General features: G+C 63.2%; 54 protein-coding genes and 1 tRNA gene (2 of these 55 cut by a window edge). 14 read left to right on the forward strand and 41 right to left on the reverse strand.

The window, feature by feature from the left end:
- The 9 genes from ccoN to OX459_RS18115 all read right to left on the reverse strand — a co-directional run.
- Positions 1-371, reverse strand: the beginning of a protein-coding gene (gene ccoN / locus OX459_RS18075; RefSeq protein WP_034782722.1) for a cytochrome-c oxidase, cbb3-type subunit I. The gene continues 1,057 nt to the left of window position 1, outside the view; only the first 371 of its 1,428 coding nucleotides appear in the window; it begins with the start codon at positions 369-371; its stop codon lies off the left edge, out of view.
- A gap of 237 nt (positions 372-608) precedes the next feature.
- Positions 609-785 carry a cbb3-type cytochrome oxidase assembly protein CcoS gene (gene ccoS / locus OX459_RS18080; protein WP_289906053.1) on the reverse strand — a complete coding sequence of 59 codons (177 nt, stop codon included), beginning with the start codon at positions 783-785 and terminating at the stop codon, positions 609-611.
- Positions 785-3,223, reverse strand: a complete 2,439-nt coding sequence (locus OX459_RS18085) for a heavy metal translocating P-type ATPase (RefSeq protein ID WP_289906054.1) — start codon at positions 3,221-3,223, stop codon at positions 785-787. Before OX459_RS18085 ends, ccoS begins: the two co-directional genes overlap by 1 nt.
- A 22-nt stretch (positions 3,224-3,245) precedes the next feature.
- Positions 3,246-4,010, reverse strand: a complete 765-nt coding sequence (locus OX459_RS18090) for a sulfite exporter TauE/SafE family protein (protein WP_289906055.1) — start codon at positions 4,008-4,010, stop codon at positions 3,246-3,248.
- Between the two features lie 9 nt (positions 4,011-4,019).
- Positions 4,020-5,468, reverse strand: coding sequence for an oxygen-independent coproporphyrinogen III oxidase (gene hemN, locus OX459_RS18095; protein WP_099666007.1), 1,449 nt, complete (start codon positions 5,466-5,468; stop codon positions 4,020-4,022).
- A 24-nt stretch (positions 5,469-5,492) separates the two neighbouring features.
- Positions 5,493-7,151: a PAS domain-containing methyl-accepting chemotaxis protein gene (locus tag OX459_RS18100; RefSeq protein ID WP_289899735.1), complete on the reverse strand. Its 1,659-nt coding sequence runs from the start codon at positions 7,149-7,151 to the stop codon at positions 5,493-5,495.
- Positions 7,152-7,346: 195 nt separating this feature from the next.
- Positions 7,347-9,455: an EAL domain-containing protein gene (locus OX459_RS18105; protein ID WP_289906056.1), complete on the reverse strand. Its 2,109-nt coding sequence runs from the start codon at positions 9,453-9,455 to the stop codon at positions 7,347-7,349.
- A gap of 45 nt (positions 9,456-9,500) precedes the next feature.
- Positions 9,501-9,932, reverse strand: coding sequence for an inner membrane protein YiaA (yiaA, locus tag OX459_RS18110; RefSeq protein ID WP_289906057.1), 432 nt, complete (start codon positions 9,930-9,932; stop codon positions 9,501-9,503).
- 84 nt (positions 9,933-10,016) lie between these two features.
- A complete protein-coding gene (locus tag OX459_RS18115; RefSeq protein WP_289906058.1) occupies positions 10,017-10,964 on the reverse strand; it encodes a DUF808 domain-containing protein in 948 nt (315 codons plus the stop codon).
- Between the two features lie 191 nt (positions 10,965-11,155).
- On the opposite strand from OX459_RS18115, the gene OX459_RS18120 reads away from it, so the two are divergent.
- Both OX459_RS18120 and OX459_RS18125 read left to right on the forward strand, forming a co-directional pair.
- Positions 11,156-11,797, forward strand: coding sequence for a LysE family transporter (locus OX459_RS18120; protein WP_289906059.1), 642 nt, complete (start codon positions 11,156-11,158; stop codon positions 11,795-11,797).
- 112 nt (positions 11,798-11,909) lie between these two features.
- Entirely contained in the window at positions 11,910-13,718 is a 1,809-nt protein-coding gene (locus tag OX459_RS18125; RefSeq protein WP_289906060.1) for a DUF6600 domain-containing protein, read from the forward strand.
- 82 nt (positions 13,719-13,800) lie between these two features.
- On the opposite strand, the gene OX459_RS18130 is transcribed toward OX459_RS18125, so the two are convergent.
- Entirely contained in the window at positions 13,801-14,070 is a 270-nt protein-coding gene (locus tag OX459_RS18130) for a hypothetical protein (protein ID WP_289906061.1), read from the reverse strand.
- On the opposite strand from OX459_RS18130, the gene OX459_RS18135 reads away from it, so the two are divergent.
- Entirely contained in the window at positions 14,069-14,365 is a 297-nt protein-coding gene (locus tag OX459_RS18135; RefSeq protein ID WP_070257888.1) for a DUF493 family protein, read from the forward strand. The genes OX459_RS18130 and OX459_RS18135 overlap by 2 nt on opposite strands.
- Here the strand turns inward: OX459_RS18135 and OX459_RS18140 are convergent.
- Positions 14,358-15,557, reverse strand: a complete 1,200-nt coding sequence (locus OX459_RS18140) for a multidrug effflux MFS transporter (RefSeq protein ID WP_289906062.1) — start codon at positions 15,555-15,557, stop codon at positions 14,358-14,360. The two genes, OX459_RS18135 and OX459_RS18140, sit on opposite strands and share 8 nt — an antisense overlap.
- Positions 15,558-15,682: 125 nt before the next feature.
- On the opposite strand from OX459_RS18140, the gene OX459_RS18145 reads away from it, so the two are divergent.
- The 4 genes from OX459_RS18145 to OX459_RS18160 all read left to right on the forward strand — a co-directional run bounded on the left by OX459_RS18145 (position 15,683) and on the right by OX459_RS18160 (position 19,788).
- A complete protein-coding gene (locus OX459_RS18145; protein ID WP_289906063.1) occupies positions 15,683-17,155 on the forward strand; it encodes a PLP-dependent aminotransferase family protein in 1,473 nt (490 codons plus the stop codon).
- A gap of 75 nt (positions 17,156-17,230) precedes the next feature.
- A complete protein-coding gene (lipB, locus tag OX459_RS18150; RefSeq protein ID WP_289906064.1) occupies positions 17,231-17,935 on the forward strand; it encodes a lipoyl(octanoyl) transferase LipB in 705 nt (234 codons plus the stop codon).
- 37 nt (positions 17,936-17,972) lie between these two features.
- Complete coding sequence (gene lipA, locus OX459_RS18155; protein ID WP_077398299.1) at positions 17,973-18,983, forward strand: lipoyl synthase; 1,011 nt, start codon at positions 17,973-17,975, stop codon at positions 18,981-18,983.
- Between the two features lie 142 nt (positions 18,984-19,125).
- Complete coding sequence (locus OX459_RS18160; protein WP_289906065.1) at positions 19,126-19,788, forward strand: uracil-DNA glycosylase; 663 nt, start codon at positions 19,126-19,128, stop codon at positions 19,786-19,788.
- Between the two features lie 68 nt (positions 19,789-19,856).
- Here the strand turns inward: OX459_RS18160 and OX459_RS18165 are convergent, their stop codons facing one another.
- The 4 genes from OX459_RS18165 to OX459_RS18180 form a co-directional block, all read right to left on the reverse strand.
- Positions 19,857-22,028, reverse strand: a complete 2,172-nt coding sequence (locus OX459_RS18165; protein WP_289906066.1) for a TonB-dependent receptor — start codon at positions 22,026-22,028, stop codon at positions 19,857-19,859.
- 92 nt (positions 22,029-22,120) lie between these two features.
- On the reverse strand, positions 22,121-22,465 hold the full coding sequence (locus OX459_RS18170) for a hypothetical protein (protein WP_289906067.1): 345 nt from the start codon (positions 22,463-22,465) through the stop codon (positions 22,121-22,123).
- Positions 22,466-22,532: 67 nt separating this feature from the next.
- Positions 22,533-23,354 carry a helix-turn-helix transcriptional regulator gene (locus tag OX459_RS18175; protein ID WP_289906068.1) on the reverse strand — a complete coding sequence of 274 codons (822 nt, stop codon included), beginning with the start codon at positions 23,352-23,354 and terminating at the stop codon, positions 22,533-22,535.
- Positions 23,344-23,889: a YbhB/YbcL family Raf kinase inhibitor-like protein gene (locus OX459_RS18180; RefSeq protein ID WP_099666021.1), complete on the reverse strand. Its 546-nt coding sequence runs from the start codon at positions 23,887-23,889 to the stop codon at positions 23,344-23,346. The genes OX459_RS18175 and OX459_RS18180 overlap by 11 nt, the downstream gene beginning before the upstream one ends.
- Before the next feature lie 220 nt (positions 23,890-24,109).
- On the opposite strand from OX459_RS18180, the gene OX459_RS18185 reads away from it, so the two are divergent.
- Positions 24,110-25,267, forward strand: coding sequence for a PepSY-associated TM helix domain-containing protein (locus OX459_RS18185; protein ID WP_289906069.1), 1,158 nt, complete (start codon positions 24,110-24,112; stop codon positions 25,265-25,267).
- Between the two features lie 90 nt (positions 25,268-25,357).
- Positions 25,358-25,780, forward strand: a complete 423-nt coding sequence (locus OX459_RS18190) for a PaaI family thioesterase (RefSeq protein ID WP_289906070.1) — start codon at positions 25,358-25,360, stop codon at positions 25,778-25,780.
- 2 nt (positions 25,781-25,782) lie between these two features.
- Here OX459_RS18190 and OX459_RS18195 read toward each other — a convergent pair whose 3' ends face one another.
- The 7 genes from OX459_RS18195 to OX459_RS18225 form a co-directional block, all read right to left on the reverse strand.
- Entirely contained in the window at positions 25,783-26,478 is a 696-nt protein-coding gene (locus OX459_RS18195) for an anti-sigma factor (protein WP_251349674.1), read from the reverse strand.
- Entirely contained in the window at positions 26,475-27,065 is a 591-nt protein-coding gene (locus OX459_RS18200; RefSeq protein WP_077398290.1) for a sigma-70 family RNA polymerase sigma factor, read from the reverse strand. The genes OX459_RS18195 and OX459_RS18200 overlap by 4 nt, the downstream gene beginning before the upstream one ends.
- A 218-nt stretch (positions 27,066-27,283) precedes the next feature.
- Entirely contained in the window at positions 27,284-27,805 is a 522-nt protein-coding gene (locus OX459_RS18205; protein ID WP_251349675.1) for a TlpA disulfide reductase family protein, read from the reverse strand.
- Positions 27,806-27,898: 93 nt separating this feature from the next.
- Entirely contained in the window at positions 27,899-28,585 is a 687-nt protein-coding gene (locus OX459_RS18210) for a BON domain-containing protein (protein ID WP_215410182.1), read from the reverse strand.
- Positions 28,578-29,174, reverse strand: coding sequence for a phosphoheptose isomerase (locus OX459_RS18215; RefSeq protein ID WP_071325998.1), 597 nt, complete (start codon positions 29,172-29,174; stop codon positions 28,578-28,580). The genes OX459_RS18210 and OX459_RS18215 overlap by 8 nt, the downstream gene beginning before the upstream one ends.
- 57 nt (positions 29,175-29,231) lie before the next feature.
- Positions 29,232-29,591 carry a YraN family protein gene (locus tag OX459_RS18220; protein ID WP_289899750.1) on the reverse strand — a complete coding sequence of 120 codons (360 nt, stop codon included), beginning with the start codon at positions 29,589-29,591 and terminating at the stop codon, positions 29,232-29,234.
- Positions 29,592-29,600: 9 nt separating this feature from the next.
- A complete protein-coding gene (locus tag OX459_RS18225; protein ID WP_289906071.1) occupies positions 29,601-30,743 on the reverse strand; it encodes a penicillin-binding protein activator in 1,143 nt (380 codons plus the stop codon).
- Positions 30,744-30,956: 213 nt separating this feature from the next.
- On the opposite strand from OX459_RS18225, the gene rsmI reads away from it, so the two are divergent.
- Entirely contained in the window at positions 30,957-31,865 is a 909-nt protein-coding gene (gene rsmI / locus OX459_RS18230; RefSeq protein ID WP_289906072.1) for a 16S rRNA (cytidine(1402)-2'-O)-methyltransferase, read from the forward strand.
- A 5-nt stretch (positions 31,866-31,870) separates the two neighbouring features.
- Here the strand turns inward: rsmI and OX459_RS18235 are convergent, their stop codons facing one another.
- The 3 genes from OX459_RS18235 to OX459_RS18245 form a co-directional block, all read right to left on the reverse strand.
- Positions 31,871-32,308, reverse strand: coding sequence for a hypothetical protein (locus OX459_RS18235; RefSeq protein ID WP_289906073.1), 438 nt, complete (start codon positions 32,306-32,308; stop codon positions 31,871-31,873).
- On the reverse strand, positions 32,247-32,858 hold the full coding sequence (locus tag OX459_RS18240; protein WP_289906074.1) for a nucleotidyltransferase domain-containing protein: 612 nt from the start codon (positions 32,856-32,858) through the stop codon (positions 32,247-32,249). Before OX459_RS18240 ends, OX459_RS18235 begins: the two co-directional genes overlap by 62 nt.
- Before the next feature lie 65 nt (positions 32,859-32,923).
- A complete protein-coding gene (locus tag OX459_RS18245; protein ID WP_289906075.1) occupies positions 32,924-33,526 on the reverse strand; it encodes a hypothetical protein in 603 nt (200 codons plus the stop codon).
- Between the two features lie 205 nt (positions 33,527-33,731).
- Here OX459_RS18245 and OX459_RS18250 point away from each other — a divergent pair.
- Positions 33,732-33,808, forward strand: a tRNA-Pro gene (locus tag OX459_RS18250).
- A gap of 148 nt (positions 33,809-33,956) precedes the next feature.
- Here OX459_RS18250 and OX459_RS18255 read toward each other — a convergent pair.
- The 14 genes from OX459_RS18255 to OX459_RS18330 form a co-directional block, all read right to left on the reverse strand.
- On the reverse strand, positions 33,957-36,005 hold the full coding sequence (locus tag OX459_RS18255) for an acyltransferase family protein (RefSeq protein WP_289906076.1): 2,049 nt from the start codon (positions 36,003-36,005) through the stop codon (positions 33,957-33,959).
- 14 nt (positions 36,006-36,019) lie between these two features.
- Positions 36,020-37,099: an SGNH/GDSL hydrolase family protein gene (locus OX459_RS18260; protein WP_289906077.1), complete on the reverse strand. Its 1,080-nt coding sequence runs from the start codon at positions 37,097-37,099 to the stop codon at positions 36,020-36,022.
- Between the two features lie 338 nt (positions 37,100-37,437).
- Positions 37,438-38,358 carry a hydroxymethylglutaryl-CoA lyase gene (locus tag OX459_RS18265; protein WP_289906078.1) on the reverse strand — a complete coding sequence of 307 codons (921 nt, stop codon included), beginning with the start codon at positions 38,356-38,358 and terminating at the stop codon, positions 37,438-37,440.
- 1 nt (position 38,359) lies between these two features.
- Positions 38,360-39,292 (reverse strand): glyoxylate/hydroxypyruvate reductase A, encoded by a 933-nt coding sequence (locus tag OX459_RS18270; protein ID WP_289906079.1) that lies wholly within the window; start codon positions 39,290-39,292, stop codon positions 38,360-38,362.
- A gap of 21 nt (positions 39,293-39,313) precedes the next feature.
- Positions 39,314-41,341: an acetyl/propionyl/methylcrotonyl-CoA carboxylase subunit alpha gene (locus tag OX459_RS28060; RefSeq protein ID WP_354669672.1), complete on the reverse strand. Its 2,028-nt coding sequence runs from the start codon at positions 41,339-41,341 to the stop codon at positions 39,314-39,316.
- 94 nt (positions 41,342-41,435) lie between these two features.
- The gene (gene bioB, locus OX459_RS18290; protein WP_099666034.1) at positions 41,436-42,482 is read right to left on the reverse strand and encodes a biotin synthase BioB; all 1,047 of its coding nucleotides are present in this window, start codon (positions 42,480-42,482) and stop codon (positions 41,436-41,438) included.
- A 32-nt stretch (positions 42,483-42,514) separates the two neighbouring features.
- Positions 42,515-43,306, reverse strand: a complete 792-nt coding sequence (bioD, locus tag OX459_RS18295) for a dethiobiotin synthase (protein WP_289906080.1) — start codon at positions 43,304-43,306, stop codon at positions 42,515-42,517.
- Positions 43,296-44,492, reverse strand: coding sequence for an 8-amino-7-oxononanoate synthase (bioF, locus tag OX459_RS18300; RefSeq protein ID WP_289906081.1), 1,197 nt, complete (start codon positions 44,490-44,492; stop codon positions 43,296-43,298). The genes bioD and bioF overlap by 11 nt, the downstream gene beginning before the upstream one ends.
- 1 nt (position 44,493) lies before the next feature.
- A complete protein-coding gene (gene bioA, locus OX459_RS18305; RefSeq protein ID WP_289906082.1) occupies positions 44,494-45,822 on the reverse strand; it encodes an adenosylmethionine--8-amino-7-oxononanoate transaminase in 1,329 nt (442 codons plus the stop codon).
- Between the two features lie 45 nt (positions 45,823-45,867).
- The gene (locus OX459_RS18310; RefSeq protein ID WP_289906083.1) at positions 45,868-46,656 is read right to left on the reverse strand and encodes an enoyl-CoA hydratase/isomerase family protein; all 789 of its coding nucleotides are present in this window, start codon (positions 46,654-46,656) and stop codon (positions 45,868-45,870) included.
- Positions 46,657-46,677: 21 nt separating this feature from the next.
- Positions 46,678-48,300: a carboxyl transferase domain-containing protein gene (locus OX459_RS18315; protein WP_251349687.1), complete on the reverse strand. Its 1,623-nt coding sequence runs from the start codon at positions 48,298-48,300 to the stop codon at positions 46,678-46,680.
- A gap of 40 nt (positions 48,301-48,340) precedes the next feature.
- A complete protein-coding gene (locus OX459_RS18320) occupies positions 48,341-48,793 on the reverse strand; it encodes a YchJ family metal-binding protein (protein WP_289906084.1) in 453 nt (150 codons plus the stop codon).
- Between the two features lie 80 nt (positions 48,794-48,873).
- Positions 48,874-50,160 carry a D-amino acid dehydrogenase gene (locus OX459_RS18325; RefSeq protein ID WP_289906085.1) on the reverse strand — a complete coding sequence of 429 codons (1,287 nt, stop codon included), beginning with the start codon at positions 50,158-50,160 and terminating at the stop codon, positions 48,874-48,876.
- A 91-nt stretch (positions 50,161-50,251) separates the two neighbouring features.
- The gene (locus tag OX459_RS18330; protein WP_289906086.1) at positions 50,252-51,589 is read right to left on the reverse strand and encodes a serine hydrolase; all 1,338 of its coding nucleotides are present in this window, start codon (positions 51,587-51,589) and stop codon (positions 50,252-50,254) included.
- 227 nt (positions 51,590-51,816) lie between these two features.
- Here OX459_RS18330 and OX459_RS18335 point away from each other — a divergent pair, with 227 nt between their 5' ends.
- On the forward strand, positions 51,817-52,557 hold the full coding sequence (locus tag OX459_RS18335; RefSeq protein ID WP_289906087.1) for a GntR family transcriptional regulator: 741 nt from the start codon (positions 51,817-51,819) through the stop codon (positions 52,555-52,557).
- 2 nt (positions 52,558-52,559) lie between these two features.
- Here the strand turns inward: OX459_RS18335 and OX459_RS18340 are convergent, their stop codons facing one another.
- Both OX459_RS18340 and OX459_RS18345 read right to left on the reverse strand, forming a co-directional pair.
- Positions 52,560-53,693, reverse strand: a complete 1,134-nt coding sequence (locus tag OX459_RS18340) for a nuclear transport factor 2 family protein (RefSeq protein ID WP_289906088.1) — start codon at positions 53,691-53,693, stop codon at positions 52,560-52,562.
- Between the two features lie 142 nt (positions 53,694-53,835).
- Complete coding sequence (locus tag OX459_RS18345) at positions 53,836-54,894, reverse strand: helix-turn-helix transcriptional regulator (RefSeq protein WP_289906089.1); 1,059 nt, start codon at positions 54,892-54,894, stop codon at positions 53,836-53,838.
- A 228-nt stretch (positions 54,895-55,122) separates the two neighbouring features.
- On the opposite strand from OX459_RS18345, the gene OX459_RS18350 reads away from it, so the two are divergent.
- Complete coding sequence (locus tag OX459_RS18350) at positions 55,123-56,004, forward strand: N-acetylmuramic acid 6-phosphate etherase (protein WP_099666046.1); 882 nt, start codon at positions 55,123-55,125, stop codon at positions 56,002-56,004.
- A 45-nt stretch (positions 56,005-56,049) separates the two neighbouring features.
- A protein-coding gene (locus OX459_RS18355; protein ID WP_289906090.1) for an MFS transporter crosses the window boundary here: on the forward strand, positions 56,050-56,661 show its 5' end (the start). The gene runs 699 nt beyond the window's last position; only the first 612 of its 1,311 coding nucleotides appear in the window; it begins with the start codon at positions 56,050-56,052; its stop codon lies beyond the right edge, outside the window.

The following is a 56,661-nucleotide window of genomic DNA, read 5'->3' on the forward strand; positions in this document are numbered from 1 at the left end:
AGTTCCGCGTATTCCTTGCCGCGTGTCATGCCCAAGGGCAGGGTGACGACGGCGCACAGGATCACTGCTTGCCAGCCCCAGAACGTGAAGGCGGCCAGTTTGTCGGAAAACAGGCGCACCTGGCAGGTGCGTTGTACAACGTAGTACGAAGTAGCGAACAGGCCGCAGATGCCGAAGGCGAAAATCACCGCATTCGTGTGCAGCGGACGCAAGCGTCCGTATGTCAGCCATGGTATGTCGAGGTTCAGGGCAGGCCAGGCCAGCTGAGCGGCGATGATAACGCCAACCAGCATGCCGATGATGCCCCATACCACAGTAGCGACCGCGAATTGCTTCACGATCTTGTAGTTATAGTTCAGCGATTGATCCACAAAGACTCTCCCTGGAATTACTATTTATGATGGTGGCCAGAGAGTAAGTGTTTGACCGGGAAAAAACTTTGATGTGGATCAAAATTCCCCGGATGAAATAAGCGTAGCGAAGTGGCATCGAAATAAAGTGATATTTCGATCAAAAAAGCCATGCAAGATCCCTGCAAGCGCTGCTTGACCTGTGTCAAAAGACGCTTGCCGGCGCAGGCGGGCGCCAGCGTATTGCGTGGGAAAAAGTCAGGCCGGCGGTTCGCCGGGCGCCGGCTTGGCCGTCGTATCGTCGTCCTGCAGCACGCGCAGGCCAGGTCCGACGAGGTCGTCGAACTGGCCGCTGTCCGAGGCCGTGAAATACACCCACAGGGCGATGAAGACGACCACGACGCTTAAGGGGATGAGGAGGTAGAGAGCTTCCATTAGACTTTCCGCAGGCGCAGGGCGTTGGCGATGACGACAGCCGAGCTGGCAGCCATGCCGACGCCGGACAGCCAGGGGTTGAGGAAACCCAGCGCGGCGGCCGGGATGGCCGTCAGATTGTACAGGGTTGCCCAGCCCAGGTTTTCGCGGATGATGCGCATGCTGCGCGCCGCCGTTTTCGCCGTGTCGAGCACGGAAACCAGTTGGCTCGACAGCAGCACCGTGTCCGCATGCGCCTGCGCCAGCGCGGCGCCGGAACCCATGGCGAAGGAGACGTCGGCGCCGCTCAGCACGGCAGCGTCGTTGATGCCGTCGCCCACCATCGCCACCACGGCGCCCGTGGCCTGCAATTGCTGGACGAAATCGAGTTTTTCATCGGGCAGGCATTCGCCGCACGCCGTGTTGATGCCCAGTTCCGTCGCCACGCTTTGCGTCAGCGCTTCCTGGTCGCCGCTGAGCAGCACGACTTGCTTGCCGCGCCGGTGGAAATACGCGACGACGTCAGCCGCTTCCGGGCGCAGCGCGTCGCTGAGTAAAAAGCGCGTCAGCCAGCGCCCCTGCGTGCCCAGGTACAGCGGCGTCATGCCCTGCATGCCGACGGCCGTGTCGCCCAGCGGCGGCCCGGCGAGGGCGGCGACAAAGGCCGCATTGCCCAGGCGGTAGCGCACGCCGTCGACGATGCCCTCCAGGCCCTGGCCTTGCACTTCTTGCAATTGTTCCGCATGCGCGCGCGGCGGTTGTCCTGGCAAGCCTTCTGCCGCTGCCAGGATGGCCTGCGCCAGCGGATGGGCGCTGCCCGCTTCCAGCGCGGCGGCCACCTGCAGGCAAGCGTCCTCGCCCATGCTGCCGAGCCCCTCGGTTTGCCGCAGCACGGGCCGGCCCAGGGTCAGGGTGCCCGTCTTGTCGAAGACGATGTGGGTGGCGCGGTGCAAGGTTTCCAGCACATGCGGCTGGACGATCAGCACGCCGCGCCGCAGCAGGCTGTCGGTGGCGGCCGCCAGCGCCGTCGGCGTGGCCAGTGACAGCGCGCAGGGGCAGGACACGACCAGCACGGCGATGGCCACGGGCCACGCTTGCGACGGGTCATGCCAGCTCCAGAAGGCGAACACGGCGATGGCAAACAGCAGCAGGCCCAGCACGAACCAGGCGGCGACCTTGTCGGCCCATTGGGCGATCTGCGGCTTGCCGCTGCCGGCCCGCTCGATCAGTTTCAACAGGTCGGACAGGGTGCTTTCGCGCGCCGGTTTGAGCACGCGCAAGATGAGCGCCGCGCTGGCGTTGATCGCCCCGCCCGGCACCCGTTCTCCCGTTTTTCTCCGTTGCGCCGCGCTCTCGCCCGTCAGCAGCGACAGATCGAGCGCGCTCGTGCCTTCGATGATGACGCTGTCGGCGGCGATCGCCTCGCCCGGTTTGACCAGAATCACGTCGCCGACGGCCAGGCTGCCGGCCGGCACCAGGGTGGTGGCGCGGTCGTCCGGGAAGCCCGCCATCAGCGACGCGGAGGCGGGCAAGGCGTGCTGCAGGCGCTCCAGCGCCGAGGCGGCCTTGCGGCGCGCCTGCAGCTCGAAATAGCGGCTGCACAGCAGCAGGAAGATGAACATCGTGGCCGAGTCGTAATACACCTCGCCGCGGCCCGTGAAGGTCGCCACCACGCTGCCGAAGAAGGCCGCCAGGATGCCCAGCGCCACGGGCACGTCCATGCCCAGGGTGCGCGCGCGCAAACTGGCCCAGGCGCCCTGGAAGAAGGGCATGGCCGAATAGCAGATGGCCGGCAAGGTCAGCAGCAAACTGGCCCAGCGCATCAGGCTGGCCATATTGTCATCCAGCGTGCCATCCTCGGCCAGGTAGGCGGGCGCCACGTACATCATCACCTGCATCATCGACAGGCCGGCGACGAACAACTGGCGGCCCAGGGTCTTGCTGGCCTTTTGCAGGCGCTCGCCATGGCGCACGGCATCGTAGGGATAGGCCGTGTAGCCGACCTGGCGCACGGCTTGCAGGATGTCGCCCGGTTCGCATTCGGCGCGGCTCCAGCGCACGTACAGGCGCTCCGTGGCGACGTTCAGGCTGGCCGCCTGCACGCCGGGCAAACGCGTCAGCTGGCGCTCGATCAGCCAGACGCAGGCGGCGCAGCGGATGCCTTCGACGGACAGGGTCGCCTCGCAACTGCTGGCGTCGCGCGCGAATTGCGCGTCGTCATTGCTGTACAGGCGCAGCTCGGGCGGCACCAGGGTGGCGTCGGCCGCGTTGACGGCATATTCGTCGCGGTCGCGGTAATACGCGCTCTGGCCGATGTCGACGATGGTTTGCGCCACCGCTTCGCAGCCGGGGCAGCACATGGCGCGCGGCACGTCGTCGATGGTGACGAGCCAGCTGGAGCCGACGGGGACGGGCAAGCCGCAATGGAAGCAGGCGGACGGTTTTAACACAGCATTCATGGGTTTGTTTTCATGCGTCTTTTCATGGATGGCCCGTGACGCACAGGGCGTCGAGCCAGCCCAGCGACACGCCATTGGCGGCGCGCAGCAGGCCCAGCACGCCAAAGCCCAGCACCAGCAAGCCGCTGGCGATGCGCACGGGACGGCGCTGCATCTGCGCGCGCAGGCGCGTGCCCAGCAAGCCCATGCCCAGCAGGGTGGGCAGGGTGCCCAGGCCGAAGGCGGCCATGGCGGCCGCGCCGTTCAGGGCCGAGCCTTGCATCATGGCCGTCAGCAGGGCGCTGTAGACCATGCCGCACGGCACCCAGCCCCACAGGCCGCCCACGGCCAGCGCCTTGAACGGCGTATCCATCGGCATCAGCGGCTTCAACAGGGGGCGCACGCGGCGCCAGATCACGTTGCCGGCCGCTTCCAGGTGCGCCAGGCCGCGCCAGGCATCCATCAGGTACAGGCCCAGGGCGACGAGCATCAGGTTGGCCAGCCAGTAGCCGGCCACTTGCAGGGACGCCAGGTGCAGCATGCCGGCACCCGCCAGGCTGCCGGCCAGGGCGCCGGCCAGCATGTAGCTGGCGATGCGCCCGCCGTTGTAGGCCAGCACGCGCAGCACGTTCGATTGCACGCTGGTCTGCAATGCGGGGCGCGCCACGGCGATGGCGATCACGGGGCGGGCGGGCGCAGTGCTGCCGCTGATCGACAGGGCACCGACGATGCCGCCGCACATGCCGATGCAGTGCACGCTGCCGGCCAGGCCGACCAGGAACATGGGCACGAGGCTGAGGGCATTCATCGGGCGGTATTACACCGTTTTCGAGTAGCGCAGCGGCTGCACCGCGTCCGGCGCCGTGTTGGCGCGCGCCAGGGTCAGGTAGCGGTCGAAGACCATGCAGATATTGCGGATCAGCAAGCGCCCTTTCGGCGTCACCGTCAGCCAGTCTTCCTCGATGACGAGCAAGCCATCTCTCGCCAGTTCGCGCAGCTTGTCCAGCTCGGCGGCGAAATAGCTACGGAATTTGACGGGGTGCGCCTGCTCGATGGTGGCGATCGACAATTCGAAATTGCACATCAGCATCTGGATGATGATACGGCGCAACAAATCGTCTGTATCGAGCTTGATGCCGCGCGCGATCGGCAGCACGCCTTCGTCGAGTTTTTCGTAGTACGCGTCGAGCGTTTTTTCATTCTGGCTGTACACGGCGCCCACGGAGCTGATGGCCGACACGCCGCAGGCGATCAGGTCCGCCTCCGCGCGCGTCGAATAGCCCTGGAAGTTGCGGTGCAAGCGGCCCTGGCGCTGCGCTACGGCCAGGTCGTCCGTTGGCTTGGCGAAATGGTCCATGCCGATGTACACATAGCCGGCGGCCGTCAGGCGCGCGATGCACAGGCCCAGCATGGCCAGCTTGGTGGCGCTGTCGGGCATGTCCGCGTCGAGGATGCGGCGCTGCGGCTTGAACAGGTGCGGCATGTGCGCGTAGTGGTACAGGGCGATGCGGTCGGGGCTGGCGTTGATCACCTTGCGCAGGGTTTCCGTCATGGTGTCCAGGTTCTGTTTCGGCAAGCCGTAGATCAGGTCGATGCTGATCGAGCGGAAACCGGCATCGCGCGCCGCCTGCATGATGGCCACCGTCTCCGCTTCCGGCTGGATGCGGTTGACGGCCTTTTGCACGTCGGCGTCGAAATCCTGCACGCCCAGGCTGATGCGGTTGAAACCTTGCGCGCGCAGCGAAAACACGCGTTCGCGCGACACGGTGCGCGGGTCGATCTCGATCGAATATTCGCCGTCTTCATCGGAAGCGAATTCGAAATGCTGGCGCAAATGCGCCATCAGTTCATCCATCTGCTTTTCGCTCAGGTAGGTGGGCGTGCCGCCGCCGAAGTGTAATTGCTCGATCTGGTTCATGCCGGCAAACAGCTTGCCCTGCATGGCGATTTCCTGTTTCAGATAGCTGAGATAGGTGGCCGCCTTGCTGCGGTCTTTCGTGATGATCTTGTTGCAGGCGCAGTAGTAGCACAGGGTGTCGCAGAACGGCACGTGCACGTACAGCGACAGGGGACGGCGGCCGCCGCGCATGCGCAGGGCGGCCAGCGCTTCGAGGAAGTTGCCGTAGCCAAATTCCGCATTGAAACGGTCGGCGGTCGGGTAAGACGTGTAGCGCGGGCCGGACTGGCTCATCTTGCCGATGATGACCGGGTCGAATTCGACGACGGCGTCCAGGTCGGCGGAAGCACTGCTGAGTAGTGTAGGCATGATGTGTGTAAAGTCTTGAAAGGTTTAGGCGGCCAGGCGTTTCATGGCGGGCTTGCCGGCGTTTGCGGCGCCAGACTTGCCGCCAGGCATGGCGACGCGGCGCGGTGGCGGCATCTTGCCGAAATTGAACAGGCTCACGGCTTGCGACAGGCTGGCCGCTTCTTCCGCCAGGCGCGTGGCGGCCGCGGCGGCTTCTTCCACCAGGGCCGCGTTCTGCTGCGTCACCTGGTCCATGTGGGCGATGGCCTGGTTGACCTGGTCGACGCCGATGCTCTGTTCGCGCGAGGCGATGGAAATTTCCTGCATGATGGCCGTCACCTGCTTGACGGAGCTGACCACCTGTTCCATGGTGGCGCCGGCGCGGTTCACCTGCAGCATGCCGGCGCCCACCTTGCCGACGGAAATTTCAATGAGTTGCTTGATATCCTTGGCTGCCACGGACGAGCGCTGCGCCAGGTTGCGCACTTCGCCCGCCACCACGGCGAAGCCCCTGCCCTGCTCGCCGGCGCGGGCCGCTTCCACGGCCGCGTTCAAGGCCAGGATGTTGGTCTGGAAGGCGATGCCTTCGATCAAGCCGATGATGTCGACGATTTTCTTCGACGAGGTGTTGATCTCGTCCATGGTGGTGATCACTTCGGAAACGATCTCGCCGCCCTGCACGGCCACTTTCGAGGCGGCCACGGCCAGCTCGTTCGCCTGCACCGAGTTGTCCGCGTTCTGTTTCACCGTCGACGAGAATTCCTCGATGCTCGAGGCCGTCTCTTCCAGGCTGGCCGCCTGCGATTCCGTGCGGCCCGACAAGTCCATATTGCCGACGGCGATTTGCTTGGTGGCCACGGCCATGGTTTCCACGTTGATGCGCACGTCGCGGATGGTGGCGATCAGGTTGCTGTTCATCTGTTGCAGCGCGCGCAGCAGTTGCCCCACTTCATCCGTGCTCTCCGTTTCAAAACTGCCCGACAGGTCGCCCGCGGCAATGGCCCGCGCGCCGTTCAGGGCCTTGCCCAGCGGCTTGAGCACGGACATGCGCAAGGTGTACCAGAGGAAAACGTTGATCAGGAAACCGAACAGGGTGGCGCCGAAGATGGCGTAATTGGTGATCTGGCCGCCGCTGGCGAACAGGCTGATGACGCACACCAGCAGTTGCAGGCAGTTGACGATGGAGGTGGCGGCCCAGATGCGCAGGTTGAGCGACATGTGCGTCAGGCTGTGCAGCAGGTGCGCCAGGCCCGGACGCACGATCTGCCCGTTCTTGATGACGATGTTGCCGCCTTCCTTGTTGCGGATGGCCGCGTAGGCTTCTTCGGCGGCCTTGACCTGGTCCTTGTCCGCCTTGACGCGCACGGACATGTAGCCGATGGTCTTGCCCGCTTCGCGGATGGGGGTGACGTTGGCGCGCACCCAGTAGAAATCGCCGTTCTTGCAGCGGTTCTTGACCAGGCCCGTCCACGGCGTGCCGGCCTGGATCGAGGTCCACAGGTCGGCGAACGCTTCGGCCGGCATGTCCGGGTGGCGCACGATGTTCTGGGGTGAGCCGAGCAGCTCGGCCTCGCTGAAGCCGCTGACCTGACTGAAGTAGGGGTTCACATACACGATATTGCCGTTCATATCCGTTTTCGACACGATGGCCTGATCGTCCAAGACGAGGACTTCACGGTTAGTCACTGGCAAATTTTGTCGCATGGTCGCGGCTTCCTGATCAGTTAAATAGGCAATTGGTGAGTAAGACTTGCACGATTGCAAGAATGGAGATCAGTGTAAGGAGTCGCCTGCGCAAATTTATTGATGTAGATCAAAATCCTCCAGATTGGTCGTGCTTGCACGCATTTAGCGATAGCAATGCGGCATTGTTTTAAAGATATTGGTTGCCGTCGGCGCTTAATCCACGCCCGCCGTCAGCGGCCGCAGGCTGCCCACGGCGTAGCCTTGCGCGTAGTCGATGCCCAGTTCGCGGATGACGGCCAGGGTGGCTGCGTCTTCCACGTATTCGGCCACCGTTTCCAGGCCCATCACGTGGCCCACTTCATTGATAGCCTTGACCATGGCGCGGTTGATGGCATTGGTGGCGATGTCGCGCACGAAGACGCCGTCGATCTTCAAATAGTCGACGGGCAGGGCTTTCAGGTAGCCGAACGAGGAAAAGCCGCTGCCGAAGTCATCGAGCGAGAAGCGGCAGCCCAAGGCCTTGAGCTGGCGCATGAACACTTGTGCCTTGGGCAGGTTGGCGATGACGGCCGTTTCCGTGATTTCAAAGCAGATTTGCTCGGGTGCAATCGCGAATGCCACGAATTGCTCGGTGATGTAGTCGTGCAAGCCGGCATCGGCCAGCGACATGCCCGACAGGTTGACGGAATACAGGGCCGGTGCGCGGCGTCGGCTTTCCGCCAGCGCGGCCAACGGCGGCAGGCTGTCGCGCACGCTCTGGATATGCGCGCAGACGGCGCGGATGACCCAGCGGTCGATGGACAGCATCATGTCGTAGCGTTCGGCGGCGGGGATGAAGGCGCCCGGCAAGATCAGGTCGCCCTTGCTGTTGCGGATGCGGATCAGCACTTCGTCGTGGTGTTCCGGGCTGTCGTGCAGGTGCACGATGGGCATGGCGTACAGGCGGAAATAGTCGTGGGCGAACGCTTCGTTCAGGCGGGAGATCCACAGCATCTCGCCATGCCGCTGCGCCAGCATGACGTCGGACTCCTGATATATATGGATGCGGTTGCGGCCCTGCTCCTTGGCCAGGTAGCAAGCCTGGTCGGCTGCGCTCAGCAGCTCGCTCATGGACTTGCTGTCCTGGCTGATTTCCACGATGCCGATGCTCACGCCCAGCTCGAAGCTGCGTTCGTCCCAGGCGAAACGGAAATCGCGCACGGACTGGCGCAGCTGTTCGCCGATCAGGCGCGCGTGTTCGAGCGGACAGTGCGGCAGCAGCACGCCCAGTTCGTCGCCGCCCAGGCGCGCCAGGATGTCGCTGTCGCGCATCCGCCCCTGCAGCATCTTGGTCAGCAGCTGCAGCAGCACGTCGCCGGCGCCGTGGCCGCAAGTGTCGTTGATGACCTTGAACTGGTCCAGGTCCAGGTACAGCAGCGCATGCGCGTGGCCATCCTGCTTGGCCGTGCGCAGGGCGCCGGCCACCAGGTGCTCGAATTCGCGCCGGTTGATCAGGCCCGTCAGGGTATCGTGCGTGGCTTGCCACGACAGTTCCTGGCTCAGCTTGCGCTCGTGGCTGACGTCGCGGAACACGACGACGGCGCCGAGGATGTGGCCGTCGCGCGACCAGATGGGTGCGGCCGATTCCTCGACGGCGATGCGCCGCCCGTCGCGCGTGACCAGTTGCGAGCGGGGTGAAATGCCGATGGCCTGGTGCTGTTGCAGGCAGCGCATGGCCACGTGCTCGCGTGCTTCGCCCGTGCGTTCATCGGCCAGCGGCATGGTCAGGCCGATGTCCAGGCCCTGCGCCAGCTCGTTGCTCCAGCCCGTCAATTGCTCGGCCACCCGGTTCAGGTAACGCGTCTTGCCCTGCGGATCGGTGGTGATGACGCCGTCGCCGATGGAGCTGAGCGTCACTTCGGCCAGTTCCTTGCGCTCGGCGATCATCAGTTCGCGCGCCATGTGCTCGGTGATATCCCAGATGATGCCCAGGGTGCGGTCGGGCCGGCCGCCGGCATCCATGAAGATGTGCGCCTTGGCCGCCAGCCAGTGTTCGCTGCCGTCGGGCCAGACGACGCGGTATTGCAGGGCGTAGCCGCCGCGCCGGCGCACGCCGTCCTGCAGCACGTTGACCACCTTGTCGCGGTCGCTGGCGTGCACGCAATCGAGAAAGCTGCGGAATGGCTGCGTCAGCGCCCGTTCTTCCAGGCCCAGCAAGGTGGCGCCCTTGGCCGACCAGCTGACCGTACCGTCGATGACCTGGCCAGCGACGATACGCGAATCCCAGATCGCCATGTGCGCCGCCTCCAGCGCCATCTGCAAACGTTTCTGCTGGTCGCCCATCATCCTCTCCCGACATGGATACAGGAATAGACGCGCCGCTGGTGTTTAAGTTCCCGGCAGCTCGGCGGGTGTGCTGGCCGAGGCGCGCGCCACGTCGCGCACATTCTTTTGCACGGCCACGGCGGCAAATAGGCTGAGCAGGAACGCCATGGCATAAAACCCTTTCTCGCTGTTTTGCAGGGTGGCGTTCCACAGGCCGACAGTCAATAACAGCAAGGCCAGCAGCACGGAGATCCAGCACAGGCCGAAATAGATGCCCGTGACGGCGATGCCCTCGGCGCGGTCGCGCACGGATTTCTGCAACGAAATGGCGGCGAACAGGCCATACATGAGGATGGTGAAGTAATAGCCCTTCTCGTTGAGCGCCATCGTGGCGTTCCACAAGCCGGACAGATAGGTGACGATGCCGATCAGCAATGCCGCCCAGGAGGCGCCGATAAAGGCGCTGCTGGGGCGTGGGGCGGGGGAAGCATGCATAGGGTCTCCATGGGCAGCGGGCGCCGCCGGCATGGCCGGGGCGGCAGGCACGGATGCGCCTGCCGCTCCATCAGACCAGAAAGCTTATTTGCTTGGCTTGATCATGCGCAACAAAGCCGACACGGCCGTGACGCCGGCCAGCACCAGACCGCCGGCGATGAGGCCGGCCACCGCGTTGATCAGGCTGGGCGTGACGGCCGCCAGCACGGGGCCGATGCCGGCCACGCCGCCGACGGCTTCCTCCGCGTGGTGCAGCATGCCGCTGGCCCACGGCCAGCCGTGCGTCAGGATGCCGCCGCCGACCATGAACATGGCCAGGGTGCCCACCACGGAGAGGACTTTCATCAGTTTCGGCGCCGCCGACACGAGCATGCGGCCAAAGCCGCGCACGCCGTCCATCAGCGCGCCCGCGCCCTTGCGTGCCGCCAGGTAAAAGCCTGCGTCGTCGAGCTTGACGATGCCGGCCACCAGGCCGTACACGCCCACCGTCATGATGAGGGCGATGCCGACGACGACGGCCACCTGTTCGGCGAAGGTGGCCGCGGCCACCGTGCCCAGGGCGATGACGATGATTTCCGCCGACAAAATGAAATCGGTGCGGATGGCGCCCTTGATCTTGTCCTTTTCCAGCGCCACCAGGTCGACCTGCGGGTCGCGCAGCGCCTGCGCCAGTTCGGCCTTGTGGCTGTCGTCCGGGTGCAGATACTTGTGCGCGATCTTTTCGAAGCCTTCGAAGCACAGGTAGGCGCCGCCCACCATCAGCAGCGGCGTGATGGCCCATGGCGCAAACGCGCTGATGGCCAGCGCGGCGGGCACGAGGATGGCCTTGTTCTTCAGCGAACCGACGGCGACGGCCCAGACGACGGGCAGTTCGCGCTCGGCGCGCACGCCGGCCACTTGCTGCGCGTTCAGGGCCAGGTCGTCACCGAGCACGCCGGCCGTCTTCTTGGCGGCCACCTTGGTCATCAAGGAAACGTCGTCGAGGATGCTGGCGATGTCGTCGAGCAGGGCCAGCAGGCTGGAGCCGGCCATCTCAGCGCGCTCCCACGGTGGTGGCAGGAAATTGTGGAGCGAGGAAAGTGTTGTTTTTCATGATGTTATTCTTGGTTGTACGGCAAGGAACGATGTGGCGAAGGCGTGACCGCGATCTTACCTCAGGCGGGGCCGGCAAGGCCGCACGGGCCGGGTTAAAATTGCCTCTCATCACCATTTTTGGAAACCGCATGCCCTTTGCCACCTGGATCACCTTTGTCATCGCCGCCTCCATCATCGCCGTCTCGCCCGGCTCGGGCGCCGTGCTGTCGATGTCGCACGGCCTGTCCTACGGGGTGAAAAAGGCCAGCGCCACGATTCTCGGCCTGCAACTGGGGCTGCTGGTGGTGCTGGGCATCGCGGGCGCCGGCGTCGGTTCCCTGCTGCTGGCGTCCGAAGTGGCGTTCAATATCGTCAAGACGGTGGGCGCGCTGTACCTGATCTACCTGGGCCTGTCGCAGTGGCGCGCCAAGGTGGCCGTGACGGGCGACCTGCATGCGGATGCCGTGGTGCCGTCCATGCGCCGGCGCGTGCTGACGGGTTTCCTGACGAATGTGACGAATCCGAAGGGCATCATCTTCATGGTGGCGGTGTTGCCGCAATTCATCAGCCCGACGTCTCCGCTGCTGCCGCAATTGCTGATCCTGGCCGTCACCATGTGCACGATCGACCAGATCGTCATGCACAGCTATGCCTTTTTAGCGTCCTCGATGCAGCGCTTCTTCCGCGACGCGCGCGCCGTGAAAAAGCAGAACCGCTTCTTTGGCGGCTTGCTGATGGCCGTCGGCGCCGCCCTGTTCTTCGTCAAGCGGGGCGGCCAGACGACATCCTGAGCCAGATCAAGATGCAAACATTTGTAAGCCCGCTTGCGATGCCCGCCCGATAGGACTGTAATCGGGGTGTTGTCTACCTTTCATCTCTGTCCGTCCTGCCTGGAGCGCTGCCATGCGTCCGACCCTGTCTTCCCCGTTCTTGAACACCGTGTGCGCCGTGCTGCTGTCGTCGGCGTGCTCCCTGGCCCTGGCGCAGGACCCGCCCGCCCGCGTGGCGCGCATTTCCACCGTCGAAGGGCAGGTGCTGGTGCGCGCCGGCGAGGGCGAGGCGCAAAATGCCCTGCTGAACTGGCCCGTCACGACGGACAACCGCTTGACTACGATGCGCGGCGCGCTGGCGGAATTGCGCGTGGGTGCGGCCGCCGTGCGCCTCGATGGCGATTCCGAGCTGGAAGTGAGCGAGCTCGATGACGACAGTTTCAAATTGCACCTCGGCTATGGCACGGTCAGCGTGCGCGTGCGCAATCCCGACGCGCTGCGCGGCTTTGAGCTGACCACGGCCCAGGCCCGCGTGATCCTGACCCAGCCGGGCTGGGTGCGCATCGAGGCGGGGCGCCAGCCCGGCACCAGCATCGTCAGCGTGCTCGAAGGGGCGGCCGACGTGGATGGCGCGACGGGCAGCGTCACCTTGCGTGCAGGCAAGCGCGCCGAATTGACGGACGAAGAATTGCGCACGGGCGCCTTGCAGAGGATCGCCTTCGACAACTGGCCCGAAGCCTTGCCTGCCGCCGCGCCGGCCTTGCGCTATGTCACGGACGATACGACCGGCTATGAAGAGCTGGACCGCTATGGCGCCTGGCAGGACAACGCGGAATACGGCCCCCTGTGGCTGCCCAGCACGGTGCCGGCCGGCTGGGCGCCGTACAGCGACGGGCGCTGGACGTGGATCGCGCCGTGGGGCTGGACCTGGGTCGACAATGCGCCGTGGGGCTACGCGCCCTCGCATTACGGCCGCTGGGTGCTGCTGGGCCAGCGCTGGGGCTGGGCCCCGGGCCGCGAGCGCGGCCGCGTGCCCTGGGCGCCGGCCCTGGTGGGCTGGGTCGGCGGCAATCACGGGACCGGCCACGGCCAGCAGCCGGGCGTGGGCTGGTTTCCCCTGTCGCCGCACGAGCGCTACGTGCCTGGCTACCGCAGCAGTGCCGAGTATGAACGCCGCCTCAACCGCGTCGCCGACGGGCGCCGTTCCGTGATGGGCGAGCGCGAACGCCGTGAAGGCATGACGATGCTGCCGGGCGAGCGTTTTGGCGGCGCGCGCACGGTGGACGTGCCGCGCCGCAACCGCACCATCATGCCGGCGCCCGTGCTGCAAAGCATGCCCTTGAGCACGCCGCCTGCGCCGGCGGGCAACTGGCAGCGTCCCGCCGATGCGCCGCGCCAGCAAGATGGTTTCCGGCGCGACTGGGGCAACCGCCCTGGCCGTTTGCAGACGGACGATGGCCAGACGCACCTGGCGCCGCGTCCCATGCAGCCGAACCGGCCGCCCGTGCCGGCGCAGCCGCCGCAGCCGCAACAGCCGCCGATACCGGCCCAGCCCGTGATGCCGGCGGCGCCTTCCTTGCCGCCCGTGCAAGACCCGCTGACGCACCCCGGCTGGCGTGGCGAACAGCGGCCGCAGCCGCGCCCCGTCATCGAGCGTCCTGCCGAGGTGCAGCGCCCGGACGGCAACCGCTGGGAGCGTGGCGGCCGCCGCGAAGTACTGCAGACGGCGCCGCCGCCTGCCATGCCTGCGCCACCGCCCGTGGCCCAGCCGCGGCCCGCGCCGCCGCCGATGCCGGCTCCTGCGGCGCGTCCGGCACAGGAGGCGCGCGGGGGCGAACGCAGCGGGCCGCCACGCGAACGGAGCAATGACCGGAATATTGACCGGGGCAATGAGCGCGGCGGCCCCGGCCGTAATGGCCGGATGCAGGAAACGGAGCGTTGACCGGGCCGCTGGCGCTGGCTGTCTGTCCGTCCGGTCATGGATTATCGACGTTCAAGCCGCCAAACCGACAGTTCGTCACATTTCAGCGGTCAAGCCGCGGTGTTTTGTCTACAGTGGAGTCATTGCAGCACAGCGCAATGCCTTCACGGCTGACAGCACCGATTTTCCGGCTATTTTGTCCAAACGAAATAGTTTTCGCCAGCTTACAAAGCTGGCTTTTTTTTTCCGCGCCCCTGGCGCCATGGCGGCGGGCGCAGGCGCCGCCAAAGTTGGCTACAATACGCCTTTCTGCAGCCGCCGCGCGCCATGCGCCGCGCCGTCTGTTCTGACCGGCACTGATTGGATTTCCCATGCAAACGACCCCACCCACCGAAGTGACGATTCCTCCCAGCGAATCGCTGATCGAATACCCGAGCGACTTTCCCATCAAGATCATGGGCCCGACGCATGTCGACTTCGCGCCGACCATGCTGGAACTGGTGATCAGCCACGATCCGACCTTCCACGCAGGCCGCATGGAAGAGCGCCCATCGGGCAAGGGCAATTACACGGGCCTGACCGTCACCGTGCGCGCCATCAGCCGCGAGCAGCTCGACGCCCTGTACATGGCGCTGTCGGGCCACCCGATGGTCAAGATCGTCATGTAAGGCTGGCTGCCGCCACGCTGGCCTGGCTCTTCGTGAGCAGCCAGACGGCGGCAAAGGACGCGCTGGCCGCCGCCGTCACCCACAGCAGCGGCTTTTCGCTTCCGTCCGTGATGGCGGCGATGACGGCGCCGCAGGCGGCCGTGATGAGCATTTGCACGAAGAAGAACAGGCCCGAGGCGCTGCCCGCCTGGTCGCCGTACGGCTGCAGCACGGCCAGCTGGCAGGCGGGGATGGCCATGCCCACCGACATCATCACCAGCAGCATGGGCGCCACCAGCGACGCCACGTGCCGCGGCGCCAAAGTCCCCGCCAGCAACAAGCTGGCCGCGCCCGCCACATTGATCAGCACCGCCACGCCCAGCAGGTAATCGGCGCCCAGGCGCGGTCCCAGCGCGCGAAACAGGCTCGATCCCCCGATATAGCCGCTGACCGTCAGCGCGAACACCAGCGCGTACGCGTGCGGCGACAGGTGCATGCCCCTTTGCAACAGCACGGACGATTCCGCGATGAAGGGGAAATACGTGCAATATACACAACCGATGGCCAGCGCATAGCGCAGGAAATACGCATCGCCCAGCAGGCGGCGGTACAGCGCCAGGGTATTGCCCTGTGGCACGACGCTGGCCGGCCTGGTTTCCGGCACCCAGGCGGCGATCAGCCCCAGCGACAGCGCTCCCAGCAGGCACAGCACGCCAAACACGGCGCGCCAGCCGAACGCCGCGTCGAGCACGCTGCCGGCCAGCGGCGCCAGGATCGGCGACAAACCCATCACCATCGATATTTTGCCCAGCATGCGCGCCTGCGTGGCGGGATCGAAGCGGTCGCGCACCATGACCCGGCCGATGATGGTGCCGCTGCAACCGCCGAACGCCTGCAGCACGCGCGCGGCGATCAGCACGTGCACGTCGGAAGTCACGGTGCAGACGATGCTGGCGAGCACAAAAATGCCCGTGCCGGCCAGCAGCACGGGGCGGCGTCCGTAGCGGTCGGCCAGCGGCCCGCACGCGAGCATCGAGGCGGCCGAGCCGGCCATGAACAGGCTCAGGGTCAGTTGCAGTTGCGCATCACTGGCGTGCAGGGCATCGGCCATGGCCGGCAGCGAAGGCAGATAGATGTCGATGCTGATGCGCGACAGGCAGACCAGCAGCAGCACGATGCCGCCCCAGGCCCATAAAGCGAGTTGTTTCTGCATTGTTTTACACGATCCAGGCAAGCGTGCGCCCCGCTGGCGCACCGGAACGGTGAGAGTAGAATGTTTGTGGTGTAATGCGAAGTGCCAGTCATCAGAAAATTCATTGGACCACTTGGACGATTATTATGCCGCGAGGAAAATCACCGCACGCCCTGGACTTGCCTCGCCCCACCAGCTGGCTCGACAAGGCGGGCGTCAACAAGCAGGATGGCGCGTATGAAGCGCTGCGCTCGGCCATCCTGACGAAGATGTTGCCGGCGGGCAGCCGTTTGCCATCCAGCCGCACCCTGGCGGAACGGTGGGAGTTGTCGCGCGGCACCATCGAAACCGTGTTCGACCGCTTGCACGCGGAAGCGTACGTGACGCGCGTGCCCGGTTCCGGCACGCGCGTGTGCGCCGTCGTGCCGGAGCGCTTCCTGATGGCGGGCCTGGGCGACGCCGTTCCCGCCCCGCTGGCCGTGGCGCCCGCGCCTGCCTCGGATACGGGCGTGCGCGACGGCTTGCCCTTCGTGGCGCGGCGCGCCGACGCCAGCCTGTTTCCCATGGCCGCCTGGTCCAAGTGCGCCACGCGGGCGCTGGCCGCCGCCACGCCGGAGCAGCTGTGCAGCGCCGATCCCGCCGGCTTGCCCGAACTGCGCCAGCAGATCGCCGATTTCCTCGCCAAGTACCGCGGCGTGCGCTGCGACCCGCAAGACATCCTTGTCACGACCGGCATCCGCCACGCGATCGACTTGCTGGCGCGCAGCATCGTGCGCGAGGGCGACAAGGTGTGCCTGGAGGAACCGGGCTATCCGGCCGCGCGCGCCCTGTTCGCCCTCGCGGGCGCCGTGCCGGTGGACATAGCCGTCGACGCCGAGGGCATCGATGGCGCCGCCCTGGCCGCGCACGCGGATGCCCGCCTCGCCTACGTGACGCCGGCGCACCAGTCGCCGCTGGGCGTGACCATGTCCGTCACGCGCCGCCTGGCCTTGCTGGAATGGGCGAACGACCATGGCGCGTGGGTGCTGGAAGACGATTACGACAGCGAATTCAATTACCAGAGCGCGCCGCTGGCAGCCTTGAAGGCGCTGGACCAGTACCAGCGCGTGATTTATTGTGGCAGTTTTAATAAGACCCTGTTTGCCGGCCTGCGCGTGGGCTTCATGGTGCTGCCGCCCGCCTTGCGGCCGCAGTTGTTGCGCACCCTGCAGTTGACGGGCAGGTCCGTGGGCGTGACGGAGCAGCTGGCGCTGTCCGCCTGGATGGAGGATGGCGCTTTCGTGCGCCATTTGCGCCAGGCGCGGCTGGCCTACAAGGAGCGGCGCGACCTGCTGCTGGCCTGCCTCGAGCAGATTGCCCCCGGGCGCTACGCCATTTCCGGCCAGCAAGCGGGTTTTCATTGCGTGCTGTGGTTGCCGCCGGGCAGCGACGAGCGGACGTTTTGCGCGCGCGCGGCGCACGAAGGGCTGGCGCTGCAGCCGCTCGGTGATTTTTGTCACAGCGCACAATTGGCGCCAGCCGTGCTGCTCGGCTACACGGCCTTGAATGGGCCCCAGATACGCCATGCTGCACAAAAATTGGGCAGATTGTTGCTGTTGCCGGAGTCTGCCCCGGAATGAAACGGCGGCCTGGCTTATAATCACGGCTTCGCCGCAGCGTCCGCAGGGCGCCGGCAGCTGATTACAGAATCCGTCATGACCACCACCCGAACCGAAACGGCGCTGATCCGCGAGCTGGGCCGCGTCGATTACGAGCCGACCTTTGCCGCCATGCGCGCCTTTACCGACGCGCGCACGACGGACACGCGCGACGAACTGTGGATCGTCGAGCATCCGCCCGTATTCACCCTGGGCCTGGCAGCCGACTGCGGCCACCTGCTGGCCGGCGCGGAGAATGTGCCCGTGGTGCAGACGGACCGGGGCGGCGAAGTGACGTTCCACGGCCCCGGCCAGGTGGTGATTTACCTGCTGATGGACTTGCGCCGCAACAAGCCGGGCGGCAAGCTGTATGCGCGCCAGTTCGTGCATAAAATCGAGCAAGCCATCATCAACGTGCTGGCGGCGTATAATCTCGCTGGCGAGCGCATCGATGGCGCGCCTGGCATCTATATTGCCGGCGGGCCAGACAAGGGTGCGAAGATCGCCGCGCTGGGCTTGAAAGTGCGCGGCAACGGCTGCACCTACCATGGCGTGTCGCTCAACGTGGCGATGGACCTGGCACCGTTTTCCTGGATTAACCCTTGCGGCTATTCCGGCCTGAAGACGGTGGACATGCGCAGCATGGGCGTGTTGGCGCCGCTGGCCGACGTGCAGCGGGCCCTGGCCCACGAATTGACCGTATTACTCGATGTAAGCGAAGTAAACAGCGCCGCAGGCGCGCCTCAGGCAGCGGATGCCTGAGCAAACAAACCAACATGCCCCTCAAGGGCTTGCAGCCATGACTTCTGAGACCATTTCCAGCACCGCCCCCGCCGCTCCCGCCGCCTACAACCCGAGCGAAAAGCAAAAAGGCGCCAGCAAGACTTCGCGCATCCCGATCAAGATCATTCCGATCGAGCAAGTCGAGCGCCTGAAAAAGCCGGACTGGATCCGCGTCAAGGCCGCTTCGGCATCGACCCGCTTCTATGAAATCAAGGACATCCTGCGCGAAAACAAACTCGTGACGGTGTGCGAGGAAGCCAGCTGCCCGAACATCGGCGAATGCTTCGGCAAGGGCACGGCCACCTTCATGATCATGGGCGACAAGTGCACGCGCCGCTGCCCGTTCTGCGACGTCGGCCATGGCCGCCCGGACCCGCTGGACAAGGAAGAGCCGGCCAACCTGTCGAAAACCATCGCCAAGCTGCGCCTGAACTACGTCGTCATCACTTCCGTCGACCGCGATGACTTGCGCGACGGCGGCGCCGGCCATTTCGTCGAGTGCATCCAGCAAACGCGCGCCCTGTCGCCGAACACCCGCATCGAAGTGCTGGTGCCCGACTTCCGCGGCCGCCTGGAAAAAGCCCTGAACCTGTTCAAGGATGGCTTGCCTGACGTCATGAACCACAACCTGGAAACGGCGCCGCGCCTGTACAAGGAAGCCCGTCCCGGTTCCGACTACATGCACTCGCTGAAGCTGCTGAAAGACTTCAAGGCCATGTACCCGGACGTGAAGACCAAGTCCGGCATCATGGTGGGCCTGGGCGAGACGGACGAGGAAATCCTGCAAGTCATGCGCGACATGCGCGAGCACGATATCGACATGCTGACCATCGGCCAATACCTGGCGCCATCGAACAGCCACTTGCCCGTGCGCCGCTACGTGCACCCGGACGTGTTCAAAATGTTCGAGGAAGAAGCCTATAAAATGGGCTTCACCCACGCCGCCGTGGGCGCCATGGTGCGCAGCTCGTACCACGCGGATGAACAGGCGCACAGCGCCGGCGTGGAATCGGCGCTGAATTTCTAAGCACCTTGCGCTGTATCAAAGCCGCCCGCTCGCGCTGGCGGCTTTTTTTTGCCTGTTCGAATCGTATGCGTCTCATCCGGCCGGGCGTTCTATACTATCGTGCTGAAAATGCATGGTTGACGAATAGGCTATGAGGTGAGGCATGGACGTACGCATCGACGCATCGTGGAAGGCGCGGCTGGAGGCTGATTTCGCCGAACCTTACTGGGAATGCCTGGCCGCCTTCGTGAAGGCGGAATATGCGGTGGGGCCGTGCTGTCCACCCGGCAAATATATCTTCCGGGCCTTCGACCTGACGCCGTTCGAGCAGGTGAAAGTCGTGATCCTGGGGCAAGACCCGTACCACACGCCCGGCGCGGCCATGGGACTGTGCTTTTCCATCCCCGAAGGCACGCCGCCGCAGCCCAGCCTGCAGAATATTTTCAAGGAATTACAGAGCGACGTCGGTATCGAACGTACCCGCACGGATTTGTCCGACTGGGCGCAGCAAGGGGTATTTTTGCTCAACAGCGTGCTGACCGTGCGCGCGGGGGCGGCCGGTACGCATGCGGGCAAGGGCTGGGAAAAGCTGACGGACAGCGCCATCCGCCACCTGTCCGCCGAGCGCAGCAATCTCGTCTTCATCCTGTGGGGCGGCTACGCGCAGGCCAAGCGGTCCCTGATCGACCCCGGCAAGCACCTGGTGCTGACGGCGCCCCATCCATCTCCCTTGTCTGCGAATAAAGGTTTCTTTGGCAGCAAGCCGTTCAGCCTGGCAAATGCGTATTTGCAAGCGCACGGCCAGACGGCCATCGCCTGGGGATGAGGCATGACACGGTACGGCAACCGACAGCGGCAGGCGTTGCTCCCTGCCGCTGTCTTCGCGCGTAACTCTTAGAAGCTTGTTGATAAACCCGCATAGATGCTGCGGCGGGCGCCGTACTGCGGCGCTCCCACGCCCACGCCGGAACCGTCGCGCAGCAGGTAGGACTTGTCGAACAGGTTGATCAGGGCCAAACGGCCTTCCACCTTGCCGACCGGCGTATTTTTCCACGTGTGCGTGAGCGCCGTGTTGACGGTGAAGTAACTCGGCAAATGGCCGGAATTCGGTGCGCCGCCATCCGGCGTCATGCGCAGGCCGCTGCCGTAGAGGAAGTCAGCGCTCACTTGCGAATCGCCGAAGTGATAATGGCCGCCACCGGACAGCGTGTATTTCTGGTCATGATCGAGATAGACATAGTGGCGGCTGATGTAGTTCAACTCATCGGCGCCAAACAGGGCCTGGCCCGAGTTGATGTTGCGGCCCTGCGCCTTTTGCGTGCTGGCGTTGAGGAACAGGCCCCAGTTTTTCTCGCTGTAGATGGCGGATAATTCCAGGCCCTTGGCGTAGCCATCCGCATAGTTGAACGGCGTCAAAATCAATGCCTGGCCGAACTGGCCTTCGTCGAGCAGGTTGCTGATCTTTTTATAGTACACATCGGCCGTCACGGTCAGTTTCGCATTCACCTGGTGGCTGATGCCCACGTCGTAATAATGCGTGCGTTCGGCCTTGACGTTGTCCGACTGGCTGATTTCCGGCGCATTCGTCGTGTTCGCATACAGGTCGATGCTGCCTTGCGCCGCCAGTTCCTGCGGCGGCGGCGTGAAGTAGCGCGAATAGCCCGCGTGCAGGGCCGTGCCCGGCGCCAGCTGGTACGCCAGGTTCACGCGCGGGCTCCATTGCTGCTCGCTCGTGTAAGCCGAGACCTTGTCGAAGCGGGCGCCATAGTTCAGGGTCAGGGGTTTGCTGATATGCCATTCATCCTGCAGGTAAAAACTGGCCAGGGTGCCCGTCTTGCCGCTGTTGTCGACGATGGAAATCGGCGTGGTGGCGTTTTGCGCACCGTCCAGCGCCGGGAACACGGCCACCGTGTTGTCGCTCGTCGTCTTCTGGCGCGTGTAGGCCAGGCCGGCGCGCACGGTATGGTCCTGGTGCAACTTGTAGCTGATATCGAACTGGGCACCCGAGGCGCTGTTCGCGCGGCGCGAATCCGACGCCACGCCGTTGTAGATCAGGTCGCCGATGGAGTCCGGCGTGAAGTGCAGTTCCGAATACTGGTGGAAGGCGGACACCTGGTAATTGAGGTCGCCCAGGCTCTTTTGCAGCGACAGCACGAGGAAGCGGTTCACTTCGCGCTGGTTTTCATTCAGTTGCGACGACGGCAAGGTGGACGTGCCCGCCTGCGCATCGCTGTGACCGGCCAGCGAGAAGCCCGGCGCCTGGTCCGGATTGTTGGGGATCTGGAAGCGGCCGTTATACGTGCCGAACATGGCGCCCAGGCGCGTGTTGTCATCGAGGAAATACGACAGGCTGCCGAACGATTTGTTCTGGCGCGTCTTGTCGTGCAGGGCGCTGCGCGTATCCTGCGGGTTTTCCACGCCCAGCGAATTGCCCAGGTAGCTGCCGGACAGGTAGTAATTGAACTTGCCCACGCTACCGAAAAATTCGGCACTCGGCTCCACATGGTCGTGGCTGCCGACCATGATGCCGATGCGCCCGCCCGGCGTCATGCCGCCCTCCTTCGTTTCGATGTCGACGATGCCGGCCGTGCGCAGGCCGAACTGGGCCGGCAAGGCGCCCGTCATGAAATCCGTCTTGTCGATCAGGCGCGTGTCGATCGACTGGCCAAAGCCGCTGATGCTTTCCGGCAATTGCACGCCATTGATGCGGTATTGCACGTTGGCATGGTCGTCGCGCACGTGCAGGGCGCCGGAACCCTTCGAATCCTGCGATACGCCCGGCAGGCGCAGCAGCACTTCATTGAACGGCGTGTTGTCGCCCTGGCCCAGCATGTCGACCATGTGGCTGTCGATGCTGTAGATGGTGGTGCCGACTTTCGGCGACAGTTCGATGCGCGCGCTTTTCAAATGGGCGGACGTGACTTCCACTTTTTGCATCTCTTGCGGCGCAGCATCGGCGCCGGAACTGGCCGGGCTGGCATCCGCGGGCTCGGCGGCATGGGCGGAAAAGCTGAACAGGCTGGCAAGGGCGAGCGACAGCGCGCTCAGGCGTGGTGTGTGTTGCATGGTGAACCTCGAAAATAGTCTACGCCAGGCGGCCCGGCGCGCATGAGGACGCGGCGGTGCAGCCTGAAAAAAGGATAAAAACAGCGTGGGAACTACAACGAGGCGGCAGGCGGGCCGCGCACGGGCGGCAAGATGAGGGCGGCGGCGGGCGCCAGGGTGGCGGGCGCGACGGCCAGCAAGCGGTACGGCAATAACTGGGCGGGCGGCTCGGTGACGGCCGGCGGCACGGCGATATCGGCCACCTTGTCGATGACGGTGGCGCACAGCGCGCACTCTTCCGCGTCGAGGGTCGTCTTGTGCAGGTGCGACGCGGCCGTCGACAGCAGGAACACGAGGGCCAGCGCACTGAACAGCGCCACGCACAGCCGCCACGGCGTGCGCGCGAGGGCGGCGGCACCGTGATGAGCAAGCTTGCGGGTGGGCTGGCGGGAAGACATGGGCGCATAGTAGCAAGAAAATCGCCCCGCTGTCAGCGCTTGTTGCGTCATTTGCGCCGGAGCGAGCTTACAGGGTGGCGCGCAAGTCGCGCGGCGACAGGCCGTAATGCTGGCGAAAACGGGCCGCGAAGCGCGAGGGCGAGACGTAGCCGCAGGCGGCGGCGATGTCGCCAATGGGTAAGATGCCAGATTGCAATTCTTGCAAGGCCAGGCGCAGGCGCACGTCTTCCAGGATGGCGCGGAAGTGACGTTGTTCCAGGGCCAGCTGGCGGCGCAGCGTGGACGCGCCCAGGTGCAGCTGGCTGGCGACCTTGGCCACGCTCCAGTCGGCGGCCGGGTCCAGCAGCAGCACTTGCTGCACGCGCGCGGCCAGCGGGTCGCGGCGGTCCAGCAGCAAGGGGCCGCAGTGGCCGCCCAGGGCCAGGGCCAGCAGCAAGCCTTCGGCCTGGTGCGCCAGCAGCGCGGGCGGGCTACCGGCAGCCAGGCTGGCCATCAGCTGGTCCCAGGCCAGCGCCGCGTGGTCATCGAGCGGCACGCACAAGCTGGCCGTGGCCGCCTGGCGCAGCTGGCCATCGACGAGGCTGCCATGGCGCGCGCGGAAACGGGCGATCAGGGCTGGCGAAAAACTCAGCACTTCGGCCCGGTAGCCTTGCGTGCCGGGCAGGTTGGCCACGCCCAGTTCCTGGCCCGCCGGCATCAGCACCACGTCGTGCGTCCCGGCGCGCGCTTGGCGAGCGCCCCATTCCAGCAGTTTTACTCCCTGCCGCACGCGGCACAGGGCGCTCTGGAAGACGGGTACGCGGCGCAGGGTTTGCGCGCGGCGCGCCTCGATGGTGCCGTGGGCGATGCGCAGTTCGCTCAGGGCCACCGCTTCCATCTTATCTTCCATACAGTCCCGTCAGCTGTGCCTTGCCCAGCGCGTTGGCGTTGAGCATGTAGCCGAGCATGGCGCCGCTGGCCTGTTGATCCAGGGGCAGCTTGTCCACGCCCAAGGCCCAGACCGTGATCTGATAGCGGTGCGCCTTGTCGCCGGGCGGTGGGCAGGCGCCGCCGTAGGCGCTGTCGCCGAAATCGTTGCGTCCTTGGATGGCGCCCGCTGGCAGGGTGCCGGCCGTGGCGCCGCCCGGCAAGGAAGTGGTGCCGGCGGGCAGATTGAATACGCTCCAGTGCCACCAGCCGCTGCCCGTCGGCGCGTCCGGGTCGTACAGGGTGACGGCGTAGCTTTTGGTGCCGGCCGGCGCGCCGTGCCACGACAGCTGCGGCGCCAGGTTGCCGCCCGTGCAGCCGAAGCCCTGGAACACTTGCGCAGGTGCCAGGGTCTGGCCAGGGGCGATGTCGGTGCTCGATACCGTGAAATCGGCCGCGTGGGCGCCCAGGTGCAGAGCGAGGCCCAAGGTGGCGGCGAAGAGGCGGGCAGTGGTCATGGTTTTCCTTTCGATGAAGTATAGGGGAAAGTGTATGCCTTGCAACATTCCTCCGCGATGCCGATGCGCTCGCTGATGGTGCCGAAACGCTCGGTTTCCTCCAATTCGCGCGTTCTGATGAGCGTGTTGTATGGTTCTTCCCTTTCTTGCCGCACGTGATTTTCACTGCAGGGCTTTCATGCTATCGTTTCGCAGCCCAAAATTCCCAGAGTCCCCCTTCATGTCCAAGCGCCCGATTCCATGGCTGTTAGCCAAGCTGCACCTGTATGCGGGCCTGTGGTTCGGCGCCCTGTTCGTCCTGCTGGGCTTGACGGGGTCCGCCATCGCCTGGATGCCGGAACTCGATGCGTATCTGAATCCTAATTTGTTGCAGGCGAGCACGCCCGCGCCCGGCCAGGTGTTCCAGGTGACGCCGCGCACGCTGCAAGCGGTGGTGGACCAGCTGACTGCCGACCCTGCCTATGGCCAGCCTTCGCAGCTCAATCCGCCCGCCGATGCGCGCGACGTGTACGTGGCGTCGTACCGCCAGGCCGGCAAGCCGTCGCCTTTCAGCCAGGCCATCGTGCGCCAGGTGATGGTCGATCCCTACACCTTGCAAGTCAAAGGCGAGCGCGACTGGGGCCGTTTCGGCCTCACGCGCCCGCTGTTGATGTCGGGCATGTTTCATTTGCACCGCTATCTGCTGTCGGGCGACGCGGGCAAGACGGTCACGGGGATTTCCGGCGTGATGCTGCTGCTGATGGCGCTCACCGGCATCTATCTGTGGTGGCCGCGCCTGCAGTGGACGGCGATCAAGCGCGCGCTGACGGTGTCGCATGGCGGTTCCTGGCCCCGTTTTCATTACACGTTTCACAAGGCGGTGGGCTTCTTTGCCGCGCCCGTGCTGGCTGTGCTCGCTTTTTCCGGCATCTATTTCAATTTGCCGCAATTGATCGTGCCGCTGGTGGACTTGGTGTCGACGGTGCCGGATACGGCAAAATTGAAGAATGTGGCGCAGGACGGTGCCGTGCTCGATGCGGGCCAGGCCATGGCCGCCGCGCAGCTGCTGTATCCGCAGGCGCGCGTGTCGCGCATCGTGCTGCCGGCGAAAAAGGACCAGCCGTATGACGTGCGCGTGCGCCAGCCCGGCGAAATCGCCCACGGCGACGGTGCCACGCGCATCACCCTGGACGCGCGCAGCGGCTTGCCCCTGCGCATACGCGATCCCTTGCGGGCGCCGGCCGGCGACGTTTTCCTCGGCTGGCAATTCCCCCTGCATTCGGGCCAGGCGTTCGGCGTGGCCGGGCGCGCCTTCATTACCGTCTTCGGTTTGATGCCGCTGCTGTTCTTGCTGACGGGCAGTTTGGTGTGGTGGAAACGGCGGCGTGGCCGGAAATAGGCGGTTGCCAAACCGATGCGGGGAAAGTTGCTATCATCATAGTATTTTCCGGCAGATCCGCTGTCCGGATTCACCCGCACAAGGACCCGCATGAGCAATCCCGACATCACCGTAGCAATGTTGAATGAACGCGGCATCGGCCGCCTGCCCGGCCACCTGGGCATCGTCATCACGGCAGTGGGCGACGGCCAGCTGACGGCGGAATTGCCCGTGCTGCCGCACTTGCTGGCGCCGAATGGCTACCTGCATGCGGGTAGCGTGGTGACCCTGGCCGACACGGCTTCCGGCTATGGCTGCATCGTCAACCTGCCCGAAGGCGCCAGCAATTTCACCACCATCGAGCTGAAATCGAACCACCTGGGCACGGCCCGCGAAGGCACGCTCACCTGCACGGCGAAAGTCGAGCACAAGGGCCGCAACACGCAAGTGTGGGATGCCGTGGTGAAAAGCAAGGAAACGGGCAAGACGATTGCCCTGTTCCGCTGCACGCAGATGATTCTGTATCCCAAGTAAGACTATATTTTTACCCAGTTACCCTTGTACAAGATTGGTCCCGTCGGTCCGTTCGGATCCGGCGAACCGCCTTTCGGCTCCAGGGTGACGGCCAGCAAGGCCACGTCGCTGCCGAGGGCGCGCTGCGACAGGGCCAGTTTCACGTTGCCCTTGTCTGCCAATAAACCCAGCGAACGTGGGTTGCCGCTCTTCGGCACGGCCCACAGTTCCAGATCCTTATCACTCGGCACGGGCGCGTTGCCCACCATGCGCACCTCGAGCGCGCCGTGGCGGCTGTCGGCCGTCAGCAGCAGGGCCGTTTGCGCTTTCTCGTCCGTCAGGCTGGCCACATAGCTGATCTGCGGCGCATCCATCACGCGCGTGGCCACGACGATGACCAGCAGCGCGGCGATGGCGCTCGACGCCATGCCCAGGCCACGCCAGAACGCCAGCGAATCGCGCAGCCAGGACTTGCCGCCCTGCGGACGCAGGTGCAGGCGCTGCTCGATCTGTTGCCAGACGCGTTTGGGCGGCGCCACGGGCGTGGCGAATTCCGCCATCGGCTCCAGGCGCTGGCGCCATTCGGCCGTGATATTGCGCAAATCGGCGTCGTTGTGCAGCCAGCCTTCGAAACGCCGCCGCGCGCCCCCTTTCAGGGTGCCCAGCACGTATTCGGACGCCAGTTTCTGGCGCAGCACGTCATTGCCGCGGATATTCATGATGCCTCCCGTTTCGCCAGGCACGTGCGCAGCCGTTCTAGGCTGCGCCGTATCCAGGTCTTCACGGTGCCGATCGGCAGCGACATCTGCTGCGCCACTTCGCTATGCGACAGGTCGTGATAGAACGCCAGGGCGACCACCTGCCGGTGCAGCCCTTCCAGGGCGGACATGCAAAACGCCAGCGCCTTGGCGTCACCGCTCAGTTGCAGTGACTCGATCGGCGTGGCCTGGGGGTCTCGGAGTGCATTCATGACTTCGCTATCAAACTGTTCGGCATCGATTTCCACGGTATCGTCGCTGCGCCGCAGCACATCGAACGCCTTGTTGCGCACGATGGTGGCCATCCAGGTCATCGGCGCCGCCAGATGGCTCTGGTAAGCGGCGGCGTTGTTCCAGATGGCGACGAACCCCTCTTGCAAGGCTTCTTCAGCGAGCTCTTGCTTATGCAATATACGCAGCGCGAAGCCAAACAGTTTCGATGAGGTGGAGTTATATAGCTGGCGGAACGCGGTGGCGTCCTTGTTGCCGGCGGCGAGCAGCCAGGTTTTCAGTTGCTGCGGGTCGAGCGATTGGGCGGCTGGGGACACGGCTGGCCTTCACAAGGTGAGTGGGATCACGCAAGGGAAGGTTATAACAGATTGGCAACACCTGGCAACAGGGTTTTGTGCGGTGCTCCCCTCGTCTTCAACGTCTCACAGAAGCGTAGCGAGCGGAAGTGAGTTGCGGCAGAGAAGCGGAACTGTGCTTGAGCACAGTGAGCATCACAGGCTGCAAATCGCGACGCGTAGTAGCTTATGTGAGACGTTTAGCCGGCGATGGCGGATTCGAGCAGCTTGTGCAGTTCAGCGAATTCCGGCTTGCCCACGTAGCGCTTGAGGATCTTGCCCTGTTTGTCCAGGACGAAGGTGGTGGGCGTGAGGGCCACGTCGCCGTAGGCCTTGGCCGCCTCGCCCGTCACGTCGAGCGCCACCTTGAACGGCAGCTGGCGCGTTTCGGCGAAGTTCAGCACGTAGTTGGCCGGATCGTATTTCATGGCCACGGCCACGAATTCCAGTCCCTGCCCCTTGTACTTGTTGTAGGTGTCGACCATTTCCGGCATTTCCGCCACGCAAGTCGTACACGAGGTGGCCCAGAAATTGACCATCACCACCTTGCCGCGCAGGCTGTTTGACGTGATTTTCTCGCCATGGATGCCGTGGAAGGTCACGTCCGGCGCGCTTTGTTTGTCATTCAGCGACAGATAGCCGGCTGCTGCCACGCCCGCCACGACGACGGCGATCAGGGCTGGCTTGATCCAGGACTTGCTTGCGGATGGCGAAGTTGACATGGTTTTCACTTGAAAAGCGGGGCGATGCGGCCACGATGCGACTATTATAGCCGCCGCATCGTTGGCGCGCCCTAGGTCGGATGGCGGAGGCGCTTACTGCTGGACCGTATCGCTGACGGTGTTCGTCGTGCGCTGCTGCGGCGGGTCCGGCTGCAATTGCTTCAGTTCCGCTTCCGAGATGTAGTCGAACAGCTTGACCACTTTCTGCACGCCGCCCACGCCGCGCGCCACGTCGGCCGCGACCGTGCCTTCGCGCTGGGTGACTCTGCCCATCAGGAAGACGGTGGCGTTCTCGGTGACGACCTTGAACGAGGCCGCCGAGATGGTTTTCATGTCGACCAGGCTGGCCTTGACCTTGGTCGTGATCAGCGCGTCGTTCGAGCGCGAGGTATAGCTGGCCGGGCCGGCGATGATCAATTCATTCGCCACCGATTCCACGCCCTCGATATTGCGCACTTCTCGCTCGACGGCATTTTTCATCGCCTCGTCGCGCACTTCGCCCGTCAGCAGGACGCGGCGGTTGAAGCTGGTGACGTTCACGTGGCCCACGTCGCCGACGATGGAGGGGATGCGCGACTCGCCTTTCAGGGCGATCGACTTGTCTTCGGTCTGCGCGCCCAGGGTGCGGCGGTCCGCTGCGGCCACGCCGCCCATCACCGCGCCGCCGACCATCAATTCGATGCAGCCGGTGAGCGAGGTAAGCATGGCGCCGCACAGCAGTGCGGTGGCCAGCGGGCGTTGTACGCGTTTCCAGCCTGGGCCAGTACCGAATTTAGTCATTCACGTCTCCTCCGAATAGGGCGACATCGATGCCGTCGCAGATGCAATGTATGGTGGTCAGATGGACTTCCTGAATGCGCGCCGTGCGCTCGGCCGGTACGCAGATATGCACGTCGGCGTCCGTCAGCATCTTGCCGATGGCGCCGCCGTCCTTGCCCGTCAGCGCCACGACGCGCATTTCGCGTTCGAGCGCCGCTTCCACGGCCGCCATCACGTTGGCCGAATTGCCCGACGTGGAGATGGCCAGCAGGATGTCGCCGGCCTGGCCGAACGCCTGCACCTGCTTCGAGAAGATGTCGCGGTAGCTGTAATCGTTCGCCACGGCCGTCAGGATGGACGTATCCGTCGTCAGCGCCAGGGCCGGCAGCGGAAAGCGCTCGCGTTCGAAGCGCCCGACCAGCTCGGCCGCGAAATGCTGGCAGTCGGCGGCGGAACCGCCGTTGCCGCAGGCGAGGATCTTGTTGCCGTTGGACAATGCATAAAACATCAGGTCGATCGCCTGCGCAATCGGTTGCGCCAGTACGGTGGCGGCCTGGATCTTGAGTTCGGCACTTTCGTGGAAGTGCGAGAGGATGCGTTGATTATTCATAGTCTGCCGATTATAGTGCAGGCGCGCGGCATGGCGGACAAGCACTGTTAAAAATGCTTACATATCGAGGATGTTCTTCAGCCAGCTTATGCGCCCGCCATCGATGGCCAGCGCGTCGAAGCGGCATGGCGGCAGCGTTTTTTGTCCCAGCAGCCAGGTTTGCGCGGCCAGCACCATGCGCCGCTGCTTGGCCGGCGTGATGCTGGCCAGGGCGCCGCCGTAGGCCGTACTGCTGCGCAGCCGCACTTCGACGAAAACAATGGCGGCGCCGTCGCGCATGATCAGGTCGAGTTCCCCGCCCTTGCACAGATAGTTGCGTTGCAACAGCACCAAGCCTTGCAGCAGCAGATACGCGAGCGCATCGTCTTCTCCTTGCCGTCCCCGTTCCCGTTTGTTCCAGAAAGCGAAGGGCGGCATGGCGTGTCCTTATTGCGCTGCCGGGGCCGGCGGCCAGGTACCCAGCACGCCCTGCTGGTAGGTGGCGGCCTGTTCCGTGCGTTCGAACACGCTTTGATCACCGTCAAAGCGCACGGCCAGGCGGCCCGTCACGCCATCGAGGATAAATGGCGCGTTCGGCCGCAGCGCCACTTCGCGCGCCACGCGGAAGGCATCGATGCCCAGCGCGTACAGGCGTTCCATGTCGGCCGTCAGCCGGCGTTCGGCCGGTTGCTCGGGCTGTGGATACACCATCACTTGCGGATGGTCGCGCTGGACTTGCCATGGCAAGTCCAGCAGGCGCGCGCCGTCGAGTTCCGGGCCGCTGGCGCCGCGTCCGGCGCCGGGATTCAAGGACGAGGTGCCATACAGGGGCAGATCGCTGCCGATGGCCACGCGCAGCTGGCGCGCCTGGTCGGCGTCGAGCGCGGCAAACAGCAAGCCCGGCGGCGTGGCGGCCAGGCGCGCGCGCAGCTGCACCAGCTCGGCATCGCTCAGGTAGCCATTCGTGGCCGTCAAGTCCATGGTCTCGATCTTGCCGCCCTGGCGCAGCCATTCCTGCTTGAAGGCGGAGCTGATGCGGCGCTGCGAGGGCGAACCGGCCGACAGGACCAGCGCGCTGGCGCCCGGCTGTTCGCTGGCGGCCCAGGCGGCGACCTGGCGCGCTTCCGCCTCGATCGACAAGCCCATCACCAGCAGCTTGGCCGGCAGGCGCGCGTCGCCGCGGTTGTCCGGGTGGTTCAGGGCGATCGTTGGTTTACGCACCAGGTCGCTGTTCGCCACGGCCGTGACGGCCGAACGCGACAAAGGCCCCACGACGATGTCCTGTTCTTCCTGCGCTTGCGCAAACTTGTTCAGGACGTCGCTGCTGCCGTCGCCCGTATCGATCACCGTCACTTCAAAGCCGCTGCGGTCGCGCTCGTACGCGGCCATGAAGCCGGCGCGCAGCAATTCGGCGGCCGGTCCCAGGGAAGCCGAGCGCAGCGGCAGCAGCAGGCCGATGTGGTGGACATTGCCGTCGGACGGCGCCGGCGCCGTGGCGGCCGGCATGTCAAGTGGCGTGCCGGTGGCCGGTTTGTTCTTGATGGGCGCCAGCGGCGCGCCGTTGCCGTCGTACGCGGTAATATCGGGCACGGCCACGGCGAAAGTGACGGGTTCGGGCGCTTGCGGCTTCGGTGGCAGGGGCGGTGGCAGCGGCTTCGGTGGCGGCAGCGCCCTTGTGTTAGATTCAATAGGCGCGCACAATTGCCCGGGCGCGTCGCAAGGCGTGCTGCAAGCGCTCAGCATGCCGGTCGCGGCACAAACAAGCAGTAACTTCACACTATTAGCAAGCATTTAACCTCCAAAATGACCGTACAAGAAATCAGTTCCATCGCCAGCCTGCCCATCATGACAGAGGCGGCGCACCAGGTCTATCCTATCGCAACATTGTATATAGTGGCCACGCCGATCGGCAATGTGACCGATATCAGCCTGCGCGCGCTGCACTTGCTGAGCCTTGCCGATGCCGTCGCCTGTGAAGATACGCGCAATACGGCGCACCTGCTGACGCGCTTTGGCTTGAACAAGCCGTTGATTGCGGCGCATCAACATAACGAACGCGAAGTGGCGCAAACTTTGATTGCCCGCTTGCATGCAGGCGAGCGCATCGCCCTCGTCTCCGACGCCGGCACGCCCGCCGTGTCCGACCCGGGCGCGCGCATCGTCGACGCCGTGCGTGCGGCCGGTTTGCGCGTGCTGCCTCTGCCCGGTCCATCGGCGGCGATCACGGCCATTTCCGCCAGTGGCTTGCTGAATGACCAGTTTTACTTTGTCGGCTTCCTGCCAGCCAAGGCCAAGCAGCGTGAAAACATGCTGCACAGCTTGCGCGGCGTGACGGCCACCATGGTGTTCTATGAGGCGCCGCACCGCATCCTCGATTGCGCCACGGCCCTGGCGGCGGCGTTCGAGCCGACGCGCCAGGTGGTGTTCGCGCGCGAACTGACGAAACTGTTCGAGGAAATCCACCGCTGCCCCCTGTCCGAGGCGGAGGCGTGGATACGCGCCGACGCGCACCGGGAAAAGGGAGAATTTGTCGTCCTGCTGGAAGGCGCCACGGAAGCGCAGGACGCGGAAGACGTGGAAGCGGAACGCATCCTGAATATTTTATTGGCCGAATGCAGCGTCAAGCAGGCGGCGAATTTGACGGCGCAAATCACGGGCCGCAAGAAAAACGCCCTGTATGAGCGGGCGCTGCAGTTGAAGGGGCAGGAATAAGGCGATCAGGACGGTGGCTGGACATCGAGCGCCTGTGCCGCCGCGAGCAGTTGTTGCACATGTTCGATCAACTCGTTGACAAAGCCCTGTGTGACATCCAGCTCGCCCTCGTATTCGGCCAGGTTGCGCTTCTTGTGCGCCTGGCTTAACAGCAGCCATTGCTGTGGCGTGAAACCCAGCGTGTGTTCCAGGCTTTGAAAGACGAGATAGCGATTGTCGCTGCGATAACCATGTTGACGCAGCGCAGACAAGGCAGCTGCATGCGCGGCGTTATACGCCAGGTCGAAGCGGCTTTCCAGCGACAGTATCGACTGCCCGGCATCGCGCAGGCGCACGGTGGCCGAGCGCAGCAAGCCGGCCCGTTCGCGGGCGTCCGGTGGCTCAGCCTTGAGCTGGCCGATGCGTGCCAGGTTCGCCAGCGCCAGTGAGCTTGATGAAGTCATCATTGGCTCCTTTGACAAAAATCTTGGGCTGGTCGAGGACCCGCACCACGAACGACTTGCCGTCGTCTATTCTTTTCCGCCATTCTGCCGGCGTGTACAAGGTGGGATTGATGCTGCGTCCCAATTGTTGCTCTGCCGGTTGCAGCGCCGCCAGTAGCTGGGCGTTCGATGCCATGCTGCCGATCACCATCAAGTCGATGTCGCTGTGTGCGTGTTCCGTGCCCTTGGCGATCGAACCGTACACGAAGGCCAGGTCGATTTCTTGCCAGTATGGCTGTAGCGCCACGCGCAGCACGTCGGCGACGCCAAAGGTTTTCAGCACGATGCTGCGCAGTTCGTCGAAGATGGGGGCCGTGTGATTCGCCTGATAATGCTTCTGGTTGCCCACTTTTTTCACCGTGACCAGGGCCGACTTCTCCAGCTTGGCCAGCTCGCGCTGCACGGCGCCCGACCCCATGGCTGCGAAGGCGATGATTTCATTCGCATAGAAAGAGCGTTGCGCCTGGCCAAAGAGCAAGGCCAGCACGCGTTGTTGTGTCTTGGAAAACAATGTGTCTGCATAAATACCCATATTGGGTATGATAGTACCCAATATGGGTAGAGTCAATCACGTCTTCACCACTTGCAGCCGCTATCCTTCTTGTCGAGCAGCATCAGCACGGGCGCCAGCAAGCCCGCACCGGAATAGGCGGTGCGGCAATCGCCGCGCTTGCCTTGTGCGATGTCGCGCGCCAGCTGGGTTTCCGTTTGCAGCGGCTTGTCGGGGATTTGCCCTACGGCCGTGCCCGCCTTGGACGGATCGCGTTCGCCCGCCATCTTGCGCGCCGTCCGCCTGGCCGCGTCCATGTCGAATTTCGGTGTTTCCGGGGTTTCTTGCCTGAAGGTATCGGCACTGGCCGCCGGCGTGGCCGGTGCTGCCGGCACGACCGTGATGGCTTGCGGGCTGGCCGCTGGCGTCACGGTGGCCGCCGGCGTTTCCCGGACCGTGGCGAGTTTCGGCTTGCTGATGGGCTTGGGTTCGCGTTTCGGCTTGACGACGTCGACGGGCGGCGGAGGCGGCTTGGCGGCCAGCGGACGTATCCACACGGCGATCGATTCCACGCGCGGGGCCGTGTCCATCCGCGCGGCCGGCTGCACATGGCGCCACAGAGTGATCAAGGCGCCATGCAGCAGCAGGGACACGGCGATGCCCAGCACGATGCCGCGGCGGTTCGGCATGGGCCGGCCACCGTCGCTTCTTTCTATCCTGAACTCCATTGCCGTCGTCACCTTCATGTCTGATCGGGAAAACTTGCCAAGCCAGTGTCGCATACTTCAATCGTTTTGAAAAATACATGGGTTCCAGTGCCGCGCGTAAATAATTTACACAGAGTTTCACCTGACCCTTGACCGAAGTCGATACGGCCTGTATTATCTTGGTCTTCGGAGTGTGGCGCAGCCCGGTAGCGCACCTGGTTTGGGACCAGGGGGTCCAAGGTTCGAATCCTTGTACTCCGACCAAATTTGTAGAAAAAAACCCAAGAGTTTCGGCTCTTGGGTTTTTTTTCGTCCCTACGCATCGACCTGAAACAGGGGCGCATGCGCCCTAGCCCTGCTGGTGGAAATTGCGTGGCCCTGCCTCTGAGGGTAAGGCCACGCAGCAGGCGGTTTATTTTTTCAGTATTCCCGGCGCATTGTGCTCAGCCCACGCAGCAAATATTTTCCCGAGTTCCCCACTGCCAAAAATCGACAGGTGATGATATTCGTCTCGATAAAGCGGCATGCCATCCTTAATCATCGAGCATTTCTTTCCATCGCAGAAAAGCTGGTTCTGGTCGAAAAATTTGACGGCGGGATGCTTGGCCGCTATCGCTGCAATCAGCGGCGCAAAAGACGTACGCAGTTTTTCAGCTGCTTCCACAGGCATTTCGCAATTCTTTTGCGGCGCCTTCAGTGGACGTGCAAAACACGCCTTGATATCGTAATCGAGCCTGAAATGCGGGTGGAAGATAATGATTTGCTTGTTGTAGGACTCATACGTGGCAACCAGTTTTTCCAGATTGGCAATATATTCCGCATTCGGCGTATAGCTCAAACCGTCAATAATGACATATTCGATGGAATCATTTTTGCTGACAATTCTTTCGATTAATTCAAGTTGGCGAGCCGGACCGTCACCGATGCATGGCGTCTTATTTCCCGGAATCGCTGGTCCTTCTGAGCCGCGTGCCAGATCACAATCGCCGATGGAAAGGATGCTATTTTTATTCAGGACGGGATGGTCGACAAAGCCTGAGTAAATCTGGTTTGCATAGCTGTTCCCGATCAGCAGGACTGTCGGCGCTGCTTCGCTGCTTGCCATGCAGAACCAGTAGCTGTAGTTGTCCGCATCCTTGAACGGATATTTGTCCAGGCAGATTTTATTCTGCGTATATTTCCATATTGGCCCGACGAACTGGGAGTTGATACGTTCGGCAGAGCGGATATTGGGGCGAAATGACAGGCCGTCACGATGGTAGGTTACATACCCCGCGATGCCGACGAGCGCCATCAGTACAAGCAGGACGGGTGTTTTGAATGCACTGTCGCCACTGCGCAAAGGGCGCTCAATTAAGCGGTATGTCAGCCATGCGAGAATGACTGCGATAGCAACTGCCGCGATGCGGATGTGCGGTGCGGGTTCCTGACTTTCGACAATGCGCGCAAAGGTGAGCAATGGCCAATGCCAGAGATACAGTGGAAAGCTGATGAGTCCAATCCAGACGAACAGACGGCTTGCCAAAATGGTACGGTTGAACCATGCGGCCGAGCCAGCCGAAATGATCAGCACTGCGCCGGTGGTGGGGAGCAGTGCCCACCAGCCAGGAAAGGCACTTTTGCTCGTAGTAAAGCAGAAACCTGCCAGCAACAGAATGGCGCCAAGAATGGACTGGGCATCGCGTAAGGTGGTGCCAGGAGGCGTGACGCTTGGTGCGTAGATGATTTTCCCAAGCAGTGGCTGCAAGTGACGCGTCAGTTTTGTCGGCCATTTGCCTGGATGGAGGGTTAAATAGGCCAGTATGCAGCCGGCGAGCAGCTCCCAGGAGCGGGCGGCTGGAAGATAAAATGTGGAGACTGGATCGCTGGCGATATGCTCGATATTCCAGACCAATGAAATGGAGAAAAACAGTATGGTAAGCGTGAGCAAGTTCAGGCGAACTTTCCAGGCTGCCCATAAGATCAATGGCCAGAAGATATAGAATTGTTCTTCAATACCTAGGGACCAAAGATGCAGCAACGGTTTGATTTCTGCCGTGGTATCGAAATAGCCGCTTTCATCCCATAACAAGAAATTGCTGATGAATCCCGCACCTCCTGCGATATGTTTGCCAAGTTGCTTGTACTCGTCGGCAAATAAAATATGCCAGCCTGCCACGTAACTGCTGATCAGAACCAATAATAAGGCAGGAAATATGCGCTTCACGCGGCGTGCGTAAAATTCACTGAAGCTGAATCGGTTATTTTCTAAATTTGAAATAATGATTGTCGAAATCAAAAAACCGGATATGACAAAGAAAATGTCGACGCCGACGAATCCGCCTCTGATCAGTGATGGAAACGCGTGATACAGCACCACCGATAAAACGGCAATGGCACGTAGTCCATCAATATCTGGACGGTATTTTTGATGAGTAAGGTGTAGCTCTGCAGGAGATACTTGTTCAGTGTTTTTTTTCATTATTTCAGTAACAGTTATCTGCCTCGGATTACATCGGCAACAACTTGAGCGTATGCCACATGCATCCAGTCACCCGGATGATTCACCCCATTGCTGGTAATATCGTAGTAGTTCTTTTTTGATAAAATATCTTTGCTCAACGTGGTCATATCCGCCAGTGCCACATTCTTTGTATTCTTGGTGATTCGGATCATGGCTTTCCGATAGTCAAAAAGAAGAGAAGTGTTCATGGGTTTCCAATCCGGATTGCCCAGGAAACTGGAAACCAGGATGAATTCTGTTTTCGGATTTTTTTCACGGATCGACTTGATCATCATGCGCAGAAAAAATTCGAATTTTTCTGGTGGGACATTCCCGGTCGCATCGTTCATTCCATACGCAAGGACCACCAGATCACTTGCGCTGGTATTGATCTTGGCTTCGACATTGTCGATGCCATTTTGCGACGACCAACCGCCGACAGATTTGTTGCGCCAATAGAATTTTCCATCGCCATCGTTGGACAGCATCGCGCCGACGAGGTCGACCCAGCCCGGTTGAAATGGCGCTTCATTGGTGGTGCCTGTGGCATTGGAGCCGTCGGTAATGCTATCGCCGTAAAAGGTGACAAACTGTGGTTTGCGCAACGAGACGCGTTCTGCAGATGCCGGTACCGAGCCAATTTTTTTAGGTTTTTTGCCAAGGACGCCAGCCATGTAAGTTACTGCAATTTGGTGACGTTGATAGGTCTGGTCTATGCGTAACGGCTGCCCGTCTTTCGTAACGGACTGAAATATTTCCGGCACATTCGGTAATTTGGCAAATTGGTAGTTCCGGTAGGTTGCTATCTTGGAACCTTCAGGAATAATCAAATCCCCATCCTGTGTATGGAAGTCAGTTTCTCGTGTAAAAGCCTGGTTTGTTTGCCGATTACTGACCACCAAAATGGAGTCAGGTTGACGCCAGAGTTTGATTGGTTTGCCATCGACTAGAACCGGTTCGTCAAATACAACGGCGCTATCCCATACGGGTTGATTTAAATGAAAGGCAGTTACCATTTCGGTAGAGCAAGCGGCAGTGGTGCAATTTTGGAACTGTGAAAGATCGATGGGCATAGAGTTGTTTGAATATAGTTGCTATTTTGTAAGTTGTCGGATTATTGCAGGTGGGGGTAGGACGGTCAATTAAAAACGGACGTTGTGGCGACGATAGGCGCGGCATTTTGCACAGTGTTTTTCCAGGTCGAATTTGCTGTGCGCACTCCCGCATTCCCCTTCATTTCAGGCAGGGGGGAGAATTTGAAGCCATGGACTTGCTGGGCTGAATTGTCAGCATATGCTGGCTGCCCGATGGTGTTTCCAAAGACCGCTAGATGCCGCTGCGCGGGAGAATATGAGGGGCAAGGGGACGCATCCCCTTGCCGCAATGTGATGCCGTCAGGCCATGCAAAGGATCAGCCCAGGCGTTTCGCCGCGATGGCGTTGCCGGCGCGGCTCGATCCTTTGCGCCCCAGCTGCTGCGCAATGAACTGGCCCGCATCGACGACCAGGTCCAGGTCGATGCCGGTGGCAATGCCCAGCCCCTGCATCAGGTACAGCACGTCTTCGGTGGCCACGTTGCCGGTGGCGCCCTTGGCGTACGGGCAGCCGCCCAGGCCGGAGACGGACGAGTGATAGATCGCGATGCCCGTTTCCAGGCTGGCGTAGATATTCGCCAGCGCCTGGCCGTAGGTGTCGTGGAAGTGGCCGGACAGGCCTCCCACGTGAAAAGCCTGGATCGCGCGTTCCATTACCGCCTGCGTCTTGCGCGGCGTGGCCACGCCGATGGTGTCGGCGATGTCGATTTCGTCGCAGCCCAGGTCGCGCATGCGTTTCACCACGTCGGCCACGGCGTCGAGCGGCACGTCGCCCTGGTAGGGGCAGCCGAAGGCGCAGCTGATGCTGCCGCGCAGGCGCAGGCCGTGTTCCTTGGCCGCTTTCGCCACGCCTTCGAAGCGGGCGATCGATTCGGCGATGGAGCAGTTGATGTTCTTTTGCGAGAACGCTTCGGAGGCGGAGCCGAAGATCACCACTTCATCGGCCTTCGCCGCCAGCGCGGCATCGAAACCCTGCATGTTCGGCGTCAGCGCCGAATAAATGGTGCCGGGGCGGCGCGCGATTTTCTCCATGACTTCCGCGCTGGTGGCCATCTGCGGCACCCATTTTGGCGACACGAAGGACGCCGCCTCGATATTGGCGAAGCCGGCCAACGTCAGGCGGTCGACCAGTTCGATCTTGACGGCGGCGCTGATGGTTTCCTTCTCGTTTTGCAGGCCGTCGCGCGGACCCACTTCGACGATCTTGACCTGCTTGGGCAGACTGGTAGTAGGGTTCATCTCAATATCCTTGCAAACGGTTGACGATGCCGGCGACAGAGTCGCCGGCGTGCAGGCGGCGCATCTTGGCGGCGATCTGCGCCACGCTTTCGCGGCGCAGGGTGGCGGCCGAAATATGCGGCGTGATGGTGATGCGCGGTTCTTGCCAGAACGGGTGCTGCTGCGGCAGCGGCTCGTTGCGGAACACGTCCAAGGTCGCGCCGGCGATGTGCCCGGAGCGGATCAGGGTCAGCAAATCCGGTTCGGCGAGATGCGCACCGCGCGCCACGTTGATGATGTAGGCGCCCGGCAGCAGCATCGACAGGCGCGCGCGGTCGAGCAGGTTGTGCGTGTCCGGCGTCAGCGGCAGCATGCAGACCAGCACGCGCGTGCCGCGTAAAAAGGCTTCGAGTCCCTCTTCGCCCGCGTAGCACTGCACGCCATCGACGTGTTTCTGGCTGCGGCTCCAGCCGCGCAGGGGAAATTCGAACTGCGCCAGCGCTTGCAGCACGCGGGTGCCCAGCACGCCCATGCCCAGCACGCCGACGGGAAAATCCCCCTTGTCGAATGCGGGCAGCGGCTGCCAGATGCCGGCGCGGCCCTGCGCCTCGTAGTCGTCGAAACGGCGGAAGTGGCGCAGCACGGCGTGGCTTACATATTCGGCCATCTGCACGCCCATGCCCGCGTCATCGAGGCGCACCAGCGGCACGTGGGCCGGCAGCGCGTCGCCGAATTTCAGCAGCGCGTCGACGCCCGCGCCCGTGTTGAAGATGGCTTTGACTTCGCTCAATACGGGCAGCATGGCGGCGGGCGGCTGCCACACGACGGCGTAGTCGCAGGGCGCGAACGACTCGCCCTCGCGCCAGAAGACAATCTCGGCTTCGGGCAGCAAGTCGCGGAAGTCGCTGATCCACGCAGCTTCCTTGCCATCCGCGCGCTGTAACAGGATGCGCATCGAGGTTTCCAAGAGCGCTCCTCAGGCGGCGGCCTTGAAGGCCAGCAGCGGGGCGCCATCGGCCACCTGGTCGCCGACCGCGTACAGTACCTCTTCCACCAGGCCGTCGTGCGGCGCGGCGATCGTGTGCTCCATCTTCATCGCTTCCATGATGACCAGCGGTTCGCCCTTCTTGACGTCCTGGCCTTGATTGACCAGCACGGCGACGACCTTGCCCGGCATCGGCGCCGTCAGGCGGCCGCCTTCCGCTTCCGTTTCGCCCGCATGCGCCATCGGGTCGCTGTAGTGCAGGGTGTGGTGCAAGCCGTTGCTGAACACGTGGAATTGCTCGCCGTCGCGCAGCACGGTGCCATGTACGGCACGCTCGCCCAGCTTGATGTGCAGCTCGTTGGCTTTGCGCGCCGTCAAGGTGAGGGGCTGGCCGTTGAACAGCCAGCCATCCGTCTGGTAGGCGATGCGCGCGGCATAGGCCTTGCTGTCGCCGGCCAGCGCGAATTCGTCGGCAAACGCCAGGCTGCGTCCCAGGGTGCTGTTCAAGCGCCAGCCCAGGGCATTGCCCCACGGGTCGGCGCGGTTGGCCGATTGCGCTTCGGCGGCCGCTTTTTCTTCCAGCAGCAGGGCCACGGACGCCAGCGCCAGGGCCGTGTCGGGCGCCGCTTGCAGGGCGGGGAACAGCGACTCCTGATTGCGCTCGATCAAACCTGTGTCCAGGTCGGCGCTGGAAAATGCCCGGCCTTCGACCAGGCGTTTCAGGAAGGCGATATTGCTGGCCAGTCCTACGATCTGGTATTCCGACAGCGCTTGCGCCATGCGCGCCAGCGCTTCGCGGCGGTCCGCGCCCCAGACGATCAGCTTGGCGATCATCGGGTCGTAGAATGGCGAAATCGCGTCGCCTTCGCGCACGCCCGAATCGATGCGCACGGACGCTGGCACGACCGTGCCACCCAGTTCGAACGTGACGGCAGATGGTGACTGCATGTGGCGCAGGGTGCCGATCGACGGCAGGAAGCCCTTCTCCGGATTTTCCGCGTAGATGCGCGCCTCGATGGCGTGGCCGTGGATCGCCAGTTCGCTCTGTTTCTTCGGCAGCGGCTCGCCAAAGGCGACGCGCAACTGCCATTCCACCAGGTCGGTGCCGGTGATCATTTCCGTCACCGGATGCTCGACCTGCAGGCGCGTGTTCATCTCCATGAAGTAGAACGAACCATCCTGGTTGGCGATGAATTCCACCGTGCCCGCGCCCACGTAGCCGACGGCCTTGGCGGCGGCGACGGCCGCTTCGCCCATGGCTGCGCGGCGCTCGGCCGGCATGCCCGGCGCCGGCGCTTCTTCCAGCACCTTTTGATGGCGGCGCTGCACCGAGCAATCGCGCTCGAACAGGTAGATGCAGCTGCCGAGCGTGTCGGCGAACACCTGGATTTCGATATGCCGCGGGCGCGACAGGTATTTTTCGGCCAGCACCTTGTCGTCGCCGAAAGAGCTGATCGCTTCGCGCTTGCACGAGGCCAGCGCGGCCTTGAAGTCGGCGCTGTTGTCGATGACGCGCATGCCCTTGCCGCCGCCGCCGGCCGAAGCCTTCAGCAGGACGGGGTAGCCGATCTTGTCTGCTTGCGTGTGCAAAAAGTCCGCATCCTGTTCCTCTCCATGGTAGCCGGGCACCAGCGGTACATTCGCCTTTTCCATCAGCGACTTGGCGGCCGATTTGGAACCCATGGCGCGCATGGCGGACGCCGGCGGGCCGATGAAGACGAGGCCCGCAGTGGCGCAGGCGTCGGCGAAATCCGCGTTTTCGGACAGGAAGCCGTAGCCGGGATGGATCGCCTGCGCCCCTGTCGCCAGCGCCACGGCGATGATCTTGTCGCCGCACAGATAGCTTTCCTTGGCCGGCGCGGGGCCGATCAAGACGGCTTCGTCGCACACGGCGACGTGCTTGGCGTTGGCGTCCGCTTCCGAATACACGGCGACGGTCTGGATGCCCATGCGGCGCGCGGTAGCGGCGACACGGCAAGCGATTTCGCCGCGGTTGGCGATCAGGATTTTAGTGAACATGGTCTCTCTCTTTGCAGCTCGTGGCTGGAAGTTTTTTATCTGAGGTGTCGCGATGAAGGAATGCGCCCTGGTGGGGCGCATTCCGATGGCTGCATCAGCAGCCGCACTTCTCTTTCTGTACCGAGTCCAGCATGGCGCCGCGCGTTTGCAGGCCCAGCTTGTTCAACAGGACGCGGTCGTCTTCCGCTTCCGGGTTGTCGGTGGTGAGCAGCTTGTCGCCGTAGAAGATGGAATTGGCACCTGCCAGGAAGCACATGGCTTGCACGGCTTCGCCCATCTGGCGGCGGCCCGCCGACAAGCGCACGCGCGCCTTCGGCATGGTGATGCGGGCCACGGCGATGGTGCGCACGAATTCGAACGGATCGAGCGCTTCCATGCCGTACAGTGGCGTGCCTTCCACCTGCACCAGGTGGTTGACGGGCACGGATTCCGGATACGGATTCAGGTTGGCCAGTTGGGCGATCAGGCCCGCGCGCTGCAAGCGCGTTTCACCCATGCCGACGATGCCGCCGCAGCACACTTTCAAACCCGCTTCGCGCACGCGACCCAGGGTGTCCAGGCGGTCCTGGTATTCGCGCGTCGAGATGACGTTGTCGTAGAACTCGGGCGCCGTATCGAGGTTATGGTTGTAGAAGTCGAGGCCCGCGTTCTTCAGGCGGTCCGCTTGTCCTTCTTCCAGCATACCCAAAGTAGCGCATGTTTCCAGGCCCAGCGCCTTGACCTTGGTCACCATCTCTTCGACTTTTTCCATGTCGCGCTCTTTCGGGCTGCGCCAGGCGGCACCCATGCAGAAGCGCGTGGCGCCGTTGGCTTTTGCCTGGCGCGCCGCGTCGAGCACCGTGTCGATGTCGAGGATTTTTTTCGCTTCCACGCCCGTGTCGTAGCGGGCCGCCTGCGGGCAATAGCCGCAGTCTTCCTCGCAGCCGCCCGTCTTGATCGACAACAGGGTCGCCAGTTCCACGTCGCCGTCGGGGAAGTTGACGCGGTGGGTTTGCTGGGCCTTGAACATCAGGTCATTGAATGGCAGGTCGAACAGGGCCAGCACGTCGGCGACGGGCCAGGTGGCCGCTTCCGGCACGGTGATGCGCGCCGCAGGGCGGTGCAGTTCGACGGTTTTTGCTGCTTCTTGGACTAAAGACATGGTGATTCCTTCGCTTCTATTTTTTAGCTACATTAAGTGTTGGGATGCTGCGCCGGCCAGTTGGGCAAGCCGGTGAAATCGAGATACGCCGCCGCCGCTTGCGCGCTCGGCTGCGCCAGGCGCGGCACCCTGCCCAGCAGCGGCGCCGGGATGCGCTCGATCAGCGCATCGATATTTTCGTCGAGGAAGCGCATTTCCACTTCCAGCGTGTTGGCGACCCAGCCGATGACCGTCAAGCCGCGCGCTTCGACGGCTTCCACCGTCAGCAAGGCCTGGCTGATGCAGCCCAGGCGCATGCCGACCACGAGGATCACGGGCAGGTCGAGCTGCTGCGCCAGGTCGGCCGAATCAAAGCCGGGCGACAGCGGCACGCGGAAACCGCCCACGCCTTCGACCACCACGGCGTCCGAGGCGGCGGCGATTTCCAGGTAGGCGGCCAGGATGGGCACCGATTCGATGCTGACGCCTTCGAGCGCGGCGGCGATGTGCGGCGCGGCCGGTTCCTTCAGCATGTAGGGCGTCGTCAGGCTGCGCAGCATGGTGACGTTGCCGGCGGCGATCAGGCTGTCGGCGTCTTCATTATGCAGTTCGCCGTCGCGCATCTCGGCGCCGGCGGCGACAGGCTTCATGCCGCAGGCGCGCACGCCGCGCGCGACCAGCGCATGCAGCAGGGCCGACGACGTCAATGTCTTGCCGATTTCCGTGTCGGTACCGGTGACGAAACAGGCAAAGCGCGAGGGCAGGCCGGCAATGGCCGGAGCCGGCTGCACGGCCGGCGCCAGGTCCGCCAGCACTTCCGCCACGATAGGATCATCAAGGCTCATGGCGAGTCCTTTCCAGGGTGTTGACTGCGTTGATCAATTGCGCCACTTCCTGCGCCGTATGGCCGGCCGACAGGGTTACGCGCAGGCGCGCCGACCCCGCCGGCACGGTGGGCGGGCGGATCGCGCCGACCCACAGGCCCTGTTCATACAGGGTAGCGGCGATGTCCAGCATGTCCGCGTTCTCGCCGATGATGACGGGCTGGATGGCGGTCACCGAGGGCAAGGCTTGCCAGCGTTGCAGCTGCAGGCCGTCGTTCCATTGCGCCACCAGCGCCGCCAGGTGGGCGCGGCGCTGCCGGCCTTCCTCGCCGGCGATGATGTCCAGGCTGGCCAAGAGCGCATGCGCCAGCGCGGGCGCGGCCGCCGTGGTGAAGATGTAGGGGCGCGCCTTTTGTATCAGGGTGTCGATCACGGCTTCGTGCGCGCACACAAAGGCGCCGCCCACGCCGGCCGACTTGCCCAGGGTGCCCACGTACACGAGGTAGGGCGAATGCAGGTCGAAGTGTTCGAGCGCGCCGCGGCCGTTGGCTCCCAGCGCGCCGAAGCCGTGCGCGTCGTCGACCACCAGCCAGGCGCCGTATTGTTCGCACAGGGCCAGCAGCGCGGGCAGCGGCGCCAGGTCGCCATCCATGCTGAAGACGCTGTCGGTGACGACGATCTTGGTTTTCGCCGTGCTGGCCGCCAGCAGGGCCGCCAGGGCGTCGAGGTCGGCGTGCGGATACACGCGCGTTTTCACGCGCGCCAGGCGCGTGCCGTCGATCAGCGAGGCGTGGTTCAGCGCTTCCGAGAAAATCTCCGCGTCCGCGTCGCCCGCCGACAGGGCCGTCAGCACGGCCAGATTGGCCATGTAGCCGGTGCAGAAATACAGTGCGCGGGCGTTTTCCAGGTTGGCGCCCACGAACGTCGCCAGGCGCTCTTCCAGCTGCGCGTGGGCGCGGCCATGGCCGCTGATCAGGTGCGACGCGCCGCTGCCGGCGCCATACAGGTCGGCGCCCTCTTTCAGCGCGGCGACGATGCGCAGATGCGACGCCAGGCCCAGGTAGTCATTGCTGCAAAAGGCCAGCATGGCGCGGCCGTCCACCGTCAGGCGCGGCGCGCACGGCGTGTCGACGGTGCGCCGGCGGCGGATCAGGCTGCGCTCTTCCAGCCCTTGCAGCTGCTGTTGCAATCGCGCGATCAGTTCCATCTCAGGCCCCGATCACATGATTGAAGACGGCCAGGGTCTGCTGGCCCAGGCCCGCGATCTCCGCGTCGTCGAGGATGTACGGCGGCATCAGGTAGACGGTGGAGCCGATGGGGCGCATCAACAGTTCGTGTTCCAGCGCCGTGCTGAAGAAGCGGCGCGAGAAATCGGGCGCTGCATCGACGGCGTCAAACGCCCAGATCATGCCCTGCTGGCGGAAGTTTTTTACCTTGTTATGCTGCGCCAGCGGCGCCAGCGCTTGCGTGATCTTGTCGGCGCGCACGCGGTTGGTGGCCAGCACATCGTCTTCCTCGAAGATGGACAGCGTCGCTAGCGCGGCGCGGCAAGCCAGCGGGTTGCCCGTGTACGAGTGCGAATGCAAAAAGCCGCGGCGCACGTCGGTGCTGTAGAAGGCCTGGTAGATGTCTTCGCGCGTCATCACCAGCGATAAAGGCAGATAGCCGCCGCTGATGCCCTTTGAGAGACAAACGAAATCGGGCCAGATGCCGGCCTGTTCGCAGGCGAAGAAGGTGCCCGTGCGGCCGCAGCCGACGGCGATTTCATCGAGGATCAGATGGACTTGATAACGGTCGCACAGGGCGCGCACCAGCGACAGGTACAGCGGGTCGTGCATGGCCATGCCCGTGGCGCACTGCACCAGCGGTTCGATGATGATGGCGGCGATTTTTTCTGATTTCTGCTGGAACAGCTGTTCCACTTCAAAGGCGGCGCGGCGCGCCACGTCTTGGGCCGATTCGCCTTCGGCCGCCTGGCGAAAGTCGGGCGACATCACCGTCTGCGTTGCGCGCAGCAAAGGGCCGTAGGCATCCTTGAACAGGGCGACGTCCGTGACGGCCAGCGCGCCGATGGTTTCGCCGTGGTAGCTGCCTTTCAGGCAGACGAATTCCTGTTTTTCACTCTTGCCGCTGTTGCGCCAGGCGTGAAAACTCATTTTCAGGGCGATTTCCACGGCCGAGGCCCCGTCGGACGCGTAAAAGCTGTGGCCAAGCACGCCGCCCGTCAAGGCGGAGAGCTTTTCTGACAGCTCGATCACCGGTTCATGCGTAAAGCCGGCCAGCATCGCGTGTTCCAGGCGGTCCAGCTGGTCCTTCAGCTCCGCATTGATGCGCGGATTCGCGTGGCCGAACAGGTTCACCCACCAGGAGCTGATGGCGTCCAGGTAGCGTCGTCCTTCGTGATCATACAGCCAGGCGCCGCGGCCGTGGCTGACGGGGATCAATGGGACCGTCTCGTGGTGCTGCATCTGTGTGCAAGGATGCCACACGCTGCGCAGACTGCGTTCGACCCAGCCCGATTGTTTTTCTGCTTTCAAAACTGCTCCAATGATATTCTTAGTCCATGAGCTGTGGACTATTAACTAGCCCATGAGCCAACTCGGCTTGCGCTTGTCGAGGAACGATTGCACGCCTTCGCGTCCCTGCTCCGAGGCGCGGATCTGCGCGATGCGCTCGGCGGTGTCCGCCAGCAGCGCCTCGTCGACGGGTTGGCCGACGATCTCGCGCACCAGCGTTTTCGCTTGCGCCACGGCGTGCGGGCTGTTGCCCGTCAGCGCCTTGAGCACCTCGGCCGTTTTCGCGTCCAGCGCGTCGCCAGCGACTACCTCGTGGGCAAAGCCGATGCGCAGCGCTTCCTGAGCGGAGAATCGCTCGGCGGTCAGGAAATAGCGGCGTGCCGCGTTTTCGCCCATGGCCTTGATGACATACGGTGAAATAGTGGCGGGAATCAGTCCCAGCCGCACTTCGCTCAGGCAGAAATGCACGTCTTCCGCAACCAGAATGATATCGCATGCGGCGACGAGGCCCATGCCGCCCGCATAGCAGTCGCCCTGGACCTTCGCCACCACGGGTTTCGGACACAGGTAAATCGTGCGCAGCATCTGCGCCAGCTGCAGCGCGTCGGCCTGGTTTTCGGCATGCGTGTAGCCGGCCATCTTCTTCATCCAGTTCAAGTCCGCGCCGGCGCAAAAGGCCGCGCCATTGGCGGCCAGCACGATGGCGCGCACCATGTCGCTGCGTCCCAGGCCCTCGAAGGCGCGCGCCAGTTCGGCGATCGTCGTCTCGTTGAAGGCATTGCGCACGTCGGGGCGGTTCAGGGTCACGGTGGCAACATTGCCTTCGATGACCAGCTTTAAGGTTTCAAATTCCATTATCTTCTCCCTGAATGCCGCTTACATGCGGAATACGCCGAACTTCGTGTCCGGGATTTCCGCGTTCAAGGCGGCCGACAGGCCCAGGCCCAGCACCATGCGGGTGTCGGCCGGGTCGATCACGCCATCGTCCCACAGGCGCGCAGTGGCGTAGTACGGGTGGCCCTGGTGTTCGTATTGCTCCTTGATCGGCTGCTTGAAGGCCGCTTCCTCGTCCGCGCTCCACTGCCCGCCCTTGCCTTCGATGCCGTCGCGCTTGACGGTGGCCAGCACGGATGCGGCCTGGTCGCCGCCCATGACGGAAATGCGCGCATTCGGCCACATCCACATGAAGCGGGGCGAAAACGCGCGGCCGCACATGCCGTAATTGCCGGCGCCGAAGCTGCCACCGATGATTACCGTGAACTTTGGCACGGCAGCCGTCGCGACGGCCGTCACCATCTTGGCGCCATTGCGGGCGATGCCCTCGTTTTCGTATTTGCGGCCCACCATGAAGCCCGTGATATTTTGCAGGAAGACGAGCGGGATCTTGCGCTGGCAGCACAATTCGATGAAATGCGTGCCTTTCAGGGCCGATTCGGAGAACAAGATGCCGTTATTGGCGATGATGCCGACTTTTACGCCATAGATATGCGCGAAGCCGCAGATCAGGGTGGTGCCGTAGCGGGCCTTGAATTCGTCGAAATCGCTGCCGTCGACGATGCGCGCGATCACCTCGCGCACGTCGAACGGTTTGCGCGTGTCGACGGGGATCACGCCATACAGTTCCTGCGTCGGGTATTTCGGTTCGACGGAGTCGCGCAAGGCCATCTGCTGCGGTTTTTTACGGTTCAGGTTTGAGACGATGGTGCGCGCCAGCGACAGCGCGTGCAGGTCGTTCTGCGCCAGGTGGTCGACCACGCCGGACAAACGCGTGTGCACGTCGCCGCCGCCCAGGTCTTCGGCCGTCACCACTTCTCCCGTCGCTGCTTTCACCAGCGGCGGGCCGCCGAGGAAAATCGTGCCCTGTTCCTTGACGATGATCGATTCGTCGCTCATGGCCGGCACGTAGGCGCCGCCCGCCGTGCAAGAGCCCATCACCACGGCGATTTGCGGGATGCCCTTGGCCGACAAATTCGCTTGGTTGTAGAAGATGCGGCCGAAATGGTCGCGGTCGGGGAAGACGTCGTCCTGGTTCGGCAGGTTGGCGCCGCCCGAGTCGACCAAATAAATGCAGGGAAGGTTGTTCTGGTCGGCGATTTCCTGGGCGCGCAAATGCTTTTTCACCGTCATCGGGTAATACGTGCCGCCCTTGACGGTGGCGTCGTTGCAGACGATGACGCATTCCTGGCCCGAGACCCTGCCGATGCCAGTGATGATGCCGGCGGCGGGCGCCGCATCGACGCCCTTGGCGTCCTGGTACATGGCGTAGGCCGCCATCTGGGAAAACTCGAGGAAGGGCGTGCCGGGATCGAGCAGCATCTGCACGCGGTCGCGCGGCAGCAGCTTGCCGCGCGCCAGGTGCTTGGCGGCCGCCGCTTCGCCGCCGCCGGCCGCGATTTTCTCCACCTTGTCGCGCAAATCGTCGACGATGGCTTGCATGGCCGCGGCATTGGCCTTGAAATCTTCACTGCGCGGATTGAGTTTGCTTTCGATGTGCGGCATTGCGGTTCCTTTTTATTATCGCCCGGTCTCTCGGGTCGCGCTATTCGGGAAAACTGCCGTCGAGATAAAACCAGCGCAGGGCGCCACCACCGCTATTGTCCGCCTCGCGCACGAAGCGGCTCACTTCATGCAGGCGGTGCGCGCGGCCGTTGACCTTGTAGCGGGCCACGAATTCCACGCTGTCGCGCTGTATCTCTTCGGCTTGATCTGCTGATTCTGCTTTACGTTGACGTAAACGTAAAGCAGATTTTACCTCAAGTCCCAGCCAGTGGACTTTTTCTTCTTCGGCGAATAAGGCGTCGGCGGGACAGGTGCTGGCGTGCCAGGTGGCGCGCAGATAGGGCTCGTCGCGCAAGGTGAAGGCCGTGTAGCGCGAGCGCATCAGGGCTTCGGCCGTGGGCGGCACAGCGTCGCCCGCGATATACGGGCCGCAGCAATTGGCGTAGGAGGCGCCGCCACAGGGGCAGGCGGCAGATGTCGAGGGTGTGGGCATGCGCTGGCAGACAGGAGAACTGAAAAGTTCCGCAATTATCCGCCATAAAGGCAGCGGCGCGTGCGCGCCGCCTTGGGCAGCTATTTTTTCGGGCTGAGGAAGTCCAGCGCGAACGGCGGCGCCTTGTTCTGCATCAGGTCGGCCAGGATGCGCGCCGTGCCGGCGGCAAAGGTAAAGCCCAGCGGACCATGGCCCACGTTGAGCCACAGATTGCCGACTTTGCTGGCGCCCACCAGCGGCGCGCTGTTCGGCGTGGCGGGGCGCAGGCCGGCCCAGGCCGTGGCCTGGTCGTAGTCCGCGCCGCGCGGCATGGCTTCGCGCGCCAGCCGCGTCAGGCCGGCGATGCGATTCCAGTCGATGCTGTTGTCGGCGCCCACCATGTCGACCATGGCGGCCACGCGCAGGTCGCCGCCTATGCGCGCATACAGCACCTTGCGTTCGAAATCCGTGATGCTGATCTCGGGCGCCTGGTCCTGTGCGCGGATGGGCGCCGTCAGGCTGTAGCCCTTCAGCGGGTACAGGGGCAGGTAGACGCCCGCCGTGGCGGCCAGGTCGCGGCTCTGGATGCCGGCCGCCAGCACATAGTGATCCGCTTGCAGCAAGCCCAGGCTGGTGTCGACACCCGTGACCTTGCCCTTGTGCGTGACGAGGCGGCGAGCCTCGCCTTTTAACAGGAGGGAAAAATTCGGGTGCTGCAATAAACGCGCTTCCAGGGCCAGGCAAAAGGCGTGGCAATCGGCCACGGCTTCTCCTTCGGTAAAAATGCCGCCCGCCAGGGCACCCTGCAGGGCGGCCAGCGCCGGTTCGCGCTGCACGGCTTCCAGCGGCGACAGCACGATGCGCGCCTCTTCCGACTCGGGCCGCGCCACGGCCCGTTGAAAGATGGCGGGCGTGCGGTAGACGATGAGCTTGCCAGCATCGCGCCAGGCATACGCTTCCGGCGGTACCGTCAATTCCAGCTGCGCCATGCCGGCGCGGCTCCATTCGCCCAATTGCAGCAGCTTGGCCGTCGTGCGGGCATTGCTGGCGCTGTTGCAATTGCGCAAGAAACTGGCCATCCAGCGCCATTGGCGCCAGTCCGCTTCGGGACGGAAGCGCAGCGGACCGTCTTTTTGCAGCAGCCACTGCAGGGCTTTGAAGGGCACGCCCGCGTCCGCCAGCGGGGCTACATAGCGATAGCTGAGCTGGCCGCCATTGCGGTAGCTGGCGGCGATCGCCACTTGTTCATTGCGTTCCAGTACAGTGACCCTGTAGCCGGCCTCGGCCAGCCACCAGGCCGATGTCAGACCGACGATGCCGCCGCCGATGATGATGACTTGTTGCTGCATGTTGCCTCGCTGCGTTGCGCTCCCATGGTGCGGGAGCATTCGGGAAGAGCTTAGAGGCTGGCCGGTCGGGGAGCCAATGAAACATCATGGTGCAGCCATAACTTTCAGGAATGCACTATTTCAGTGCAAATTATTCATGCTTGTCAATCGCACCACGGTATAGGGTGGTGAGTATCAATTCCTCGCTGCGGCCCATGGCGGAATACGTGCCCGGATAGCGTTCGGGATCGCTGCCCGTGCCGCCCACCAGCATCACCATGCCGTTCCTGTTCTTGAAATCGAGCACGAAGGCGGACACCAGGCCATACGCGTCGCCCAAATGGCCCACGGCCGTGAAGCCGGCGCCCTCGACCAGGCCGTTGCCCTGCCCCGCCACCGCGTCGAATTGCTGGTTGCCCAGCCCCCAGGCGCGGTACAGGCCCCGCTCGCTGTCGCCATTGCTGGCGTCTGGCGCCAATTGCCATTGCCGGCCAAACATCAGCGCAATGCTGGCCGGCTGCAATAGCTGCTGGTCCTGGTAGCGGCCACCGTCGAGCAGCATCTGCATGACCTTGCCCAGTCCCGCGGCGGAAATGCGCAAGCCGCCCGTGGGACTGAAGACGGTGGCGTTGCTGCCGATCACATAGCTGGCCAGGCCGGCCGGTGGGCGCTGGTAAAAATCGTCGGCCTGGGCGATCCATGGCCCGTGCGGCTGCCACACTTCCGTCTCCAGCGTGCGCTTGCGGTACAGGGTGGCCGTATTGGCGACCTCTTCCGGGGAAAAGGCGGCCGGGTTGTAGCCGCCGCGCACATCGAGGGGATCGAGCAGCAGGCGCCGCATCAGCAAGTCGAAGCGCTCGCCCGTGACTTTTTCCATCACCGTGCCGATCACGCCCCAGTTCAGGTTGGAATACGTAAAGTAGCGGCCCGGCGCTGCGGCGCGATCCCACATGCTGTCGCCGCCGGCCGTAAACACGTCGCGCAGGCTGCGTTCCGGTCCCCAGGCGTAGCCGCCCGCGTCGCGCAGCGAGGAAGTGTGGCTGAGCAGGCTGCGCAGGGTCAACGGTTGCTGGGGGAAATGCGGGTTGCGCAGGGAAAAGCCCAGATAAATGCCCACGTCCTGATCCAGGCTCAGCTTGCCCTGCTCGACCAGCCGCATCAGGCCCAGCGTGGTCATCATCTTCGAGACGGAAGCGATGCGGAACAGGGTGGCCGGCGTCACGGGCAAGCTGTCCGCCGGCGTGGCGGCTATGTGCCGGTAGCCAAATTGTTGCTGATAAGACACCTTGCCATGGCTGATGGCCAGCACGGACAGGCTGGCCAGCGGGTGGGCCGCATCGTCGACGATGGCGGCCAGCGTGGCATCGAGCGCGCGCGGCCCTACGTTTTGAGAGACCAAGTCGCTGCCGCTGCCGGGCGGGGCGGCCAGCGCGCTCCAGGTCGTGCCCAGCAGCAGCAAGCCCAGTAAACCCGTCATTTTATTGTGCATGTTTCCCTGTTGTCCGATGTGGTGGAGGCGTCACCAGCATAGGGCGCGATGGTTTACATGGCTAATGAAAATTGCTTATTTATCTATAATGCAAAGCTATACGTACGGTAAAACATTGTTTTTTTAAGTGTATAACCGTTATTTATGGTCATTTTCCATTTATTCATGGGTGGACGGGCTACGCGCAGGCGCCATCGCTATTACACTAGGAGGACAAGGAGAACTGTATGAGCCAGACCAGCGTAGAACTCAAGGTCGATTTAAATGACAATTCGCCTTTATATATGCAGATCGCCCGCAAGCTGAGCGATGACGTACGCAACGGCCGCTACCAGGTAGACCAGGCCCTGCCATCCGAACGTACCCTGTCCGAACTGCTTGACGTATCGCGCGTGACTGCCCGCAAGGCCATCGACCAGCTCGTCGAGCAAGGTCTCGTCGTGCGCCGCCGCGGTTCGGGCAACTATATTGCCCCGCGCATCGAACAGCCGCTGTCGAACCTGTCGAGCTTTTCCGAGCAGCTGCAGCAGCGCGGCTATCGCCCCGGTTCGCGCTGGCTCAAGCGCGAAGTCGTCATTGCCAGCAGCGATGAACAGCTGAGCTTGGGCCTGGCGCAGAACACGAAAGTGGCGCGCCTGGAGCGCTTGCGCCTGGCCGACGACGTCGTGATGGCGTATGAAGTGAGCGTGCTGCCGTTCAGCGTGGTGCCGGCCCCGGATATCATGGGCGACTCGCTGTATGAATACTTGAGCAGCATCAAGAAGGCCCCCGTGCGCGCCTTGCAGCACATCCGCGCCATGAATGCGACGGACGTGCTGGCCAAGCAGCTGGGCATCCCCGATGGCCAGGCCGTGCTGTTCATCACGCGCATCGCCTACCTGGAGTCGGGCGAAGCGATGGAACTCACGCATTCGTATTGCCGCAGCGATCATTACGATTTTGTGGCGGAAATGCGCCGCGCTCCGTAAATCTACTGCTCGATCAGGCGGATCATGGATTCCGCCACGCCGACGGACGACTCCCAGCTCATGCCCGTCACCAGCCGGCCGTCGACCTCGACGTGACTCTTGCCGTTGGCGCCGTGCCTGAATATGCCGCCATGGCCCTTGATGCTGGCTTCTGCCGAAAAGGGATAGGCCTTGTATACCGGCGATTCCTTGTTCAGAAACGCATCGGGGAACGAGGTGAGCACCTTGCCCTGGATCAGGAAAGTACCGTCACGCAGCTTCAGATTCTTGATGCCCTCGGTGCCATGGCAGATGGCCGCAATCACCCCGCCCTGTTGTTCGTAGATACGCAAGGCGATGTCCTGCAGCGGCTTGTTGTCCGGGATGCCGACGATGGCCGCACCGCCGCCGACGAAAGCCATGCCCGCATAGTCGTCTGCCCTGACCTCGGCGACGGGCTTGGTATGGGCCAGTGCCCACATGAAATCACTGTCGTACAGATGCTTCTTGAGCAGTTCGTCCGACGTGACGATCATTTCCAGGGGAATGGCGCCCCCCTCGGGACTGACGAAGTCGACGGCGTACCCTGCTTTGCGAAATGCATCATAGGTATAGGCCAGCTCGGGGAAATTATTGCCGGCGTTAACCTTTGTACCGGGATATTGATGCACATTCGACACCACCAGCAGCACCTTGCGTGTCTGGCGCGGGGCTGCTGGCTCGCGATCTGCCGACTTGCTGATGATCTTCCAGTTGCCGGCGATCTTTTTCAACAGAAAGACATCCACATAGCGCACCCCTTGCTGGGGAATGTGGATCTCGGCCTTGGCGGTGGCCACCTTGCCGCTCACATCGACCTTGATCAATCGCCCGTGGCGCCCATTGAATTGCCCTATTTTCTCTTGGGAAAAGAGTTTGGCGTATTCCGGACCGCTCAACTCCCATTCCGCATCGTTTTTGCCGTCCAGGTAAAGGCGGGCATTGGCATAAAAGGCCTGGTTGATCTCGCTCTGCACGTTAAAGCTGGTGCCATGCATATACAAGCGCACGGTTTCCCGGATGGCATTTTCGTCCTGGTCTGCGGTTGCGGCGGTGCTGACGGCGGTGATGCTTAACAAGCAACAGGCGAGTATCGTTCGCAATAAAAACTGAATCATGGATGTACCCTGCATGTAGAACTGCGTTTATCGGAGCAACGACTATTTCAGATCGCTGGTGGTCGATAATTTATCGAAATGCAGGGGAATTGATGTCGCCAAACATGATTTCAGACTCCGGAATGGCGATTCCGGAGAGGTTTCATGCGGAAATGGCCCTGGCCGCCTGGCTGGATTGGGCCCGGAAGCTGGCGGGAGTCTGGCCAGCCACTTTCTTGAAGGTCGAGTAGAAGGTGGAACTGGAATTGAACCCGCAGCGCTCGGCGACGCTATCCATGTTCCATTGCGGCTCGTCGCTCAATACCTGTTTCGCCTCGGCGATACGGTATTCGTTGACGTAGGTCGTGAAGCTCTTGCCCAGCTTGTCATTCAATACCTGCGACACCTGCGCCTGCGTGCAGCCCGCCCGTTTGGCGAGTTGGGCCAGGGTCAGGTTCGGATTCAGATAGGATTTCTGCCCGCTCATCTGTTGTTCCAGCGCGGCGAGCACGGCAAGCGTGTCTTCGTGCGTCAGGCGGCTATTCCGGTACTTTTGCTGCGGGTCGGCAGGCGCCAGGATTTCCTTTCTCAGCAGAAAGACCATCACCGCCACATACAGCGAGAAGGTGAACGACAAGGCGCCGACAATATAGGACGTGAACGGCGTGCTTGCGTACGCCGCCAACATGAGACAACTGCCTGCAAAGACGCTCAGCAGGAGTACGCTGCTGGTCGCCATCCGCTGTCCCTCGTTCCACCATGCGCGGCGGCTTTGCCACAGCAGCCTGGCGGTTGCCAGCAGGTAGCATAGCCAGAACACATGAATGGCATGGCTCGACTGGTTCCACACAGCACGATACGCGGAATACGGAAAGGCAACACCAATGCCGATCAGCAGGAAGGACAAGCCCAGATGCCAGCGCCATTCTTGTCCGGCTGGCCGTTGCGCCAGCCCGGCGATGAAGGCGCGTACATAGAGATAGGTCAAGGGACCGATCAGCAGGCAGGCCGACAGGCCCAGCTGGCGGAATTCGATGGCGATCGCAGGGTTGAAGTAGAGGAAAGCGGACTTGGCGGTGCGCACCCCGACGGCAAGCAGCAATGCCCCCAGCATGCAGTCGGCGAGGCAGCGGGGCCGGCGGCTGAAAAAATAGACGGCCAGGAAAATGCCGTTGATGGCGCCAAGGGCGCTAAACAGGAACAGCAATTGGCGAGCGATCATGGGGCGTGTCGTGGATGTTGGCGTCGAACTGAAGTATAGACATAAACGGGTCTGAAACTTGCCTCTGGGCCACTGAATGAACAAATTCAGCAACTGGTTTGCCGCCGTAGCGAAGTACGCCTGGTTGCACTGGCCATAAACTCCCGTTATGCCCGCCTGCCATCCTTTCATGGTTGATCCCGCTCGTTGGTATTAAACTGGTTTCACGGTCAACCATGTTCTGAAATCATGTTGAAAACTGAAACCCCGAGCCGGCGGCATCCGGACCTGGACCTGTATCCGGTGGAGCAACTGGTGGCGGCGCTGGTCGACGACCAGTTCTGGGCCGTCGAAGCCGTCCGGCTGGCGTCGCCCGGCATCGCTGCCGCCATCACGGCCGCCCTGCCCCGCATTGCGGCCGGCGGGCGCCTGCTGTACGTGGGCGCGGGCACGTCGGGCCGCCTGGGCGTACTTGACAGCGTTGAACTCAATCCCACGTTTTCCTGGCCGCCCGAACGGGCCGTCGCCATCCTGGCCGGCGGCGCCGGCGCCATGTTTACGGCCGTCGAAGGGGCGGAAGATGATTTACAGCAAGGTGAGGCGGACTTGCTGGCCCTGCAGCCGCAGAGCAATGACGTGGTGATCCTGCTGGCCGCGTCCGGCGCCACGCCGTATGTGCTGGGCGCGCTGCTGGCCGCGCGCAAGGCCGGCGCCTTGACGATAGGCATCGCCAACAATGTGGACGCCCCCGTGGCGCATGAGGCGCAATGCGGCATCGTGCTCGATACGGGCACGGAAGTCATTTCCGGCAGCACGCGTCTGAAAGCGGGCACGGCGCAAAAAATCACCTTGAACACGATTTCCAGCGCCCTGATGGTCGGTTTGCACAAAACTTACGGAAACTTGATGGTAGACTTGAAGCCGACCAACGCCAAGCTGATCTGGCGGGCCGTGCGTCTGACCATGCACGCCACCGGCGCCAGCGAAGTGCAGGCCAGGACCGTGCTGGAGCAATGCCACTATCACGTCAAGGTGGCGATTGTTGCCTTGATCAAAAAAATCAACACAAACCAGGCACAGGCATTGTTGGCCGGCGCGGACGGCAGTGTGCGGGCGGCACTGGCGGCGTGATCCGATGGCGCGGCATTCTTCTGTCTGGGAGACAAAGAAGGATGTATGGAGCTTGTGAAACAAACCGCCCCGGCGCGCGCGAATAAGCCGTCAAATAAGCCGTGGCTGTGGATCCCTTCCCTGTATTTCGGCCAGGGCATCCCCTATGTTGTTGTCATGACACTGTCCGTGATCATGTACAAGAACTACGGTTTTTCCAATACGGATATCGCGCTGTATACGAGCTGGTTGTACTTGCCCTGGGTTATCAAGCCCCTGTGGTCGCCCTTCATCGATATGTACCGCACCAAGCGCTTCTGGATCGTCGGCTTGCAGCTGGTGATCGGCGCCGCGCTGGCGCTGGTGGCCTTGACGACGTCCCTGCCCCATTTTTTCCAGATCAGCCTGGCCATCTTCTGGCTGATGGCTTTCAGTTCTGCCACGCATGACATCGCCGCCGACGGCTTTTATATGTTGGGGCTGGAAGAGCACCAGCAGGCGGCTTTTGTGGGCGTGCGCAGCACGTTTTACCGCCTGGCGATGATCGCCGGCCAGGGCGGCCTCGTGTATCTGGCCGGCTACCTGACGCATGCGACGGGCAATGTGCAGCTGGCCTGGTCCGTCGTATTTGCCATCCTGGCGGGCTTGTTCATCGCCCTCTTCCTGTATCACTATTTC

The sequence above is a fragment of the Janthinobacterium sp. SUN026 genome (assembly GCF_030397625.1).
GTDB lineage: Bacteria > Pseudomonadota > Gammaproteobacteria > Burkholderiales > Burkholderiaceae_D > Janthinobacterium > Janthinobacterium kumbetense.

Bases quoted from the DNA above. Each gene is read 5' to 3' on its own strand.
- OX459_RS18160 (WP_289906065.1), top strand. From the start codon at position 19,126: ATGGACGTACGCATCGACGCATCGTGGAAGGCGCGGCTGGAGGCTGAT.
- OX459_RS18190 (WP_289906070.1), top strand. From the start codon at position 25,358: ATGAGCAATCCCGACATCACCGTAGCAATGTTGAATGAACGCGGCATC.
- OX459_RS18210 (WP_215410182.1), bottom strand. From the start codon at position 28,585: ATGACTAAATTCGGTACTGGCCCAGGCTGGAAACGCGTACAACGCCCG.
- OX459_RS18350 (WP_099666046.1), top strand. From the start codon at position 55,123: ATGTTGAAAACTGAAACCCCGAGCCGGCGGCATCCGGACCTGGACCTG.
- bioB (WP_099666034.1), bottom strand. From the start codon at position 42,482: ATGTCTTTAGTCCAAGAAGCAGCAAAAACCGTCGAACTGCACCGCCCT.
- yiaA (WP_289906057.1), bottom strand. From the start codon at position 9,932: ATGCATGCTTCCCCCGCCCCACGCCCCAGCAGCGCCTTTATCGGCGCC.
- OX459_RS18340 (WP_289906088.1), bottom strand. From the start codon at position 53,693: ATGATTCAGTTTTTATTGCGAACGATACTCGCCTGTTGCTTGTTAAGC.
- OX459_RS18265 (WP_289906078.1), bottom strand. From the start codon at position 38,358: ATGAACCCTACTACCAGTCTGCCCAAGCAGGTCAAGATCGTCGAAGTG.
- ccoS (WP_289906053.1), bottom strand. From the start codon at position 785: ATGGAAGCTCTCTACCTCCTCATCCCCTTAAGCGTCGTGGTCGTCTTC.
- OX459_RS18245 (WP_289906075.1), bottom strand. From the start codon at position 33,526: ATGCCGAACCGCCGCGGCATCGTGCTGGGCATCGCCGTGTCCCTGCTG.
- OX459_RS18165 (WP_289906066.1), bottom strand. From the start codon at position 22,028: ATGCAACACACACCACGCCTGAGCGCGCTGTCGCTCGCCCTTGCCAGC.
- OX459_RS18085 (WP_289906054.1), bottom strand. From the start codon at position 3,223: ATGAATGCTGTGTTAAAACCGTCCGCCTGCTTCCATTGCGGCTTGCCC.
- OX459_RS18255 (WP_289906076.1), bottom strand. From the start codon at position 36,005: ATGAAAAAAAACACTGAACAAGTATCTCCTGCAGAGCTACACCTTACT.
- bioF (WP_289906081.1), bottom strand. From the start codon at position 44,492: ATGGAACTGATCGCGCGATTGCAACAGCAGCTGCAAGGGCTGGAAGAG.
- OX459_RS18175 (WP_289906068.1), bottom strand. From the start codon at position 23,354: ATGGAAGATAAGATGGAAGCGGTGGCCCTGAGCGAACTGCGCATCGCC.
- OX459_RS18100 (WP_289899735.1), bottom strand. From the start codon at position 7,151: ATGCGACAAAATTTGCCAGTGACTAACCGTGAAGTCCTCGTCTTGGAC.
- OX459_RS18125 (WP_289906060.1), top strand. From the start codon at position 11,910: ATGCGTCCGACCCTGTCTTCCCCGTTCTTGAACACCGTGTGCGCCGTG.
- OX459_RS18205 (WP_251349675.1), bottom strand. From the start codon at position 27,805: ATGTCAACTTCGCCATCCGCAAGCAAGTCCTGGATCAAGCCAGCCCTG.
- OX459_RS18320 (WP_289906084.1), bottom strand. From the start codon at position 48,793: ATGCCCACACCCTCGACATCTGCCGCCTGCCCCTGTGGCGGCGCCTCC.
- OX459_RS18140 (WP_289906062.1), bottom strand. From the start codon at position 15,557: ATGCAGAAACAACTCGCTTTATGGGCCTGGGGCGGCATCGTGCTGCTG.
- rsmI (WP_289906072.1), top strand. From the start codon at position 30,957: ATGACCGTACAAGAAATCAGTTCCATCGCCAGCCTGCCCATCATGACA.
- OX459_RS18090 (WP_289906055.1), bottom strand. From the start codon at position 4,010: ATGAATGCCCTCAGCCTCGTGCCCATGTTCCTGGTCGGCCTGGCCGGC.
- OX459_RS18135 (WP_070257888.1), top strand. From the start codon at position 14,069: ATGCAAACGACCCCACCCACCGAAGTGACGATTCCTCCCAGCGAATCG.
- OX459_RS18345 (WP_289906089.1), bottom strand. From the start codon at position 54,894: ATGATCGCTCGCCAATTGCTGTTCCTGTTTAGCGCCCTTGGCGCCATC.
- OX459_RS28060 (WP_354669672.1), bottom strand. From the start codon at position 41,341: ATGTTCACTAAAATCCTGATCGCCAACCGCGGCGAAATCGCTTGCCGT.
- OX459_RS18145 (WP_289906063.1), top strand. From the start codon at position 15,683: ATGCCGCGAGGAAAATCACCGCACGCCCTGGACTTGCCTCGCCCCACC.
- hemN (WP_099666007.1), bottom strand. From the start codon at position 5,468: ATGCCTACACTACTCAGCAGTGCTTCCGCCGACCTGGACGCCGTCGTC.
- lipB (WP_289906064.1), top strand. From the start codon at position 17,231: ATGACCACCACCCGAACCGAAACGGCGCTGATCCGCGAGCTGGGCCGC.
- OX459_RS18260 (WP_289906077.1), bottom strand. From the start codon at position 37,099: ATGCCCATCGATCTTTCACAGTTCCAAAATTGCACCACTGCCGCTTGC.
- bioD (WP_289906080.1), bottom strand. From the start codon at position 43,306: ATGAGCCTTGATGATCCTATCGTGGCGGAAGTGCTGGCGGACCTGGCG.
- OX459_RS18270 (WP_289906079.1), bottom strand. From the start codon at position 39,292: ATGCGCATCCTGTTACAGCGCGCGGATGGCAAGGAAGCTGCGTGGATC.
- OX459_RS18325 (WP_289906085.1), bottom strand. From the start codon at position 50,160: ATGCTCCCGCACCATGGGAGCGCAACGCAGCGAGGCAACATGCAGCAA.
- OX459_RS18185 (WP_289906069.1), top strand. From the start codon at position 24,110: ATGTCCAAGCGCCCGATTCCATGGCTGTTAGCCAAGCTGCACCTGTAT.
- OX459_RS18315 (WP_251349687.1), bottom strand. From the start codon at position 48,300: ATGCCGCACATCGAAAGCAAACTCAATCCGCGCAGTGAAGATTTCAAG.
- lipA (WP_077398299.1), top strand. From the start codon at position 17,973: ATGACTTCTGAGACCATTTCCAGCACCGCCCCCGCCGCTCCCGCCGCC.
- OX459_RS18130 (WP_289906061.1), bottom strand. From the start codon at position 14,070: ATGGGAAATCCAATCAGTGCCGGTCAGAACAGACGGCGCGGCGCATGG.
- OX459_RS18115 (WP_289906058.1), bottom strand. From the start codon at position 10,964: ATGGCCGGCTCCAGCCTGCTGGCCCTGCTCGACGACATCGCCAGCATC.
- OX459_RS18180 (WP_099666021.1), bottom strand. From the start codon at position 23,889: ATGACCACTGCCCGCCTCTTCGCCGCCACCTTGGGCCTCGCTCTGCAC.
- OX459_RS18195 (WP_251349674.1), bottom strand. From the start codon at position 26,478: ATGAATATCCGCGGCAATGACGTGCTGCGCCAGAAACTGGCGTCCGAA.
- OX459_RS18215 (WP_071325998.1), bottom strand. From the start codon at position 29,174: ATGAATAATCAACGCATCCTCTCGCACTTCCACGAAAGTGCCGAACTC.
- OX459_RS18220 (WP_289899750.1), bottom strand. From the start codon at position 29,591: ATGCCGCCCTTCGCTTTCTGGAACAAACGGGAACGGGGACGGCAAGGA.
- OX459_RS18310 (WP_289906083.1), bottom strand. From the start codon at position 46,656: ATGGAATTTGAAACCTTAAAGCTGGTCATCGAAGGCAATGTTGCCACC.
- OX459_RS18335 (WP_289906087.1), top strand. From the start codon at position 51,817: ATGAGCCAGACCAGCGTAGAACTCAAGGTCGATTTAAATGACAATTCG.
- OX459_RS18330 (WP_289906086.1), bottom strand. From the start codon at position 51,589: ATGCACAATAAAATGACGGGTTTACTGGGCTTGCTGCTGCTGGGCACG.
- OX459_RS18170 (WP_289906067.1), bottom strand. From the start codon at position 22,465: ATGTCTTCCCGCCAGCCCACCCGCAAGCTTGCTCATCACGGTGCCGCC.
- OX459_RS18235 (WP_289906073.1), bottom strand. From the start codon at position 32,308: ATGACTTCATCAAGCTCACTGGCGCTGGCGAACCTGGCACGCATCGGC.
- OX459_RS18105 (WP_289906056.1), bottom strand. From the start codon at position 9,455: ATGGGCGACCAGCAGAAACGTTTGCAGATGGCGCTGGAGGCGGCGCAC.
- OX459_RS18120 (WP_289906059.1), top strand. From the start codon at position 11,156: ATGCCCTTTGCCACCTGGATCACCTTTGTCATCGCCGCCTCCATCATC.